45 protein-coding genes (2 of these 45 cut by a window edge) are annotated in these 57,671 nt (G+C 44.0%); 34 read left to right on the top strand and 11 right to left on the bottom strand.

Features of this window, described 5'->3' with window-relative positions; genetic code table 11:
• The 3 genes from CPIN_RS23850 to CPIN_RS23840 form a co-directional block, all read right to left on the bottom strand.
• On the bottom strand, window positions 1–348 hold the 5' end (the start) of the coding sequence (locus CPIN_RS23850; RefSeq protein ID WP_012792410.1) for a GntR family transcriptional regulator. Its footprint begins 669 nt before the window's first position; the window shows 348 of its 1,017 coding nt (coding positions 1–348); the start codon lies at window positions 346–348; its stop codon lies off the left edge, out of view.
• Window positions 329–1,702: an MFS transporter gene (locus CPIN_RS23845; RefSeq protein ID WP_044219579.1), complete on the bottom strand. Its 1,374-nt coding sequence runs from the start codon at window positions 1,700–1,702 to the stop codon at window positions 329–331. Before CPIN_RS23845 ends, CPIN_RS23850 begins: the two co-directional genes overlap by 20 nt.
• Before the next feature lie 169 nt (window positions 1,703–1,871).
• The gene (locus CPIN_RS23840) at window positions 1,872–2,330 is read right to left on the bottom strand and encodes a hypothetical protein (RefSeq protein WP_012792408.1); all 459 of its coding nucleotides are present in this window, start codon (window positions 2,328–2,330) and stop codon (window positions 1,872–1,874) included.
• 94 nt (window positions 2,331–2,424) lie between these two features.
• On the opposite strand from CPIN_RS23840, the gene CPIN_RS23835 reads away from it, so the two are divergent.
• On the top strand, window positions 2,425–2,925 hold the full coding sequence (locus CPIN_RS23835; protein WP_012792407.1) for a hypothetical protein: 501 nt from the start codon (window positions 2,425–2,427) through the stop codon (window positions 2,923–2,925).
• A gap of 93 nt (window positions 2,926–3,018) precedes the next feature.
• On the opposite strand, the gene CPIN_RS23830 is transcribed toward CPIN_RS23835, so the two are convergent.
• Window positions 3,019–3,651: a helix-turn-helix transcriptional regulator gene (locus CPIN_RS23830; RefSeq protein WP_012792406.1), complete on the bottom strand. Its 633-nt coding sequence runs from the start codon at window positions 3,649–3,651 to the stop codon at window positions 3,019–3,021.
• A gap of 130 nt (window positions 3,652–3,781) precedes the next feature.
• On the opposite strand from CPIN_RS23830, the gene CPIN_RS23825 reads away from it, so the two are divergent.
• The 9 genes from CPIN_RS23825 to CPIN_RS23785 all read left to right on the top strand — a co-directional run bounded on the left by CPIN_RS23825 (window position 3,782) and on the right by CPIN_RS23785 (window position 12,948).
• Window positions 3,782–4,168, top strand: a complete 387-nt coding sequence (locus CPIN_RS23825) for a superoxide dismutase (protein WP_012792405.1) — start codon at window positions 3,782–3,784, stop codon at window positions 4,166–4,168.
• A gap of 132 nt (window positions 4,169–4,300) precedes the next feature.
• Complete coding sequence (locus tag CPIN_RS23820) at window positions 4,301–5,497, top strand: efflux RND transporter periplasmic adaptor subunit (protein ID WP_012792404.1); 1,197 nt, start codon at window positions 4,301–4,303, stop codon at window positions 5,495–5,497.
• An 89-nt stretch (window positions 5,498–5,586) separates the two neighbouring features.
• Entirely contained in the window at window positions 5,587–8,766 is a 3,180-nt protein-coding gene (locus CPIN_RS23815) for an efflux RND transporter permease subunit (RefSeq protein WP_044219572.1), read from the top strand.
• Between the two features lies 1 nt (window position 8,767).
• Window positions 8,768–10,153 (top strand): efflux transporter outer membrane subunit, encoded by a 1,386-nt coding sequence (locus tag CPIN_RS23810; RefSeq protein ID WP_012792402.1) that lies wholly within the window; start codon window positions 8,768–8,770, stop codon window positions 10,151–10,153.
• A 126-nt stretch (window positions 10,154–10,279) separates the two neighbouring features.
• A complete protein-coding gene (locus CPIN_RS23805) occupies window positions 10,280–10,861 on the top strand; it encodes a Crp/Fnr family transcriptional regulator (protein ID WP_012792401.1) in 582 nt (193 codons plus the stop codon).
• Window positions 10,862–10,951: 90 nt separating this feature from the next.
• A complete protein-coding gene (locus CPIN_RS23800; protein WP_012792400.1) occupies window positions 10,952–11,242 on the top strand; it encodes a putative quinol monooxygenase in 291 nt (96 codons plus the stop codon).
• Window positions 11,243–11,275: 33 nt separating this feature from the next.
• Window positions 11,276–11,947 (top strand): type 1 glutamine amidotransferase domain-containing protein, encoded by a 672-nt coding sequence (locus tag CPIN_RS23795; protein ID WP_012792399.1) that lies wholly within the window; start codon window positions 11,276–11,278, stop codon window positions 11,945–11,947.
• A gap of 90 nt (window positions 11,948–12,037) precedes the next feature.
• Window positions 12,038–12,694, top strand: coding sequence for a hypothetical protein (locus CPIN_RS23790; RefSeq protein ID WP_012792398.1), 657 nt, complete (start codon window positions 12,038–12,040; stop codon window positions 12,692–12,694).
• A 20-nt stretch (window positions 12,695–12,714) separates the two neighbouring features.
• On the top strand, window positions 12,715–12,948 hold the full coding sequence (locus CPIN_RS23785; protein ID WP_012792397.1) for a hypothetical protein: 234 nt from the start codon (window positions 12,715–12,717) through the stop codon (window positions 12,946–12,948).
• Between the two features lie 200 nt (window positions 12,949–13,148).
• On the opposite strand, the gene CPIN_RS23780 is transcribed toward CPIN_RS23785, so the two are convergent.
• The 3 genes from CPIN_RS23780 to CPIN_RS23770 are packed head-to-tail and all read right to left on the bottom strand — an operon-like array spanning window position 13,149 to window position 17,441.
• Entirely contained in the window at window positions 13,149–13,892 is a 744-nt protein-coding gene (locus tag CPIN_RS23780; protein ID WP_012792396.1) for a LolA3 family protein, read from the bottom strand.
• Between the two features lie 46 nt (window positions 13,893–13,938).
• Window positions 13,939–15,036 (bottom strand): hypothetical protein, encoded by a 1,098-nt coding sequence (locus CPIN_RS23775; protein ID WP_012792395.1) that lies wholly within the window; start codon window positions 15,034–15,036, stop codon window positions 13,939–13,941.
• Window positions 15,037–15,038: 2 nt separating this feature from the next.
• Window positions 15,039–17,441 (bottom strand): hypothetical protein, encoded by a 2,403-nt coding sequence (locus CPIN_RS23770; RefSeq protein ID WP_148230628.1) that lies wholly within the window; start codon window positions 17,439–17,441, stop codon window positions 15,039–15,041.
• 892 nt (window positions 17,442–18,333) lie between these two features.
• Between CPIN_RS23770 and CPIN_RS23760 the strand changes: the two genes are divergently transcribed.
• From CPIN_RS23760 to CPIN_RS23745, 4 genes are read left to right on the top strand one after another with little or no spacing between them, the layout of a single operon-like run.
• Window positions 18,334–25,092, top strand: a complete 6,759-nt coding sequence (locus tag CPIN_RS23760; RefSeq protein WP_012792393.1) for a DUF5977 domain-containing protein — start codon at window positions 18,334–18,336, stop codon at window positions 25,090–25,092.
• Window positions 25,093–25,111: 19 nt separating this feature from the next.
• Complete coding sequence (locus CPIN_RS23755) at window positions 25,112–26,773, top strand: hypothetical protein (RefSeq protein WP_012792392.1); 1,662 nt, start codon at window positions 25,112–25,114, stop codon at window positions 26,771–26,773.
• On the top strand, window positions 26,770–35,364 hold the full coding sequence (locus tag CPIN_RS23750) for an RHS repeat domain-containing protein (RefSeq protein ID WP_012792391.1): 8,595 nt from the start codon (window positions 26,770–26,772) through the stop codon (window positions 35,362–35,364). The genes CPIN_RS23755 and CPIN_RS23750 overlap by 4 nt, the downstream gene beginning before the upstream one ends.
• Window positions 35,365–35,377: 13 nt before the next feature.
• Window positions 35,378–35,653 carry a hypothetical protein gene (locus CPIN_RS23745; protein WP_044219557.1) on the top strand — a complete coding sequence of 92 codons (276 nt, stop codon included), beginning with the start codon at window positions 35,378–35,380 and terminating at the stop codon, window positions 35,651–35,653.
• A gap of 80 nt (window positions 35,654–35,733) precedes the next feature.
• Here the strand turns inward: CPIN_RS23745 and CPIN_RS23740 are convergent, their stop codons facing one another.
• Entirely contained in the window at window positions 35,734–36,078 is a 345-nt protein-coding gene (locus CPIN_RS23740; protein WP_012792390.1) for a helix-turn-helix domain-containing protein, read from the bottom strand.
• Window positions 36,079–36,219: 141 nt separating this feature from the next.
• On the opposite strand from CPIN_RS23740, the gene CPIN_RS23735 reads away from it, so the two are divergent.
• The 6 genes from CPIN_RS23735 (at window position 36,220) to CPIN_RS23705 (ending at window position 43,566) form a co-directional block, all read left to right on the top strand.
• Window positions 36,220–36,438: a SymE family type I addiction module toxin gene (locus CPIN_RS23735; protein ID WP_012792389.1), complete on the top strand. Its 219-nt coding sequence runs from the start codon at window positions 36,220–36,222 to the stop codon at window positions 36,436–36,438.
• Window positions 36,416–39,115 (top strand): MTBMA_p00010-related P-loop-containing protein, encoded by a 2,700-nt coding sequence (locus tag CPIN_RS37440; RefSeq protein WP_012792388.1) that lies wholly within the window; start codon window positions 36,416–36,418, stop codon window positions 39,113–39,115. Before CPIN_RS23735 ends, CPIN_RS37440 begins: the two co-directional genes overlap by 23 nt.
• A gap of 178 nt (window positions 39,116–39,293) precedes the next feature.
• On the top strand, window positions 39,294–40,064 hold the full coding sequence (locus CPIN_RS36970; protein ID WP_187294686.1) for a tyrosine-type recombinase/integrase: 771 nt from the start codon (window positions 39,294–39,296) through the stop codon (window positions 40,062–40,064).
• Complete coding sequence (locus CPIN_RS23715; protein WP_012792386.1) at window positions 40,061–40,924, top strand: tyrosine-type recombinase/integrase; 864 nt, start codon at window positions 40,061–40,063, stop codon at window positions 40,922–40,924. The genes CPIN_RS36970 and CPIN_RS23715 overlap by 4 nt, the downstream gene beginning before the upstream one ends.
• A gap of 1,180 nt (window positions 40,925–42,104) precedes the next feature.
• Window positions 42,105–43,115 carry a scabin-related ADP-ribosyltransferase gene (locus tag CPIN_RS23710; RefSeq protein WP_012792385.1) on the top strand — a complete coding sequence of 337 codons (1,011 nt, stop codon included), beginning with the start codon at window positions 42,105–42,107 and terminating at the stop codon, window positions 43,113–43,115.
• A 1-nt stretch (window position 43,116) separates the two neighbouring features.
• Window positions 43,117–43,566 (top strand): DUF6000 family protein, encoded by a 450-nt coding sequence (locus CPIN_RS23705; protein ID WP_012792384.1) that lies wholly within the window; start codon window positions 43,117–43,119, stop codon window positions 43,564–43,566.
• A 61-nt stretch (window positions 43,567–43,627) separates the two neighbouring features.
• Here the strand turns inward: CPIN_RS23705 and CPIN_RS23700 are convergent, their stop codons facing one another.
• Window positions 43,628–43,969, bottom strand: coding sequence for a helix-turn-helix domain-containing protein (locus tag CPIN_RS23700; RefSeq protein ID WP_012792383.1), 342 nt, complete (start codon window positions 43,967–43,969; stop codon window positions 43,628–43,630).
• Window positions 43,970–44,253: 284 nt separating this feature from the next.
• Between CPIN_RS23700 and CPIN_RS23695 the strand changes: the two genes are divergently transcribed.
• The 3 genes from CPIN_RS23695 (at window position 44,254) to CPIN_RS36965 (ending at window position 45,963) form a co-directional block, all read left to right on the top strand.
• Window positions 44,254–44,787 carry a hypothetical protein gene (locus tag CPIN_RS23695; protein WP_044219552.1) on the top strand — a complete coding sequence of 178 codons (534 nt, stop codon included), beginning with the start codon at window positions 44,254–44,256 and terminating at the stop codon, window positions 44,785–44,787.
• Between the two features lie 296 nt (window positions 44,788–45,083).
• Window positions 45,084–45,341: an RHS repeat-associated core domain-containing protein gene (locus CPIN_RS39685; RefSeq protein ID WP_044219549.1), complete on the top strand. Its 258-nt coding sequence runs from the start codon at window positions 45,084–45,086 to the stop codon at window positions 45,339–45,341.
• A gap of 211 nt (window positions 45,342–45,552) precedes the next feature.
• Window positions 45,553–45,963, top strand: coding sequence for a hypothetical protein (locus tag CPIN_RS36965; protein ID WP_012792380.1), 411 nt, complete (start codon window positions 45,553–45,555; stop codon window positions 45,961–45,963).
• Window positions 45,964–46,136: 173 nt separating this feature from the next.
• On the opposite strand, the gene CPIN_RS23680 is transcribed toward CPIN_RS36965, so the two are convergent.
• A complete protein-coding gene (locus tag CPIN_RS23680; protein WP_012792379.1) occupies window positions 46,137–46,472 on the bottom strand; it encodes a helix-turn-helix domain-containing protein in 336 nt (111 codons plus the stop codon).
• A gap of 156 nt (window positions 46,473–46,628) precedes the next feature.
• Here CPIN_RS23680 and CPIN_RS23675 point away from each other — a divergent pair, with 156 nt between their 5' ends.
• Together CPIN_RS23675 and CPIN_RS23670 are read left to right on the top strand one after the other, a co-directional pair.
• Complete coding sequence (locus tag CPIN_RS23675; RefSeq protein WP_012792378.1) at window positions 46,629–46,841, top strand: SymE family type I addiction module toxin; 213 nt, start codon at window positions 46,629–46,631, stop codon at window positions 46,839–46,841.
• A 312-nt stretch (window positions 46,842–47,153) separates the two neighbouring features.
• Entirely contained in the window at window positions 47,154–47,585 is a 432-nt protein-coding gene (locus CPIN_RS23670; protein WP_012792377.1) for a hypothetical protein, read from the top strand.
• Here CPIN_RS23670 and CPIN_RS23665 read toward each other — a convergent pair whose 3' ends face one another.
• Complete coding sequence (locus tag CPIN_RS23665) at window positions 47,586–47,858, bottom strand: hypothetical protein (protein ID WP_012792376.1); 273 nt, start codon at window positions 47,856–47,858, stop codon at window positions 47,586–47,588. It lies immediately after the preceding gene.
• Window positions 47,859–47,970: 112 nt separating this feature from the next.
• On the opposite strand from CPIN_RS23665, the gene CPIN_RS23660 reads away from it, so the two are divergent.
• The 9 genes from CPIN_RS23660 to CPIN_RS23620 all read left to right on the top strand — a co-directional run.
• The gene (locus CPIN_RS23660; RefSeq protein WP_012792375.1) at window positions 47,971–48,258 is read left to right on the top strand and encodes a hypothetical protein; all 288 of its coding nucleotides are present in this window, start codon (window positions 47,971–47,973) and stop codon (window positions 48,256–48,258) included.
• 513 nt (window positions 48,259–48,771) lie between these two features.
• Window positions 48,772–49,134, top strand: coding sequence for a LytR/AlgR family response regulator transcription factor (locus CPIN_RS23655; RefSeq protein ID WP_044219546.1), 363 nt, complete (start codon window positions 48,772–48,774; stop codon window positions 49,132–49,134).
• Between the two features lie 210 nt (window positions 49,135–49,344).
• Window positions 49,345–49,911 (top strand): hypothetical protein, encoded by a 567-nt coding sequence (locus CPIN_RS23650; RefSeq protein ID WP_012792373.1) that lies wholly within the window; start codon window positions 49,345–49,347, stop codon window positions 49,909–49,911.
• Between the two features lie 61 nt (window positions 49,912–49,972).
• Window positions 49,973–50,536: a hypothetical protein gene (locus CPIN_RS23645; protein ID WP_012792372.1), complete on the top strand. Its 564-nt coding sequence runs from the start codon at window positions 49,973–49,975 to the stop codon at window positions 50,534–50,536.
• A gap of 213 nt (window positions 50,537–50,749) precedes the next feature.
• Window positions 50,750–51,025, top strand: coding sequence for a hypothetical protein (locus CPIN_RS23640; protein WP_012792371.1), 276 nt, complete (start codon window positions 50,750–50,752; stop codon window positions 51,023–51,025).
• Between the two features lie 944 nt (window positions 51,026–51,969).
• Complete coding sequence (locus CPIN_RS23635; protein WP_222838146.1) at window positions 51,970–53,769, top strand: polysaccharide biosynthesis protein; 1,800 nt, start codon at window positions 51,970–51,972, stop codon at window positions 53,767–53,769.
• 78 nt (window positions 53,770–53,847) lie between these two features.
• The gene (locus tag CPIN_RS23630) at window positions 53,848–54,693 is read left to right on the top strand and encodes a polysaccharide biosynthesis/export family protein (RefSeq protein ID WP_012792368.1); all 846 of its coding nucleotides are present in this window, start codon (window positions 53,848–53,850) and stop codon (window positions 54,691–54,693) included.
• 18 nt (window positions 54,694–54,711) lie between these two features.
• The gene (locus tag CPIN_RS23625; RefSeq protein ID WP_012792367.1) at window positions 54,712–57,108 is read left to right on the top strand and encodes a GumC family protein; all 2,397 of its coding nucleotides are present in this window, start codon (window positions 54,712–54,714) and stop codon (window positions 57,106–57,108) included.
• A gap of 181 nt (window positions 57,109–57,289) precedes the next feature.
• Window positions 57,290–57,671 carry the beginning of a nucleotide sugar dehydrogenase gene (locus CPIN_RS23620; RefSeq protein WP_012792366.1) on the top strand. The gene runs 947 nt beyond the window's last position, so 382 of the gene's 1,329 nt are visible here — the first part of the coding sequence; it begins with the start codon at window positions 57,290–57,292; the stop codon falls past the right edge of the window.

The raw sequence follows: 57,671 nt of genomic DNA, 5'->3' as shown, positions 1-57,671 counted from the left end.
TACAAATACATTGTCTCCCAATGTCTTTACAAAGGCGTTATAGACCTGTTTTTTATAGTTACTTATTTTGTTGAATAGTAATAAGACTCTTAGCGGAATGGCGATATCGGTCCGGTTGATGAAATAACCTTTTCCCTTTACGGAGATAATAACTTTCTTGTCTCTCAGTTCTTTATACGCTTTTTCTACGGTACCTCTGGAAAGCAGATATTGTTCACTCAGTTCATTGATAGAGGGTATTTGCTGATCGCGGGTCAACAGACCATCACGTACGGCTGCCATAATGGACTCCGCGATCTGGATGTAAACGGGAATTTTGCTATTTGTATCAATCTGCAAGTCTTTCATTCCGGGAAAATAGCAAAGAATTGGGAAATGATAGCAATGTAATACTGCCTAGTGCAATTGCGCACAGTACTAATATTGGTCTGCCATTCCATTCACCCGCCGTGTTACTCATGAACATGGAAACGACGGGTAGTCCGATACCACCTCCGACAAAATAAGCGGTGGTGGTCAGACTGCCACTTACGCCCAGCTGCTCAGTCGGTACTTTCTCCATGGCAATGACAGAATAGCCGGTGAAGCAGAGTGTCATGCCTATGCCGGCAATCAGGGAACCGCCGGCCAGCAGGAAGAAGAGGCTCTGATAATATACCGCCGCTACCAGGGAGAGTGTACCTGCCAGCATAGAAGAGGCGCCGAGTAGGGCAATCGTTTTTGCAGGTATTCTGCGGGATAGTACGGGTAAGCCGAAGCGGCCGATGAGTATAGATAAAACGTTGAAGGGCATCATGATAAAGCCTGATTCAGCGGCAGAGAAGTGAAAGTTTTGCTGTATGAGGAAGCTCATAAGGAACAGGTAGCCGGTGAAAAGAGCGCCCAGGAGAATGAAAAGCGTATTGCCTTTTCTCAGTGAAGGCAAGGCCAATACCTTTAGGTCTAAAAGCGGTATTGGCTGCGTTTTAAGCCGTTTATAGAGATATAAGCTGGTAACGACCAGTAATAACAGGAAACCGGCGATTTTCAGCCTGTTTTCTGCTGGTTTTGATAATAGTTCCGTGGCCCAGGTCAATGAAAGCATTGCTGCGACCAATGCGATGGCGGCAGGAATATCGGGCAGTTTGCTATGGGACTTTTCATCATTTTCCAGGTACAGGTAGGCAATTACGATTACTATCAGCAGGATGGGTACATTGATCAGGAAGACCCATGACCAGCCGAGGTAACTGGCAATAATACCTCCGACAGACAGGCCCGCGGCGGAACCTGTGGCCGCAAAAGAGCCAAAGATACCGATGGCCCTGCTGCGCTCCCGGGACGCTGTAAAATAATAATTGACGATAGAGAATGCGGAGGGCATGATCAATGCGGCGCCTAGTCCCTGTAATGTCCTGAAGAGTAAGAGGGCGTGGTAGGTCTGTGATAAGCCGGCTCCTAAGGAGGTCAGCAGGAAGATGATCGCGCCCCAGATAAAGACAGTTTTCCGGCCCATGAAGTCCGACAATTTACCACCAAGGATCAGAAAACATCCATAAATCAGCACATATACACTCTGAAGTTTATAGCTTGAATCATTTGTTAATCCCAGGTCCTTTTCGATCTTTGGCAGCGCCAGATTAATGATTGCGATATCCAGTGCTTCTACAAAAATGCCCATGGAGGCGATGACCAGTATCAATTTCTTATTCAACAACTTCATACGGCAAAAGTATAAATGACATTTCATTTGAATTGCCATTTAAGTAATTTTGGTACAAATGGATGTTTTTATTGCTACAAAATAGTCATTTGTGCTATTTTGGACTATAAATCTATATGGCAGCAGGACAATTACCTGCCAGGCAGGTGTCATAAGTGAGGGGAGCGCATCATCCGTCAATGACAACTTCATCAATTTTGCCGTCATGGAAGTATACCACGATCTCGTGTCCCTTACCATTTGTAGTATCAAAAGAGATGGACCAGATAGAGCGTTCCTGATTGAAGCGGGGAATTTCCAGGAAGACAGGCGTAAATTCCTGTCGGAAGTGTTTTATCGTGAAATCTTTCTCCCAGTGACGGAATTCTGTTTCGATTGCTGTCTGGATCTGTGGGATATACTTGTCATAGTCTTCCTGAAGGTCAAGGTAAAATTGCTTTTGTTCCTCGTCCGGACCTGGCAGATTACCCTCTACATGTATCTCAATGTTGCCGTTGGAAGGTTTGAAGAATGTATATCCTTCGAAGAAATTCATGGCCTTATCCCTGGTATCTACGAAGCGTAGCTGTCCGAAAAGCTCATCATTGATAACAACAGGTTTTTTGAAGAAGAAATCGAATAATCCCATGGTGTAAAATTACGGAAGTTGTAACATTTCGTACTGTTCTTTCGGGAAATAGCTGAATGATAATATATTTGGAACATATAAAGCAGGAAGGACTATGGGACACATGATAACCGCTATTATTCTGAAAGGTGCATATATGCCGGAGGAACTGACTTACTTTGATCTCCGGCCTGTGGCACTGCATACAGATCTGACATTGTTTCATATTGATTGCACTTATAGTGCCTACTGGCAATTCTATTTAGGAAGAGCAGGGGAGCTGCCCCTTTCCCGACGGCCTTCTCTTCCATTCCCCTGTGAAATAGTACTTGCGGAGATCATGGGCCGTGTATCCGTTTCCGAAGCGCCTCATTATGCCATTATTTCAACAGATTATTTTGGTGGTATCGGCTCCCAGTATGCCAATGCCTTTATTGGTAGTGAAAATGTTGATCCTGAAATGGAGAAAATTAATCAGGCCCTGCGGTTTCTCGGTGTAACAGCCGAACGGGGCAAAGATGAATTTGATACTGTTGGATTAGCAGACATCCGTAGAATGCCGGAATATCTGGAAAAATACTGGGATCTGGCAGAGGAACATGGTCTTGATTGCTGATAGGCAGGTGTTTTTCTCTGCTATCATTTTGTATAGTATAAATCAGGTAATTATGTGTCTGATTGACAAAGATGTTGTCTTGCCTGGTATTTATCAGGCACGGTCTTTTATCCTATAAGCACAACGTCTCGCTCCGGCGAGGATATGATCCACTCTTTCGACAGATACTTTATCCCCTAATACCGCCCTGAATGTGTCCAGTTCCGATTTGCAGAAACCCATACATGCTGTAGCGGCAGCACAGATCGGACAGTGATTTTCTATCAGCAGATATCCTTCCTCATCTTTTATACAGGTGGCCATATATCCCTCATTGTCCCTGATGCGGGCCAGTCCGCCGATCCTTCCTTCCAGGTCTGACACATTTGCCAGTTCTTTCAGGTATTTCTCCTTTCCATCCCGGCCATTGGCTTCAATGACATCCTGCAAGGCGTCTTCTCCCAACGTATCCCTCATTTTCAGGATGAGCTTTACAGTCAGGTCAGCATGAGCATCCGGGAAACGGGCGTGTCCTTGTGAGGTAAGGGACCATACCTGTTGTGGCCGGCCTTTCCCCTTGGACTCGGACCTTGTTTCTACCAACCCCTCATTTGCCAGCTTAATTAACTGAAAACGAGCGCCTTCCGTTGTAATATTCAGGTCTTTTGCAAGTTCGATTAATGGCAAAGGCCCTTTTGTCTTCAGGATCCAAACCGCTCTCTCATTATCCGGTAGTGTCATTTTCATAAAAAACAAAGTAAATATTTGGTAAATGCAAATATAGAAAAAATCAATGCGCCAATAATCATAATAAACCAAGTGTTTATTTGGTTTAATAGTTTCTTTGTCTACTTTTGCAGTATAAATCATCATAAAAATGGCTATTCATTCACTACCATTGCTTCCATATGCGTACAATGCGCTGGAACCCGTTTTCGATACCCGGACGATGACGATACATCATTCCAGGCACCATCAGGCGTACGTGGATAATCTGAACAAAGCCCTGGCAGATACGCCTTATACGCCACTGTCAGTGGAAGAGCTGTTTGCTATTATCAAGGAACTGCCGGTGGCTGTCCGTAATAATGCCGGTGGACATTATAATCATAGTCTTTTCTGGACCTTGCTGTCTCCGCCTACATTGCATTACGAAAACAAACGTCCGGATTATATCGCCGGTTTCTGGAAACTTGTCAACTGGGATGTCGCTGACGAGCGTTATCAGAAAGCCAGAATCACCCACCTATCCAGCAGGTATTGATCGCTTAGCATCAGTACTATTTCTTCCTTTCATAAACAGGTTTACCTATAAATGCCGCAAAAAATAAGGATGCGGCAGGGGATTGTCATGCCTGTCTGACGGGTATCGGATCAACTATTAAACATTTACGAAATGACTAATCATATGAAGGCCGGGAGACAGGCATCTCCCGGCACTGGGGGCGCTTTGTGCCTTACAGGCATGTATATTATTCCTGCTGCGCTTTCACTCCTGTTGCTCGGTGCCTGCGGGCAAACCGAAAGTGGATATGCGAATAACGGTCCGCAGGAATTTCCTATTTATACCATTCAGCAGGCGCCAACCACACTTAAAGTGCAATATCCGGCCTCTCTGGAAGGACAGCAGAATATCGAGATCAGACCTAAGATCGATGGTTATATCCGGGAGATATTAGTCGATGAAGGGGCTGTTGTTAAAAAAGGACAGCTGCTTTTTGTGATTGATGCACCCCAATATGAACAGGAGGTAAGAACCGCTACCGCCGCTATTCAAAGTGCAGAAGCGGAGGTTAGTGCTGCAAAGTTACAGGTGAGCAATCTGACGCCACTGGTAAAGAAAGAGATCATTACTGCCACCGCACTGGAAGCTGCGCAATACAATCTGGAAGCGAAAGAGGCCGTGCTTTCACAGGCAAGGGCAGGTCTGGCGAATGCCCATACCAATATCGGTTATACGCGTATTGTGAGTCCGGTAGATGGTATCGTTGGCGCTATTCCTAATAAGATAGGTAGTCTGGTAAGTCCTTCGGCTCCGCAGGCGCTGACAATGGTATCGAATATCCGCAATATTTACGCTTACTTTTCTTTTGATGAAAAAGAGTTCCTGGCGTTTACGGCTAAATATAAAGGGCAGTCCGTCCACGAGAAACTGCAACAAATGCCTCCGGTAAGTCTGGTGCTTCCTGATGGGACGCATTACCCGGAACAGGGTCGTGTAGAGACCGTGAATGGTATGATTGACAGATCAACGGGCGCTATCAGTTTCCGGGCAACGTTCCCAAACCCGGCCGGCATTATCCGTAGTGGTGGCAGTGCTACCCTGGAAATTCCGATGAATCTTTCCTCCGCATTGCTGCTGCCACAGCAGGCTACTTTTGAAATGCAGGGTATGAAAATGGTGTATGTCGTGTCGGCTGACGGTATGGTAAAAAGTCGTGAGGTACATGTGATGGACATCGGCACGAGTGACAGCTATGTAGTCGAAAGCGGATTACAGGCAGGTGATAAGGTAGTCGCCGAAGGTATGGGTAATCTGAAGGATAGTCTGCTGATCAAACCTGTGCCGGCAAAACCACTCGCACAGCAATAAACTAAGTCTACCGGCAAATTTTATGTATGCTCCCAGGTGACCTGTCGTCATCCGGGGACGGGCATTGCTTTGTCTTCAATCTATCAATTATGCTAAAGAAATTTATCGAAAAACCGGTACTGTCAACAGTGATCTCTGTGATCATTGTGATACTTGGTCTGCTGGGACTTTTGTCCTTGCCGATTTCCCAGTATCCGGAGATTGCGCCACCCACTGTAGAGGTAAAAGCTGCCTTTCAGGGTGCGAATGCGGATGTGGTGATGAATTCTGTGATTGTCCCGCTGGAAGAACAGATCAACGGGGTGGAGAATATGAGTTATATGACCTCTACTGCCGGTAATGATGGCAGCGCGACGATCACCATTTACTTTAAACTGGGTACGGATCCCGATCTGGCAGCCGTGAATGTACAGAACAGGGTATCGAAAGCGACCAGTTTATTGCCTGCGGATGTAATCCGAGCAGGGGTGACCACCAGTAAAAAACAGAGCAGTCAGGTCTTCATTTTTGAGGTGTGTAGTAAGAATAAATCTTATGATGAAACCTTTCTGCAGAACTATGTCAATATTAATCTGATGCCCCGTTTAAAGCGGGTGAACGGAGTCGGAGATGCGTTTATTTATGGCGCAAGAGATTATTCCATGCGTATCTGGCTAAAACCGGATGTAATGGCCGTGCATGGTTTGATGCCGGCGGATGTGCTGGCGAAACTCTCCGAACAGAATATAGAAGCAGCGCCCGGAAAGTTTGGGGAGAATGGCGCACAGGCTTTTCAGTATGTGATCAAATATAAGGGCCGTTTAAAGACCTCGAAGGAGTTTGGTGATATCATTATCCGTTCCTCCGGTAAAGGGCAATTCCTCCGCCTCAATGACATCGCGAAGGTAGAAATGGGTTCATTAAGTTATGCCAGTTCGACGATCACGGATGGTTATGCAGCTACGGCAATTGCGGTGTCACAGTCTTCCGGTTCAAATGCGCACGAGTTGATCAGTCAATGTGAAAAGATTATTGAGGAGAGTGCAAAGGAGTTTCCGGAGGGCGTCTATCATGTGCCTTTCCTGAATGCGAATGAGTTCCTGGATGCCTCTATCGAAAAGGTGGTGCATACACTGATAGAGGCGTTTATACTCGTATTCATTGTGGTGTTCATTTTCCTGCAGGATTTCCGGTCTACATTGATCCCGGCGATTTCTGTGCCGGTAGCGATCATCGGGACTTTCTTTTTCCTGAAGGTCTTTGGTTTCAGTATCAATCTGCTGACTTTATTCGCGTTGGTACTGGCGATCGGTATTGTCGTGGATGACGCTATTGTGGTGGTGGAGGCCGTACATGCGAAGCTGGACCAGGGAGCTACTTCTGCGAAGAAGGCGACATTACATGCCATGAGTGAGATCAGTAGTGCGATCGTTTCTATTACTTTGGTGATGGCGGCGGTGTTTGTACCTGTATCTTTTATCAGTGGTTCAGCCGGTGTGTTTTACAAACAGTTTGGTCTGACGCTGGCTATAGCCATCGTGATTTCTGCGGTGAATGCATTGACGTTAAGTCCGGCGCTTTGTGCCATTTTCCTCAAACCACATGATGCACATGCGCCCGTAAAAAAAGGTGTTCTGCAACGTTTTTACACGGGCTTTAACACAGCGTTTCATGCGATGACGGGTAAGTATCGTCAGTCTGTTCATTTCCTGATCAAACGTAAATGGCTGGCAGGGGGCGCTATCGTGGTATTCAGTATGGTGCTGTGGTTCCTGGTGAAGACGATACCTACCGGTTTTGTACCGAATGAAGACGGTGGTGCGATCTTCGGAGATATCATACTGCCACCCTCGTCTTCACTTGAGCGGACCACAGAGCTGTCAAACGAAGTGGCCCGCATAGCAGGTAGTATTCCGGAAGTAGAGTCGGTGTGCCGGGTGGCAGGGCAGGACCTGATCAGCGGTCCCGGTGGTTCCTATGCTGCGCTGTTTATCCGGTTAAGACCCTGGGCACAGCGTGCAAAAAAAGGACAGGATATCGGGAGTGTGGTCGGACAACTCTTTGGTCGGACCGCACATATCAAGGGTGCGCAGGTGATCTTCTTTGCGGCGCCGACATTGCAGGGTTTTGGTAGTTCCAATGGCTTTGAATTCTCTTTACAGGATCTTTCTGCCGGTGATCTGAATGCGTTTGGAGGGGCGATCTATAAATTCCTGGGGGCACTGAATCAGCGGCCGGAGATCCAGTATGCGGCAACCTCCTTTAATAACAGTTTCCCGCAGTATCAGCTGGACGTCAATGTCGCCCGTTGTGAGGAAGCCGGCGTTGCCGTCAACACTGTACTGAGTACGATGCAGGGATACTTTGGGGGTGTTTATGCGGCTGACTTCAACCGTTTCGGTAAGCAATACCGGGTTATGGTACAGGGCGACGCTTTGAACCGGGCGACACCTGAAAGTATTCATCAGATTATGGTAAGGAATGCGGCAGGCCGTATGGCGCCGATTTCTGAATTTATTACGCTGAGACGTGTATATGGATCGGAATTCCTCAACCGCTTTAATCTGTTCAATTCAGCTTCTATTACCGGTGCGCCAAACCCGGGTTACAGTTCGGGAGACGCGATCCGGGCTATACAGGAAGTAGCGGCTCAGACCCTGCCTAAACAATATACGTATGAGTTTTCCGGTATTACGAAGGAGGAGATTTCCAGCGGAAGCCAGGCATTGCTTATCTTTTTGCTGTGTCTTGTATTCGTCTATTTCCTGCTTTGCGCGCAATACGAAAGTTACGTACTACCTTTTGCGGTACTGCTTTCACTCCCTATAGGACTGGCGGGCGCTTTCATCTTCGCAAAGATCTTCGGTGTCGATAATAACATCTTTTTGCAGATCAGTCTTATTATGTTGATCGGGTTACTGGCTAAGAACGCCATCCTGATTGTTGAGTTTGCGTTGATGCACCGGAGGAGTGGAGAGGACCTCGTACGGGCAGCCATCACTGGAGCTGGTGCGCGTCTGCGTCCGATCCTGATGACGTCCTTTGCTTTCATCTTCGGGCTGGTACCATTGATGCTGGCCAGTGGCGCAGGCGCTGCCAGTAATAAGTCTATTGGTACTGCCGCCATTGGCGGGATGCTGATAGGGACGCTCTTTGGCATTTTTGTGATACCTATTCTATTTATTCTGTTTCAGCTGTTGCATGAGCGTATCAGTGGAGCGCCGAAGTCGCATGGTCGTCATATGGCGAAGGGACATGAAACAGCCGATCTGATTTTAACGCATGAATGACATGAAAAGAAGATATTTATTGCTGCTGCCTTGTGTAACGGTAGTGGCAGCCTGTAAGGTAACTAAAACATATCAGCCGCCGGCTACAGATACGGTGGCGCAATATAGAGGGCAGTCTTTGTCCGATACCATGAATATTGCCCGCTTACCCTGGCGCTCTTATTTCCAGGATGAAGATCTCCAGGCGCTGATTGCTGAAGGTCTGGGCAAGAACCTGCAGCTGAAGGCAGCCATTACACGTATTGAAGCGGCCAATGTTGCTTATCAGCAAAGTAAGGCGGCCTTCCTGCCCCAGGCCGGGTTTAATGCCGGTTATAAGCAATCCCGCCTGGCTTATCCGCAGGGATTCGGATTTGTCACCACAACACCGCAGTATGATATGAGTCTGAGTGCTTCCTGGGAAGCGGATATCTGGGGCCGCTTACGTAGCGCTAAAAAAGCAGCCTATATTTCGCTGCTTTCCGGAGAGGCGGCAAGGGATGTTATACTCACCCGCCTGATTGCCGATATCGCGGGGCATTATTATACGCTGCTGGTACTGGATCATCAGTTGACGATCCTGGAAAAGGCGGCGGACATAAGAAGTGCGGACGTAGAAGCGATGACCGAATTGCAGCGGTCAAATGTGGTGAATGGTGCTGCGGTGGTACAGAGTCAGGCGAACGAATACGCCGCACGGGTAGCTATTCCGGTATTGAAAAAGCAGATCCGGCAAACAGAGAACGCCCTGAGTATTTTACTGGGTAAGCCGGCTGGCGATATAAAAAGAGGACGGCTGGAAGATCAGCTGATGCCTGTGATGATCAACAGCGGCGTGCCAGCACAGCTGCTGGCAAATCGTCCGGATGTACGTCAGGCAGAACTGGCCTTCAGAGGGGCTTTCGAATCAACCAATATCGCCCGGACGGCCTTCTATCCCTCACTGACGCTGACGGCAGCCGGAGGTTTCAGCAGTTTTAGTTTCGGAGATTGGCTTACAAAGAATACAGGTTTGTTTGGTAATGTGGCAGCCGGGGTATTCCAGCCGATCTACAATCGCGGTCAGAATAAATCCAGGCTGAAGGTCGCCAAGGCGGAACAGCAGACTGCCTTTTACAATTTTCAGCAGTCTTTGCTGACGGCAGGGCAGGAGGTGTCTGATGCCTTGTTTACTTATTCATCCGTAGAAGAACGTAAGGCGTTTCGTAGCAAACAGATCGAGGCATTGGAAAAGTCGGTTGATTTTACGCAAACGCTTTTAAAATATAGCAGCAACACGAACTACATCGACGTGCTGACTTCAGAACAGAGCCTTTTATCGGCCCAACTGGAGCAGGCCAATGATCAGCTGGAGCAATGGATGGCGGTGATCAGCCTCTATCATGCACTGGGCGGTGGTTGGCAGTAAGCGATAAACGATTTAAAAGTGTAACAGTTGTAGGTTTAGGCAATCACGGGTATATTCTTATACCTGTGCTCTTTTTCCCTACTTTTGCAGGGGATCAGCCTATGCGCCTTTTTTAAAACACTTTTCATGAAGCACTTTAGTATAGAGGATGTCTTTAAAGGATTCAGTTTTACGCCAGCCGAAAGGGCTTTGGTGGAAGATAAGTTTAAAACACTGAATCTGAAGAAAGGCGATGCTGTATTAAGTGCAGGGCAACTGGTACCTTACCAGTATTATGTGGCAGAAGGATGTCTGCGTGCTTATTATATTGCCGATACCGGCAAGGAGTTTACCTTACAGTTTGCTGTTCAGGACTGGTGGATCAGCGACTATACCGCCTTCTTTGCCGAAGGCCATTCTATTTTACATATTGATTGTGTGTACGATGCCGTCGTGCATCAGATCTCCAAAGCCAGTATGGAGCAATTGTACAAAGAAGTACCGCAGATAGAAAGTTTTTACCGCATTAAGATGGAGCGTTTCTTCGCCAGTTTTCAACGAAGGATACTGTCTGATCTGGCATTGCCTGCGAAAGAGAAATACGCCAATTTTCTGAAGACCTACCCCAATATCGAGAAGCATATTAAGAATTATCACCTTGCCTCTTACTTAGGCATTACTACAGAGAGCCTCAGCCGCATCAGAAAGGAATTAGCCAGGGGTAAATAAGAACTTACCATACATCAATTTTTTTGACATTTGCCGGATGCATCTTTGCATTCGTAAGTCTTCATTTACTAACAACTAAAACACTTACCCATGGAAAGAGAAATCATTGTTAAATGGAAAATAAAGGCATCCGCTACCCAGGAGATCCTGGCATTATTGCCCGCACTGGCGGAGCAATCAAAGCATGAACCGGGCAATCTCGGCTATCATATTTATCAATCCGAAAGCGATCCTAATGAACTGATATTACATGAGCGTTACGTTGATGCGGACGCCGCAGAAGCGCACAGGAATTCAGCGCACTATCAGGAGATCGTTGTGGGTAAGGTGGTACCGCATCTTGAAGTACGTGAAGTTATCATTGTTAAAAAATTATTGTAAACCAGCATTCATTAACCTTAAAAATCTGATTGTATGTCAAAGAAAATATTATTTATCGTATCTAATGCCAGTTTTATTGGTCCTAATAACAGACAGACAGGCGTATTCCTGGATGAAGTGGCGCACCCTTATGTAGAATTTGACGATGCACATTACCAGATAGATTTTGCCAGCATCACCGGTGGAGTTCCTGCTGTTGATAATCTTACCGCCAGCGAAGAAAGCTCCAATGCGCGGTTCATCAAGGACGGCGGACTGGCAAAAATGCAACACAACCGTAAACTGTCGGATGTAGACACCAGTGGGTATGATGCAGTATTCGTACCAGGTGGTTTAGCGCCAATGGTAGATATGCCGGAAGATCCGCTGTTAAAGAAAGTAATTGCGGGTTTCTATGATAGCGGTAAAATTGTAGGCGCCGTGTGTCATGGTCCCGTATCACTCCTGAATGTGAGACTGAACGATGGTAGTTATCTGATTGCGGGAAAGAATATTACTTCTTTTACGAATGAAGAAGAAGATAATTATGCGAAGAATGATGTGCCTTTTGAACTGGAAACAGCACTAACTAACCAGGGCGCTAAGTTCCATGCAGCAGCGCCATGGTCTTCGAATAGTATTGCAGATGGCAGATTGGTAACAGGACAGAATCCTGCTTCAGCGAAGGGTGTGGCACAAAAGATGATTGCATTGCTGGGGGCATAGTGTTAATTAGATTTTTTACTAGTTTTGCACTTAATCCCTTTTTATGAAATTTCCCGGAATGGAAGCATTTCCATACCTTGATCTTATACTATGAAATACTTTGGAATAGAAGTCTTCGACGCTAAAATATATACCTCTTTTCTGCTGGAAGAAAATGAACCCTTATCTTCCCAATCACTGTACCTTGATTGTGATCAGGGCGCCTTACATTATCCGCTACGCGAATTTAATTTCTGGCTTGGAGTGGGATGGTATGGGAATAAAGAGCATGTATATGCTCCCGGAAACGAGTTTAGAGTGGAAATAACAGGTGGAAGGAAAACAGAGTGCAGGAAATATGTCAAGTATGACGTTCCGCCTGATTTGAAAGCATTGAAAGCGGCTATGCAGGAAGGAGTAGACCTTCTTCAGGAGATATTAAAAATGAGTGATGAGGAAATTGATGCACTCCCTTCTATAGCCATGCTGGTATTGTTTTTTCAGAGGAAGTTTCCGCGGCGCAATATTACACCAGATACGCTTTTGTTTGATGATTTGGGTATTGGAGAGAAGAAGGCCAGGAAACTCATGGAAGAGATGAGGTGGTATTTTAATTATGCCATTTCTGATGAAGAGCTTCAAACGGCTTTCCTGTTGCCTGGGACTGGTATGTCTCAAAAGGGTAAGCTGATGCTGAAAGGAGTTACAATCAGACGTTTTCATGAAGTAATGATAAAGGATAACTGGTTTGATCTTTCAAAGGAATAAAAGTCTTACGTGATTTGCAAATGAAAGTAATACATATAGAATGGTTGTCTGTTGAAGCGAGAGAAGCAATAGTGACCATCTCCGACGATATCCTGGAGTTTGTTTGCTTTGCCCATCCTTTTGATCTGGAGTCAGAATTGGATCCAAAGATTGCTGGTGTGCCTGTATATCTGCGTTCAACAGATGAACTGGATGAGTGGGAGTGTGGGCGATCAGGATGGATGATGGCCAGGGAGGTAGAAAAGTTATTTTGAATACGTAAAAATCGATGGTACGAAATGGATGACCTGCCTGCTGTTCAGATGCCTAAGCGCTGCTTTTCTGTAAAATTAATGTGCAAAAGGCGCTTCAAAAGTCAATTGACTGTATGAAATCATTGTTCTATTACCCAAAAGGCTACATCATACATATGATGCAGCCTTTTGGGTAATAAGTTATTCTGTAAGTTGAAATATTACAGATTCGGCGAGCCTACAAATACCTGATAGTCCTCAAATGCCTTCTTGGGTTCAAACTCTTTTCCTTTTTGAGAGAAGAAAGCCTGTTCGTCAAACATACCTGTCCGCGTAATTAAGGACTTGTAGTCACTATATCTGCAACATACAATAGCATACTCTCCATATTCTTTTGTCACATCCGAAGATCTCTCATTGGGAGCCAGCAGCATTTCTGTTTTGATGACATATTCCATCCCTATTGGGTACCCGGTTTTGCTATCCAGTTCCATCCTCATTTCCTTATAAATACCGCCAGACTTAAATGTGATCTTTATACTTTTAAACGTCGGAAATTCGCTGAATGAACAATGGTCAATTCCCATCATTTTCAACGAAAGCCACATTTGTTCCACAGGATTGATGCTGTCAGCAGAAGGCTTTGAAAGATACATGACCTTATCCTCCTTGAAGAGCGTAATGACATACCGCTCGTTGGCCGTCATTTCCATATTTGACATCTGGTAGTGATAATTTCCTCCTGCAATATCAAGATGCCCGCTAAGCGAATCCAGTATGACATCAGGATGTAATTCACTGGCATAGGTGTAATGGATATCAAACCCAATATCCTTTTGTTTGTATAAATTTTGTAATTCGCCGAGTATATTAGATAAAGCAATGCTGTCTTTTTTTTCTTGTGCAAATGCCTGCATGTATGTCATGAACAGGCATATACTCAGTACTCGTTTCAATATTTTCATTTCTTTTATTTTAGTAGATGCATACTATGATGCGATGCAGGACATATTATTTGCTATAGATAAATTTTACCTGGAAATACTCGCTACGGGAGTTCCTTACACGTAACATGTAACTTTTTCCGCTCTGAAGATCCCATTTCCTTTTGATATCGAGGGAAATCATATTGTCGCCAGGTATCACCTTTAACTGACCATATGTAAGGACGTTATTACCCGATTCCAGTGCCATCAGCTCATAGAATACCTCACTGTCATTCACCACATTGTTATAGCTGAAGTGTACGGTACCGGTAATGGCTGCTACAGACCCATCCAGGTCTTTCTTCAACTGGATATAGGTATTTTCTTGTTTTTTCTCCTTTACAACATCCGATTTCAATTTAAATGTCCATATATCCGTCTGTGCGGCAAAGGCATTTCCATTTTTCGCGATAATTGTCCATGCATATTGCTTCCCGGTGTCGAGTGACATAGAAGAGGATGGATAATTAGCGAACAGGTTCTTAGTCGAAGGTAAATGATATACCGGCAGGTTCTGTTGCACCGCTTCTACAGGAGATTGTCCGGAACGGACTTCCGTCAGGAATAGTTCATAGTTCAGGTCTCCGAAAATACTTACCGGAGATGGAGGTAGCCAGCTGAACTGAGGACTGTATGTTTCAATAATACTTTGATCTGCTGGTGTATTCAACAGCGGAGGACCTACCGGGGAGACTGAAAAAGGTACGCAATCTTCAGAAATGAGATCGCCGTTGTGACTGTTCTGTACAAATACGCTATAACACGCCTGGTAAGTTCCTGCAGGTAAAAGTCCGTTTGGTGTTCTGTCACCTACAGCTGTCAGGTATTCATACTGAATAGGCGATAGGTCTGCAGCTTTCAGTTGCCTGGTTCCTTTCGTCAGGGAGATGTTTCTGGTAACACCTGTCAGCACTGGCTGACTGGTCTTGCTATCTATCAATCGCATCATAATAGTAACACCAACAGGGGCGTCTGATACCGATATAAGTGCTACATTCCATAATTGCGCTTTCATGAGTACTCCTTCCGGAGGAACCTGTGCTGAGATATTTACCTGTGCGGCCACACGGCCACCAAGCGCCAATGTAAGCAGGGATGACAATAAGAATTTGTTGCTGATCATATTTAGAAAGTCTTTGTATATGTTAATCTTCCATTATTACTGGGTAACAGACGTTTCTGCATACCCGGAATAAAGGCTTTTTCGGCCATGAAGGCAATCTCTCCCAGCTTCGGAATTACGATCCTCGCGTTACCTGAATAACCGGTTTGTGAGATGCGATATGCGGTCTGATAGTTATATTTTACGCCGGCGCCTACATCCAGCCAGCTGGCCATTCGATATTGCAGGTTTCCGTCTCCGCTAAGCAGATTGTACTCCGGATTTGTAGCAAATGATCCCCCTCCGTTAATAGTCAGTTTATTGGCAAATATGGTATGGGTCAATTGTAAATTCTTACTGTTAAAATATAGAAAGCTACTATCTGCCTGTTTGTTATAGAACTGCGTATAGGTAAGGATCGTATTCATCAGGAAGCCTTTACAATGATAGGAATGACTGGCAGTAGCCAGGAGGTTATAAAACAGGTTTTCTGTATAACTGCCGTTATCCATTTTCGTCAGTTGAGAGCTCGGGAAATAACCTACCGTGATGACTGGTAATTTTCTTATGCGCATAGTAGCACGTATGCTTTTAAAGACTGTATTACTCCTGAAGTTGGTCTGCTGGTAGCTGGTCACAAAGTCATTTTTCCTGATACTACCGCTGACTGTGAGCTGTTGCCGGAAAAATGGTTGGTCAACGGCCACCGACCATCCTGTTTGTGTTGATCCTGTAGTATAAAGACTGAATGACTGAAAGTTAGCCCCCATCATTTTATACATACCAGTGATCCTGGTGCCCGTCCCTGGTAACAAGGATCCTGATTTCAGGGAATAAGCCTCGTTAGAGTGGTCATTTAACCTGAATATACCATCCAGTGCAGCGTGTTGTTCTGCCGGCGGGACGGCATATGATGGCAAAGATGACTTTGCAATTTCACCGGTAATGTAATTGTTGCTATTCAATTGCCATCGTCCCTCAAGAGAGAGCCCTTTAATCTGTTGACTGAGATTAGCCGCATTGGGATTACCATCAGGAACAGTATTGAAATTATATACCTGTTTTTTACCCGTATAATACGTAAGTATCACATTGTTTCCGTTTCTCATGCCTTTACCTACGCGTATCAGGTTGAGGTATTGTCTGGACTTGCTTTCATTGAATATGAAATCGCGGAAACGATAGTCGACTTTACCTGTGGCAAACGCAAAATAATAACCAGGGTTATATTCGATCTGACCGCCGAGAATACTGATGTTCTTCGCGGTGAGCTCGGAATAATCTACAAGCATACGCCCGATACCGACTGTACGTATCGCCAGCAGATGTTTGTAACCGGCTGGCAATACGGAATCAGGTAAATTCATTGCCTTGAGATTTTCCGCCAGCTCTTTATTGTCTTTACTATGTGTCAGTATATCAGTCAGTGTGTTCTTCCTGGTATTATATATCTTCTCCTGTTCTTTATAGTTGCCTAGTAGTGCTGATAATTCTTTTTGAAGGGAGTCAGTTTTTTGGCTGAGCGAATTGTATTGTTTGTTAAGATGCTGTAAGGCAGAATCTGCCTTTTCTTTTTCAGACTGCCTTTTGCTGGTATACTGCGCCGGAATCTGCAGATCATTCCAGTCTTTTCGGCCCATACCCGTAGCAGGTGTTGTCAGTGCAGGTAGCGGCTCCTTGTGTTGATCTGCAATCGCTGCAAGCGAATCTTTGATCCTGGCATAATACGCTTTTTCCCGTGCCTCTATTATCTGCTGTAGTAATGAGGGATCTGCTTTCGTTTTTCTATAGCTGTCGAGTTCCAGCTGTTTAGCATCTACCAGTGACTTTAACTGCTGCAATTTTTCCAGCTGTGCATACTTCCCGGCATCCCAGTTCTTCGCCTTTTGCAGTACAGCATTTTTAAAGTCTCTGTTGGTATATTGAAGATTAAAGTCTGTGAGATTCCTGAAAAGCGATGAGTTGGACATCCGCGTTGTGAAGTTTACCCGGATAGGATAGTTGTCTTTGTATGTTAATTCCAGGCTAGTCTGAACGGTATGCTGATAGACATCTTTCTGTACGAAAGGGGTATCTATATTCGACTGATAAAACAGATCATACACGACATTACCATGTACTGTTAACAGTGTTTCCTTTTTAACGGGAACTGGTGTTGCCCGTCGCTGCCCCACGCGTTCAAAGTATGCGACCAACGTGTCCTGCTTTTGAGGCACATAAGCTACAATAACCACAGGGTGATACCTGTTATCTGCATTGGAGAAATAATGGAAACTATCCGCAAACTGCGGATATTGCTGCTTTTCGAAGTTTTTGACTTTCCATTTGGAGTAATAGTCTGCAACGCCCATTTTGAGCCCGGACTGACCACAAACGGTTGTCGTTGCAAGCAGTGAAAAAAGGAAAATTGGTATAAAGTGTTTCACGGTATACAGGATCAAACAATATCCGGAACAATAATCTGTTCAGAAGAACCAGCAGATAAGAGAAATTCTTATGATAAATTATTGGTCGGGATGTCAAACAATATCGAACATATAAAAGGTAAACTGGCTTACAAAGTATACATCTTAATAATTGGTAACTAAAGTTGAAAACGGGATATAACTACACTTAACAATCATTCAACAATGACTAAATATTGCCCTTTTTTTGGTACACAAACATAGTCTTTTTTCGGAAACAATATATATTGCTGAAAATTTTTTCAGCTGTAATATGATGCTTGAGATTACCGGTTGGAAATAGTAAAAGAAAAATATATTGACGCTGAATATATAATGGTATTGCATTTCGTAATTTCTTAGAAGATATGTCAGATCAAAAAAGATGCGAAAGTTTTAAAAAAGTTTGCAAAATAATTTTTACGATGTATGTTTGTTTCGTAATGAGCCTGCTGAGTAACCTATACCATGCAGCAGGATCTTTAGAGTAAAACATTTGTTGGCCTTAGTTATCCGTAAATAGTGATTTGTGAAGAGATAACACAAATGTTCGTAGTGCATCCAATTCATTAAAAGTGTAGAAGTTGTAATCCTTATTTTATGTATTCATTCTCATGAAATTTGTCAGTGCTGTTAGCACTCGTTTTCCCCTGTGTTGCTTTGTTATAGCTAATTAAGTCCAGATTGGGGGTGATTGAACAGTTGTAAATATTGTTCATATACTGTCGTGTAACGATGGTACAGGGTATCTATATGCATTTTTAATTTAAATTTTTGCGGCAGCAGCATGCTGTCACGTGTAGTCTTGTGTGCATGTGAAAACAGCCATTGTAAATTGTTTTGTAAATAACGTAACATTCAAATATATCCCTAAATGATCCTGCAAATAAGTGCAAAGAAAAAGAGGACGATTGCCTTCCTGTTACTTGCTTTGCTATATTTTGAAACACTGATTCCTTCTTACGCTCTGGCAGTAGCCAGATCAGCGACAGTCTATAGTCGCCCGCCAGAGAAGAAGTATGTTAACCCCGCCTTACCGCATAGTGTGTCCAAAGCAGTGACGCCGTTAATGGAGACGCATTCGCTTACAAAAGCCAAAGTATTTATCGGAGGTCCCACACAACCGGAAATGCAGTCTTTTGCTGCGGTTAATAATGCGAATATGGTAGATCTTTTCACCGGTGATTTTTCCTATAGTATACCCCTACTGGACGTAGGTGGTTATCCTATTACCATCGGTTACAACAGTGGTGTCTCGATGGATCAGGAAGCCAGTTGGGTGGGTCTTGGCTGGAATATTAATCCGGGTACGATCATGCGTAATATGCGTGGATTACCCGACGACTTCAGTGGAACGGCTGATTCCATACAAAAAGTAACAAAGATAAAACCTAATGAAACATACGGAGGAGCGATAGGCGCTGACTTTGAGTTTGCAGGCTTTCCGACAAAAGGGACGTTGAGCGATTCAAGTATCAGCATTACTGCCTCAGCAGGTATATTCTATAACAACTACAAGGGGCTTGGTACAGAGGTGAAGATTAATTCCAGCCTGAACGCCGGTTCATTAAGTATGGGAGAATTTTCAGGTGGTTTGTCGCTTGCCAATAATTCCCAGGATGGAGCAAGTGTGCGTAACACGATCAGTTATTCACTGTTTGGAAATCACACGAAAAAGCTTGGTGCTTTTGGTGGTAATATAACGGTTGGTTCGACATACAGTTCTCGTTCAGGACTAAAAGCATTGCAATTGAGCGCTGGTCTGAGACAATATAAGATAGTTGACAATAATTTACGTCAGATTGCTAGTACTGGCATTGACAGAGCTGCTACATTGAGCTTTGCCTATCCATCTTATCTTCCTGATATCAGCCTTCCCTATACGAGTTCTTCCCTTAGTGTAACCCTGAAGGCCGGTTCAACAAATAAGGTGTTACATCCCAATCTTTTCATAGAGGGATATGGATCTAAACAATTCATAGCGGATGAAGACACTCGTATGTCCCTGCCGGCTTATGGTTATCTTAATTATCAGCAGGCCGGATCTAATACTGCCGCGTTACTTGATTTTAACCGGGAAAGAGATATTCCATACCGGGAAAAACCTGAAGTGCCGAATATTGGTATTCCTGCATATACCTATGACGTTTTCTCCATATCTGGAGAAGGAACAGGAGGGATGTTCAGGGCTTATCGTGGTGATATAGGATATGTGTTTGACCACACCATGAGGACGAAGGACAATTCTAAAAATGCAAGTATAGATTTTGGTGCAGGCGACCTTGTACATGCAGGTCTGGATGTGACTTATAATAAATCGACGACTACTACAGGGCCATGGAAAGAGTTAAATCCATTGGCTACGAATGTAGCTTTTTCTTCTTCTGATAAGTTACATGAAGCTGCCTATTTCCGTAATCCGGGAGAGATGGCTATTAATGACACTGCTTTTTATGAAAATATCGGTGGTGATGATGTGGTGGCTGTCAACCTGGAACAGGGTGGTGTCAGCAGTCCAGATATCCGTACTACCAACGTCCTGAACCGCTACCGTAACCAGCGTTTTGTCGGTAAGAAAGTGGCCGGTGTGAAGAAAATGAAAAAGGAAAATCGTGATAAGCGCACACAGGTTATCTCTTACCTGACCGCTGAAGAAGCAGACCATGCAGGTCTGAACAGGTATATAGAAAATTATGTAGAAAACATTTTCAAAGTTAACAATTGTACAGTCACTTTCCCTGATGGGGCAGAAGGCGTTGGTAGAGGATGGATTGGGGAGTATTATGCTGGTAGTCTGGATCGTTTCCTGTTCAAGCGGGAGGATACCATCATTGCCTTTACAGACAAAGAACAATTTAACTATTATATGCCACCGGAGTCTCCCGTGGGCAGGTTCGATCACTCGTTTTCTGTCCGCTGGACCGGCAGGGTAAAAGCGCCTGTAACAGGTAAATACACCTTTTCGACAGCTTCTGACGACGGGGTGAGATTTTATATAAATGATACCCTGTTGATAGACAACTGGGGTGGTCATCCTCCTACACTTGATTCTGCTGTGGTGAACCTGGTGGCCGACCAGTTTTATAATGTACGACTGGAGTATCGACAGGATAAAGAACGTGCGGTAATGGCACTGGCATGGCGATATGCTGGTTTACCTTCGAATTTCATTCCGAAACAGTATCTCTATCACATGCCGGAGAAAGACACTTTTGTGTCAACCGATGGCTCAATTGTACAGGAAAAGAGAACCAATGATTTCCGCAAGAAAAATCATCTTTCTGAAATTGATGTATTGAACGCTGATGGCAGAAGATATGTCTATGGTATCCCGGTTTATAATATTCAACAAAGGGAAGTCACATTTGCAGCGTCACAAGAGGGTGCTGATAAAACAGCTGGCCTGATTCATTATGCGCGGGGCACAGATAATACGACCGCTAATCAGAATGGGGTAGATCATTATTTCAGTAGCGAACAGCTACCGGCTTATGCGCATTCTTTCCTGCTGACAGGTATCCTTTCTCCTGACTACCAGGATCTTACCGGGGACGGCATTTCTCCCGATGATCCGGGGGATGCTATTAAGTTCAATTATACTAAGACAGCCGGCATTCGTAATGCCTATAAATGGAGGGTGCCTATGGGTGTAGACTCTGCCAATTATAGTGAGGGACTAAAGACGGATTACCGGGATGACAAAGCCAGTTATGTACATGGGGAGAAAGAACTCTGGTATCTGCATTCTGTGGAGTCGAAGAATATGATCGCGACTTTTAAACTGACCCAAAGGGATGATCTTCGTGCTGTGGATGAAAATGGTGTAAGACTTATGGATAATAAGACCCGCAGACTGGAAGAAATCAATCTCTATACAAAGGCGGAGTTTACAAGAAGCAGTCATCCAAGACCAATTAAAACAGTACATTTTGAGTACTCATATGAGCTGTGTCCCGGTGTAAGCGGAGATATTAATAAGGGGAAACTAACACTCAAAAAGATCTGGTTTACCTATAATGGTAATGATAAGGGACAACGTAATCCCTACATTTTCAGTTATAACAAAAACAATCCTTCTTATAAAACCAACGCCAGCGATCGTTGGGGGAATTATAAAGATCAGTTGCAGAACCCGGGATCTGTGACTGGCAATGTGCTTACAAACGCAGATTATCCATATGCCTTACAGGATAGTATACAGGCTGCAGATAATGCGGCTGCATGGGCTCTGGATAAGATTGTACTGCCTTCTGGCGGACGAATGGAGATCTCTTACGAAAGTGATGATTATGCCTTCGTACAGAATAAACGTGCTGCTCAGCTTTTCAAAATTGCAGGTTTCTCGCCTGCAGCCCCTTCGTCGTTGAATGATCTCAAGCCGGAATTGTATGGCATCATTGATTATCTGTACGTTGCGATAGATGTGCCATATAAGGTATATAGCAATGAGGAATTATATAACCGTTATCTGCAGAACATGGATAAGCTCTTTTTCCGTTTGTCAGTGCAGATGCCGGATGATAAGTTTGGAAGTGGTAATGAGTACGTCAACTGTTATGCGGCAGTAGACGAGGGAAACTATGGGTTCTTCAATCAGGGAAATAAATCGACGATCTGGTTGCGCCTGAAGGCCGTTGACCCGGGCGCAAAAATGAATACGGTAAAAAGCGTGTTTAGTCCGCTGGCACAATCCGCCTTGCAGTTCCTTCGCCTGAACCTTGGTTCAAAAGCCTACCCTGGTTCAGACCTTGGCGATGATAATATTGATATGGTAGACGCCATAAAAATATTGTTATCACAAGCTGACAACCTCAATAATTTGCTGCTCACATTCGAGACAGCAGCCCGCATGAAACATTGGGCAAGAAAGGTAGACCTCAGCAGGAGTTTTGTAAGATTGAACAATCCTTTTTATAAGAAATATGGCGGCGGGCACCGCGTAAAGAAAGTCCTTATCTATGACCATTGGAATAAGATGACAGGGCAGAAGGAGTCACTTTATGGTCAGGAGTATCAGTATACGACTGTAAAAGACATAGATGGTAAAAAACAACTGATCAGCAGTGGTGTGGCCGCGTATGAACCCGTGATAGGCGGAGAGGAAAACCCATGGAAAGTACCTGTTGAATATAATCTGCAGGTTTCTAACCTGGTACCGGTAGATAGAGGTTATACCGAATTGCCTTACGGCGAAGGATTCTTCCCGGCTCCTTCAGTAGGATATAGCAAGGTACGTGTGCGAACCATCCACGCTGACAAGCATCGCTCAGCTAATGGATATGACGAAACCTGCTTCTATACCGGCTACGATTTTCCAACATTAACAGATGTCACCAACCTGGGAGACAGTAAAAAACGGTTTAAACCACTTCTTTCTAATCTCCTGCGTATTAATGCGCGTCATTATCTCGGATTAAGTCAGGGCTTTAAAGTGGAATTGAATGACATGACGGGGAAGATAAAATCGCAGGCTTCCTATGGAGAGGCAGATCCGGATAAGCCGATTACTTATACAGAATACTTCTACAAGGTAGACAATCAACAGGCTTTGAATAAGCACCTGAACAACACGGTAAAAGTGATCTCATCCAAGGGAGACATCGATTCAGCGTCTATCGGAAAAGATATTGAGCTGATGCTGGATATGAGACAACAGCATTCTACTACAATAGGCTATAGTCTCAATCTGAATGGAATGATGTTCAAGTTCGCCTGGCCGCCGGTATTATTCATTCCTGTACTACTCAACCTGGTACAAAGAGAAGAAACGAAATACAGTTCAGTTGCTGCTACAAAGATTGTCTATCGTCATGGTATTCTGGACAGTGTATTAGCTATAGATAAAGGTAGCCGGGTTACAACTACTAACCTGCTGTATGATGCAGAAACGGGTAGTCCGCTGTTAACAAAAACACTCAATGAGTTTAACGACTCGTTGTATTCCTTTACTTATCCAGCCGCATGGGCCTATGATGGTATGAGTGGTGCATACAAAAACATAGGTCTTGAACTGGATCATATCACCATGAAAGATGGTCGTATTACAGCGGGGCTTACAGAGAGCCCATCGTTGTATTTCGCTGCCGGAGATGAAATACTGATCTATTCTCATCAGAAGACAGGTGGTACGATCTGTGGTCCGGAAATAGCCACATTCCCGGCATCTGCCTTTATTTACACGGTTGATGCAAACGCGCTGGCTGGCGGTACGCCAGATCTTTATTTTGTGGATAAGGACGGGAATCCGTTTACAGGGAACGATATTTCATTGAAGATCGTGCGTTCAGGCAGACGTAATATTAATGGTGCGGTAGGCTCAGTTGTATCACTGAAAAATCCTATACAGGGTAAGCAGCTTGTACTGGATAGCAGCAGGCAGATCATTTCGTCATCTGCAGTTGCTTATAAGCAGTTCTGGCGGGTGAGTGACCGGAGAAAACAGGATACATCATATGTATGTGTGACACAACCTTATAGCGAGTATGTAGGAGCTGGTGGAGATTGTGGTATACGCTACTATGGAAACGTAGCGAAGAGTAAGTCCATCAGGAAAAATGACTGTGGTACGGGGGCGACAGGATCTGTGGTACTATATAAGGTGGATGCCAACAGGTATACTTCTTATATCAGCCAGGCAAAGGCAGATTCTATGGCACAGGCAGACATTGACAGCTTCGGTCAGAGCTATGCCAATGCCCGTGGTACCTGTACGTTTACCTATAACAGCCGTATCGACAGTGTGATCATATTAAATCATACGTGTCAGGGGGATGCCATCCCATTGCCTTACACCTATGTCGTGCCTTTCAAAACATTTACTTCTACGATCAGTCAGGAGGATGCAGACGCGAAGGTGAAACAACGTTTGCTCGATAGTGCGCAGGTCGTGGCTAACAGAAATGGCCGTTGCTATTATAAGAACGACACGACAGGTATTCTTGCGTATTCAACATGTGAAAATGGTAGCGTAGGGCGTGGTGTTTGGGTACAGATACCTGCAGGAGTGGATACTTCTATGATTAGTAAAGATGCTGCCAATGCAAAGGCACGTGATGCTTACTGGGCATATGCAAAGGAAATAGCAAGACAGCAGGGCGGTTGTCTGTATAAGAGTGTAGCGATGGATACGACTGTTAAAAAGAATAACTGTGACTCCGGTATTGGCACGAATGTGCTCTATCAGATTGCCGCAGGTAAATATGAGTCGGCAGTCAGCCAGTATGCGGCGGACTCTATGGCACACAAAGATTTGCGAGACAGTGCACAGGCGTATGCAAATTTGAATGGTATCTGTCAGCCAGGTATCTACGCTGTGCTTGAGCTCACGCCAGCCGGTAATGACGGGGTAAAATCATATGCATTCCTGACAATGCATTTTTACTCGGATTCGGCATTGACGGTTCCTGTTTCGGTGACTAACCTTAGTGTAAACATTGGAGCGATGAGATACTGGTGTAACGGTGACACGGATGATATTTCCTACTCAAGGGTATTTAACGGAACCAGTGATCGATTCGAAAAGCCAATTGTAAACAGTAATGGTCAAAGTGGAAACCCTTGCTACAGTGTCTTCTTCTCTCTGAAAAATGGGAGCGGATATATTAATGCAGGAACTATAGGAAGCGTTGACTGACAACTTTAAAAGATCATTTATGAAATTATATATTAGGAGCTTAATACTGATTACGGTGTTGGCGGCTGTCGGTTTTAATAAAACCAATGCGCAGGGCAATGTCAGTTCCTGCACCTGCGAAGGTCTGAAACCTTTTTTCGATTACCTGATCGCTTCCCAGCGACTGTTCATTCAGCCGGAAGACGGTATCCTGGTATCCTCTATACTGGAGGACGCCAGGAACGCCGGGTACACGATATCCTACACACAGTGCCAGGTGTTGTCCCGTAATGTGAATGGCCAGTTCTTCGCGAAAATCAAGAGTGTTGCCAGTGCCACCAAATACCAGGCGGTCATCGGTAACTGTACGGTGTCATTGAATTCAGTGAATGCAAGTGCCTTTACGTTCAACAATCTGCAGAGTAATGCTTGTGGAACGACGGGCATAGTGTCTTACCGTACGAAAGCCAATAGCACCTTAGTGGCCAATCTCCAGGTAGATTCCTGCCTTAACTGTCGTGCAGAAGATGTTGATGCCGTTTATTCCTGTTATAGTCCGGTTACGGAGCATTCTGTTAACCCTTATCTATACGGATTGTCGGGCAACTGGCGACCTTACCGTTCCTATGCCTATTACGGAGACCGTAAGGAAAAGAATCCGAAAGAGGATCTGTCATTAAAAACAGCGGGTACTATTGAAGGATATAAGAGCTACTGGAAATTTGAAAACGGTCAACTGACAGGTATGGCAGAGAACTCGAAAGATACTGCTATTTGGGTCTGGAATAGTGAACTGACCCTCGTAAACCGGAAGGGACTGGAATTGGAGAATCACGACCCCTTAGGACGGTATAATGCCGGGTTGTACGGATATGATGATGCGCTGCCCGTGGCAGCGGCGCAGAATGCCCGCTACAGAGAAATTGCCTTTGAAGGATTTGAGGACTATGGTTTTAAGATAACACCTTGTGATGGACCGTGTCTGGTACCTAAAAGTTTTGATTTCTCTTCTTACAAAAGCAAGTTGGATACTACGCAGCAACATACCGGCTTGTTTAGTCTTCGGGTAGATACCGGTACGAATGCAGGTATTATAGCGCCTGTTGCTGGTACGGCAGAAGATGGCTTCGGACTGACCTTTAATAAAGCACACGTATCCTGTGCACAAACTGTTCCCGGATTATCATCGATAAAAACAACGTCGGCTGCATTGTTACCCGCTTTTTCTCCGATAGCCGGAAAAACTATTGTGATCAGTGCCTGGGTAAAGGAACTGGTTGAATGCAAAGGAGGTGCTTACACAGGTAATCAGTTCGCAATAGTGGTGAAACAGTTAAATGACAGTACAACAGTTATAGCCCAACCACAAGGGGCAATCATTGAAGGATGGCAGCGTTATGAGGAGGTGATCTCTGTACCCGGTGATGCGGTATCTGTTGCGATAGTCATGAAAGCCACCGGAGGACATGCCGCTTATTTTGATGATATCAGGATACATCCCTATAACGCCAATATGAAATCATATGTGTACAATCCTTATGACCTGCGTCTTATGGCGGAGCTTGATGAGAATAATTATGCCACCTTCTACGAATATGATGATGACGGTACGCTTATCCGCCTGAAGAAAGAGACAGAACGTGGTATTAAAACGATCACAGAAACAAGAAGTGCACTTCTAAAAGAAAATTCTGATCAATGAGTCCATTTTTATTATCCCTAGAAACTTTGATCATCCCAGTGGTAAAAAAGTTCACCCGTTACAGAACAGCGGTATTGATGTGCCTTTTGCTGGTAATAACGCTGGCAGTCCGCGCGCAGTCCGTTATTACGCTGAAGTCAATGCTGGATGGCGCTAAAGGTCAGCTGGCGAAGGATTCCTTTGCTGTTGTGCCTGATGAAGATTATTTTGGCGCAGACAGGATCCCTTCTCTGCAAAGCGTGGAGAACATCAGAAATGTCGTTACCCTGAAGATCAACGAATATACCACAATGCCATTGCCTGCAATTTTTAAGGCAACGGCTGTCGTGAGGATCATTTACACAAAACCTGATAATTCGGTAGATTCCATTGAGAGGACTTTATCTGTGAACTACGCTGATACAGGTAAATATATCAGCAGAGGCAGTTATGTATTTAATAACGGACACCATGTGATTGCAAAAATTGTCAGTCTTACAGCGACGGGCGCTGCAAACGTGCAATCATTGCTATTGCTGGATAATGAAATGCAGGTAAGTCCTGTATATAAGTTATCCTGCACGACGGATGCTGTACGTGGCTTCGAATCGATTAATGTAACAGCTGCCAATGAGCTCCGTGTGAAATGGAACCAGTTGATCGGAGCTGATGTATACGATCTGGAATGGACATATATTGACGCCAGTGCTGTGAGCAGGTATGGTAGTCCGATAGATGCGAGATTACTGTTCAGGAATAATTCGTCACGCGTGACGATTGCGGACCTTAGTTATGACATCCCCTTGTTATATGACAAGGAAGGTATGCTGTATTTCAGGGTAAGGGGCGTACAGGAGAAAGCGAACAATGTGCGCATAGAGACGCCCTGGAGTACTGAATTCGGGGGCTTAGGCAGTTTTGCCTTTAATGGTCACGAGGATTCACTGAACTGGCAGGTAACAACTTCCTTCGCAGAAGAAGGCAAACGGAAGTCCGTGATACAGTATTATGATGGTAGTCAGAGGGGCCGTCAAACAGTAACAAAAGACAATACTACTAAAACCACCGTTGTTGGAGAGGCATTTTACGACTATCAGGGACGTCCTGTTATTCAGGTAATGCCTGCACCTACATTAAGTTCGATTATTAAGTATACGCCAGGATTCAATAAGGGAATTAACAGTCCGGAGTATGACAAGGGGCAGTACGATACTTTGCCCAGCCCTGCCGCTTTTTTGACAGCAAGCGCGAATGCGATGTCTACACAAAGTGGTGCAAATCAGTATTATTCACCAGATAATCCGGATACATCCGACTTTAACCGCTTTATTCCGGATGCGGACGGTTACGCTTTTACGGAGACTTCCTATACACAGGATAATACGGGCAGGATCAGCCGTCAGAGTGGTGTTGGTCCTGTGTTCAGACTAGGCAGTCATCATGAGACGGAATATTTCTATGGTTCTCCGGGTGAAGGTGACCTGGATGCGCTGTTTGGTACGGATGCAGGAGATAAATCTCACTATTTCAAAAATATGGTGAGGGATGCGAATGGCCAGTATTCAGTGAGTTATGTAGATATGCATGGTCGTACGATTGCAACGGCTTTAGCGGGTAAACCAGATAATAGTGTGCTGTCGGATATCTCTTCTTATAGGGAGGAAAATATCACTGATACCTTATCACGTACCGGCAGTAATATCGTAAAAGAGCTTACGCTGGAAAATAAACAGAGTCAGCTGGTAACGATAGATGGTAACTACGTCTTCAGGTATCAATTGAAAGCACCGGTTATCAGATTCAACGGTTGTAATCAGCAACTTTGCTTTAATGGTGTGTATGATCTGGAGATTACTATTACGGACGATGCATACAACCAGCGTATTGGTGGTGCGCCGCTGAAATTCGTATTCCGCAATTATAACCTGGATAGTATCAGATCTGATTGCCGTATTGCTCCCCGTGATTTTGACCAAACTTTTAACGTGTGGTTGCCAAGAGGGAACTATGAGATCACCAAACAGCTGACTATTAACCAGCATGCTTTGGAACTCTACCGGGATAGTATTTTCATGAAGCAGGATACCTGTGTTACCCTGGAAAAGCTTATTCAGCAGCAGCGTACGCTTTTGGCAAAGGTCCAGTGTGTTCCGGATTGTAAGTCCTGTACTGACAGTTTAGGTACCTGGGAGACTTTCTGGGCTAAGTATCCTGACCGCATCGGACAGCTGGCGTCAGATTCTTCTTCTTACAAGGCGCAGGCGCTTGCGGACTATGCAAAGGCAATAGAAGGTTGTGATGCGCTCTGCAAGGATACTACAGAGGTAAAAGAGTTACGTGCGTCGTTGCTTGCAGACGTATCTGCACCTTCGGGACAGTATGCTGATCTGAGTGATTCAGCAAGCGTTTTTTCTATTTTCTACCGGAAGAATAATACCGCTCTCGCTGCTTATCAGCGTACAGATATTGTATACAAAGATGAAGCTGGGTTGCCTGATATGGTGTACAATGATGAAACGCAGACTTATGTATTACCCCAGCAGCTGTCTCCGGCAGTTTTTGCTGCAAAGTTTAAGGAGTCATGGGCAGAGGCGCTCTTACCATTCCATCCCGAATACTATAAGTTCCAGGCTTATCTGCAACGCAGACCCGCCTTTGACTGGGGCCGGAAGCTGGAAGCAATTGATGATTATGCAACAGCAAAGACACAGGGATATCTGAACCCAATTGCCAATAATGCATTTCCATTCACTATTGTAAATGCGAATAAAGATCCGCTTGCAGACAGAGATGTGTTGGTGGCCGGTAAGCTATACCAGGCATTGTCATCATACAACAATGAAGGTGATCCGGCTAAGCTGCTTTCCATGTGGAGTGCCGCGACAATCATGGTGAAATGTGACAAGGTAATACCTGCTTGTACAGATCTGTATCGTACTCCTGCGAAGGCGTTTGATGAAACGGTTTTATGTACAGGAGATCTGGATATGGCATGGCGTACTTTCAGGCAGTTGTACCTGAGCTACCGTCGTAATATACTGGATGACGAAGTCGCGAATATAGGCGCCCCGGCTGGCATACGCACTGTAAGCAGTCAGGATTTGCTGGATGGGGGGAAGTCGCCTCGTTTTAATACAGCGGCAGCGGCTCTGAAACAGAACAAGTTAGCTTATCTGGGTACTGATAGGACCGAAAAGGAGCTGACAGATTCAATCAATGCAGCACTTGCTGCCAGTTATGATGCGAATTGCAGGGCTTATGTATCTGCCTGGCTGAAACAGCTGGCGCCTTGTAAATATGACGCAAGCGCCTGGGCTGAACTGTCTCAGAAACTGATCATGGTTTGTAAAGAAGGTTCGGATATTGATCATCCTTTAGGTGCAAGTTCTGTAAAACCTTCAAGTGGTTACAGGTACAGAAGTTTCCAGGAGGTACTGGAAGAATATAACAGTGTGCATGGTATTGACAGTCCGTTGGTGTGTAACGGATACCTGATTACTGCGCCGGCGCCATATGATAAACAGCCGGCTTATAGTGATAAGCCTTCCTATACAGGACCGAATGATTGCGAGTGTAATCAGTTACGCATACTACAGACAGAATATAACCGAAATAAGAATGTCAGCGATACCAGTTTTGCGGTTTATCTGAACAGAACCAGGGGAACTTCCTTCATCCAGCATCAGTTACAGACTTTGCTGAATGCATGTAATGCAGCTGGTAGCTCCTGTACTTATCTTTCACAGCCTGTTTCTATACCGGTTATTATTCAATGTAATACCGCGCCGCCTTGTGCATCCTGTACAGAAGTAAGAGCTGCCTATACTGCCTATCAGGCGAAATTCCCTGGCATCGTACCTAAGCTGGAAGAGGATACGACAAATAACAGGCAGCAGGAGCTGAAGAATCAGCTGTTTGCGGCTTATATGAATAACAAACTTGGATTTGCAAAAGAGTATTGGGAATATCTTAATTTCCTGGATAGCTGTCAGGCCGGGTTCACAGCAGATGAAAATGTCTGTCAGGTAACAGACCGCATCTATAATACTTATATAGACTCCCGTGGCAGAAGTGTGATTATTTCTGACCTTTCCCGTACACCAGATAACGGATTCCTTTTAGGAGGTATGTTAAAAGGAAAGCAATCAGGTATTATCACTTTTGCATCCACATCAGGTAATGAAAGAGCATCATCTGTAGGTCCGACCATTGATCTGGATTCAACTGCTTTTATTACAAAAGTAGACGCACACGGGGCGGTTGAATGGTCGAAGCTTTATCCGGTAGGAACAAGGAATTATTTTGCCCGTGTGAAACCTACCCGTGATGGAGGTATTATTGCGATCGGTGCTGTATGGGGAATAGGACATGATAGTTCTGAAATTCTGATTACAAAGACGAATGCGATTGGTAATGTGAAATGGAGCCGTAAAATCGGGTTTAATACACCGAATGGAGAGACGGGAGTAGACATTCTGGAATTAAGTGATGGGAACTTTGCTTATTCCGGCAGGTCTAATATCAACAATATTGACAGCACTGGTGACTGGATCGTAGGGACCCTGGATACAGTGGGTATGGGTGGATGGATCAGACAGATGGGTAGTTCGAATATTGATGCGACCTATTCGATGCTGGAAGACCATGATACGCTGGTGGTAATGGGAAATCTCCTGATGGAACATACGGGAGTGTACCATGACTATGATCTGATCATTGCTAAACTCAATAAATACACTGGTGTAACTAACAGGGTGTTCAGATATGACTTCGGAAGTGCCCCCATCACGAATGACAGTTATCCGGGCGTTATTGAGAAAACACCAGAGGGATATGTGTTCAGTGCCACGAATGGTTTTGGAAGGAGAGCGGTGAACTCTATCGCCTGGATATCGAATAATGGTACTGTTCTGGCTTCGAAGCAGTTTGCTGTCAGGAAGGACACGCTTGTCGCAGAAAAAATGCCAATGGCGATTACCAGCGACCTGGGACTTGTCATTGCCCAGAATGTATTGACATCGCCACGTACCAGTCTGGTGCTGAACAGGATCACCCGTGACAGTACGATAGCCTGGTCAGACATGATCATGCTGGATAGCGCAGCTTCTTTGAATAGTATTGTTCAGAGTGCCAGTGGCGGATTTGTTGGTGTGGGTAGTTATGGAAGGGATGGTTTATTGATGATGACACCTCCTTCGGGAAGAGTGAATTGTAATAATACGGAGATCGCGAATAGTCTGATTTTCCTGCGGGTAACACCTAACAGGAACAGTCCTTTGCCGATCAATATTATACGTGGAGCGGATTCTGTGGTGTTGCCAATTACGATTACTGCGCTTAGCTCTGGTATATATCAGGCTCCTATCTTCTGTGGTGGTATTGACAGCTGTTACAAGATCCGTGGCGGACCGCTTTTATGTGGTAATATCAACCCTATCTTCAGACCGGTTACTGATAATATCGATAACTGTTCTGATAACGAATACTTTGCTGTCAGCAAGGGAACTGATTTGTATAATGCTTATGTTGATTCTGTTAAGAACAGCTTTGGTAATGCATATGCGGATAGCTGTATGCTGGCCGGTCAGCGAGAGATTTATACAGTAGCCTATAAGCTCAGTGAGTATCATTATACGCTTTACTACTACGATCAGGCGGGGAATCTGGTTAAAACAGTCCCTCCTGCCGGAGTTGTGGTAGACCGTTCTGCTTCCTGGCTTTATCGCGTAAGGATGGCAAGAGCGGCTAAACAAGTACTCACGCCCGCTCATACACTGGTAACCAGTTACCGCTATAATACCCTGAACCAGGTAATTGCGCAATATACTCCTGATGCGGGTGTCAGCAATTTCTGGTATGACAGACTAGGAAGATTGTCAGTTTCCCAGAATGCGAAGCAACGACCGTTATCCAGATATAGTTATACGCAGTATGATCCGTTGGGAAGAACAACAGAAGTCGGTGAAATCGGCAGCAGCGCTGCCATGAGAAATACGCTCAGCAGAAGCGCTGATAGTTTACAAGGTTGGTTTACCAATGCTAATAACAGCCGTACACAGATCACACATACCTATTACGATACCCGTGTTGGGATCTTTGCTCCTGATCTGTTTCCAGCTAAAAATCTGAGGAATCGTGTTGCCTGGACGGCATTGTATGATTCATCGCCGGAACAGTTAACAGGTGATTATGCGGTAGGTACTTTCTACAGCTATGATATTCATGGTAATGTAGATACCCTCATGCAGGATTACAAGAAAGGTGTGCTGCAGAGTCTGCAGAGCCGCTGGAAAAAGATTGTTTACAAATATGATCTGATCAGCGGTAAGGTAAACCATGTTGCTTATCAGCCGGGGTATTCAGATGCAGTGTATCACCGTTATGGCTATGACGCTGAGAACAGGTTAATAAGTGTCGAAACGAGTACGGATAGTGTGTACTGGGAGAATGATGCGTTTTACCAGTATTATAAGCATGGGCCACTGGCGCGTACGATCCTGGGGCAGCAGCAGGTGCAGGGTACGGATTATGCCTATACATTACAGGGTTGGCTAAAGGGAGTGAACAGCACTTCGGCGGGTAGTAATTTTGACATGGGAGCTGATGGACATTCCGCCGCGAAAGATGTCTATGGCTTTGCTTTATATTATTATGGTGATAATGACTATAAGCCTATTGGCCTTAGTCGTCCGTTTGCATCGGCAACCGGTAGCGGGTTTAGTCCGTTGTATAACGGGAATATAGCAGCTATCAGTCAGTCAATTCCGTCGCTGGGTACTTCTCTGCAATACAAGTATAGTTATGATGTGCTGAACAGGTTGCACGGGATGGTTGCTTATAAGGGACTTGATTCTGCTAATAATATCTGGAATGCAGTTCAGTTGCCCGATTTTAGGGAACAGGTAACTTATGATGCAAATGGTAATATCCTGACCTACAATCGTAAAGGGGATACCACATTTTCGAAGAAGCACCTGGAGATGGATAATCTGACTTATCATTATAAGACAGGTACCAATAGGCTTGACTATATTCATGACAGCGTAGATTCTACTTATTACGATGTTGATATCGATCGTCAGCTTCCATGTAACTACCGATATGACAGCATAGGTAATCTTGTAAGAGATAGCACGGCGAAAATTGCTGATATTCAATGGACTGTTTACGGGAAGATTAGCAGTATCACTAAAGAAGATGGTACTGTCATCAGATATGCTTATGACGCCAGCGGCAACAGGGTAAGCAAATTCGCAAACGGCGTGTATACGTGGTATGTGCGTGATGCGACAGGAAATGTGATGGCTGTTTATACCCAGGGAGATGCCGGGATTAATGGCGGAAAGCTGACGAAGGTCGAATCTGATCTTTATGGATCGAGCCGTTTAGGGCTTAATTTGTTGAATGTCAATATTCAGGATAGTGCGGTGGTAAATGCAGAGACGATTATTGGATTAGGTTCAGGATTTTATACTAATTTCACGAGAGGAGGAAAGATCTTTGAATTAACAAACCATCTTGGGAATGTACTGGCGACGGTAAGTGATAAGAGATGGTGGCAGTCGGGGAATGCAGTAGCGGATGTGGTGTCTGCACAGGAGTATTATCCGTTTGGGATGTTGATGCCTGGGAGGTCGTTTAGCAGTGGGGGTTATCGTTATGGGTTCAATGGGAAGGAGAATGATAATGAGGTCAAGGGCGAGGGGAATCAGCAGGATTATGGGATGCGGGTGTATGATCCGAGGGTAGGGAAGTTCTTGAGTGTGGATCCATTAGGTCCTAAGTATCCATGGAATAGTAGTTATGCTTATGCAGAGGATAATCCGGTTAAGTTTATAGATCTTGATGGGCTCGAGAAGTTTGATCCAGCGGCTAAACAACCTACAGGAATTACTTATTTAAGCAAAGCTACGCTACCATTAAGTGGAGTAATTGATGAAAAGCATTTTATAAAAATTGGAAATTATCGTTTACACGGAGTTACGAGTCAGGATGGTAAGCAATGGTGGCTAGCGAGGAAACAGGTAAGGGGCGGTTATGTAGATGACTATATTGTTGGAACTGATGCAGTAGGTTTATTTGCGAAAACGAGAGATAAATTAGATTGGGCTGCAGGATGGGTTGAAAGAGCTGAAGCTAATGGAGGGGGATTGTGGGGAGCATACAAATCAACCTGGACCCCTCAGAATGTTGCAGCAGGTATAATGATAGGCATGGGTGGTCTTATTGCAGCAGGAGAGGTATCAGCAACTACTGCTATAAATGATGCTGGAGTAGCTGGTGAGGAAGCAACTGCTGGTTCAGTTGCTGATAAATGGGCTAATTTTGATTTTGAAGAATATCAGACAGTTTATCATAAAGGAACTTTAACAGATGGAAAAGTTTCAACCAGTCGTCCCTTATCTACGGGAACAGATCCCGTTGCTGTGGATGCAATTAGGGAAGGAACTTTATACAAGTTTAAAATACCAAAGTCTGTCTATAAGGATTGGGAAAGACGTGGTCTGGCTGCACCATGGCAAGATTATGATCATGTAAAAGGTATAAGGAATGAGGAGATAAGGTTTGATCCTCGAGTTGCTGAGGATCTGAATAAATATATTGTTAAATGATAATGATAAGTATATGATTGAGTTTTGTTGTTCTCCGTTAAGTACTTGGTTTTATTGTGCAGGAAGTAAAGGTTTTTCTGCAATCCCTAAGTTATATGAAGATAGTACCTATACCATTTTTTTGCAAACAAGAAGCCAAGATGCTGATGAGCGAGAAGGGAGGTTAGCTGTAGGTCAACAAGCAATAAATTATTGTCCTTTTTGTGGTACTAAGTTATCGAAGGTTATTAAACGAAATAAAGAGGGAATTGAATTTTATGCAAAGAAAAATATAAACCTTTTAATATAGAGCTAAGAATAAAGCCTGGTCATTGAACCAGGCTTTATTCTTAGAAGAGGTTGTCTTAGAGTTGCTGAGATAGCATCTTCTTATTGTTTATGATAAGCATGTCTGGCCTTTGCGTCACGAAGGAACATATCCAGTAGTTTAAAGGCATCTGCTTTATCCTGGTCACTTAGTTTTTGAATATCCATAATCCTGTCGAGGATAGTCTGGTCCAGAAGTAGATCAGTGTTACCAACGAGATAGTCTAATGAGACTTCCAGCGCGGCAGCGATATTGGCGGCCATCTCAATAGAGGGTTTTACTTCATCCCGTTCATACCTGCCAATGACAGCCCCATGTACGCCTACCTTTTTAGCTATCTCGTCCTGAGATAGTTTTTTGTCTTTCCTCACCTCAGTAAGCCTTTTGCCGAAAGTAATCTGCTTCATATCTGTAGTAAAAACAACGGTTAGAATAGTGTTTGTGCGAATTTATGAAACATAAATAGCGTAATCAAACTATAAAAGTCTTGTTGAATTAAGATTGATATGTTATGTTTGCAACAAATCTGTTGTGAAAAAATATTTTTTATGAAAACTGTAAGCAAAACACTTCGTCGTGGTAAACTGCATGGTCAGTATCAGGAAGTAAGTAATTACTGGCAGAAATACCGTAAGGTGCCCTGGCTGAATGTACGGGGTCTATGGCTGGAAGAAGCGGGCTTTAATGTAGGGGATCCGATAGAGATCATTGTGAGTAAGGAAAAGCTGATCATTAAAAAGGCGCATGATGGAAATAGCAGCCATTAAGCAGCAGCTAACGTTATCGCAGGTGCTGATGCATTACGGGTTAAAACCTGATAAGCACCTGCGATTACACTGCCCGTTCCATGATGACAAGACCCCGAGCCTGCAGGTGTATTACAAGACGCAAACCTGTTATTGTTTTAGCAGTAACTGTAAGACGCATGGCAAGTCGCTGGATGTGATCGACTTTGTGATGCATAAGGATGGTATCAGTAAACGGGAAGCGATCCTGAAATGTAAGGAGCTGATAGGCGGAAGTACGAGTGCGGTCGCTGCTGTACCGGTTAGCCGTTCAGGCATCCTGAACTATATGTTTACCTATTTTAAGAATGCGATCCATAACAGCAAACCTGCGCAAGCGTATCTGCAAAGCCGCGGCTTAGACATTACCCGTTTAGAAGTTGGCTATAATACGGCGCAGTTCCATCATGGCGCCCGCAGGGATGAAGCGTTGATATCGGCATGTGTATCGGTAGGTTTACTGTCTGCCTGGGGTTCTAATACCCGCGAAGGAACCCAGGCTTATAAACCTTTTGGGAAATATTGTATCGCGTTTGCGTTACGGGATAGCGGCGGTGAAATCAGTGGGATGTACTTCCGCAGTACGGTCAATGATAGTGACCAGCGTCATTATTACCTGAAAGACCGAAAGGGCTTGTATCCAGGTTATCCGAAATCAGCTATCACCCGGTTGATCCTGACCGAATCGGTGATAGATGCAGCGACTTTGTTACAGCATCATGAGATAGGTAAGGGGTATGGTATCCTTGCCTGTTATGGTACGAATGGGTTGACCTCAGAGCATGAGGCGGCAATAGTGGGTTTAGGTCAGCTGCAGGAGATCATTTTTGCTTTTGATGGGGATGAAGCAGGTCGTAAGGCGGTAGAGAAATACAGCAGTTCCTTAAAGGAACGTCTGCCTTATGTCCAGCTGAGCAGCATTGTACTGCCAGATGGAGAGGACATTAATAGTATGGGCGTGAGCCATACGGCAGAGGTGTTTACGGAGTTATTGCAAAGTAGGACTAGTTTATTTTTTTCAACTGAAGTATCAGCTGAAAAAATAACCCCATCATCACCGGAAAGCACGGCGGTTGTATCAGATGGCACCGTATTAGACAGCCGTAATCCCTATAAGTTACTGTATGTGGGTACAGGGGGTAATTACTATATACAGGGAGGACTCAGTAAGCAGCTGGACAGTATGAAGGTCACGCTGGTGATCGAGCATAAAGAGAGTAGTCAAAAGAGCCGTAATAAAGTAGACCTGTATGAGGACAAACAGGTAGAACGCTTATGCAGGGAGGCAGGTGAGAAACTGGGCTTGCGCAAAGATGTGGTGGAACAGGACCTCTACCGGTTGACAGACCTGCTGGACGGGTACCGGGAGGCAGAACAGGGAAAAGGAGAATCAACAGCTGCTGAAAGCGTTGCGGTGTATACTTTGAGTGAATCAGCCCGTAATACAGCCGTTCGTTTTTTGCGTCAGGAAGACTTATTACAGGCATTGAATGTATTATTAGGAGAAACGGGTATAGTCGGAGAGGAACAGAACCGTTTGTTTTTATTGTTGGTAGCACTGAGTTATAAGATGCCTGCGCCTTTACATGCACTGATACAGGGGAGTAGTGGAAGTGGAAAGACGCGTTTATTAAAGCAGGTATCAGACTGTATACCGCCTGAGAAAGTGACGCGTCTGACGCGGGTAAGTGATAAGGTATTATACAATTATCCTGAACGTTACTTTATGAACCGGTTGTTATGCCTGGAAGATATAGACGGGTTGAGTGAGGAGGCAGAGTTCGCGTTCCGTGAGTTGCAGAGTAATGGAGAGTTAAACAGTGCGACCAGCATTAAGCTGGATAATGGTCAGATCACGAGTGGCCAGAAGACGGTAAGAGGTCCGATAGCGAGTCTTGCTTGTACGACGAGAGGGGAGCTGTATGAGGATAATATGAGCCGAGTGTTCCTGATAGCGGTAGACGAGAGCGGGGAGCAGACGCGGCGTATTATTGGTTATCAGAACAGTAAAGCAGCAGGGGAGATAGATACAGGTAGAGAACAGGAACGTAAAGAATTTATCCGTAACCTGGTACGCAGCTTAGAACCGTTAGAGGTGGTGAATCCCTATGCAGGTCGTTTACAGTTACCAGAAGATGCGCATAAGATCCGTCGTTTACATGACCTGTTTTTAAACTTTGTGAAGATGGTGACCTTGTTACATCAGTACCAAAGGAGGCGGGATAGTAAAGGTCGGTTGGTCGCTGAGTTGAGTGATGTGGAATCAGCGATCGGTATCATGTTCGACAGCATTGTATTAAAGGTAGATGAACTGGACGGTAGTCTGCGACAGTTTTATGAGCAGTTAAAGGAGTACTTACGTGGTAAATATGGGACTCATTATAGTCAGTCGGAGTTTACGTTACGAGAGATCCGTCAGGGCTTACATCTGAGCAAGACCCAGTTGTTCCGTTACGCCCAGGATCTGGTACGGCTTGAATATATCTGTACCTGTGGAGGTCACCACAATAAGGGCTTTACGTACAAGATCGTTTACTGGGATAACTATCAGGGTCTTCGTGAGCGTATCCGGACACACCTATCTAATCAGTTATCAGCGATTAAAGTTGGAACGCCAGCAGGTGATCTGGAACGCTACGGAACGCCAGTGGAACGCTAGAAGTGGCGTAAACACTGGAAAAAGTGCCTGGCGTTCCGTGTTCCGGAAAAATGCTCAAGGGGGGTAAAAACACCAAAAACGTCATAGTGGTAGCATGGAGGTTTATATTATACAGTTCCAAAATTATTTACAGCAAAGTGGCTATGGGCTTAGTACACAGCGGATGCTGCCCGCATGTGTGCGAGAATTTTTGGAATATGGTGGTTTTAAAAGCATCGTAGAAATAAGCCCTGGTATCATAGTGTTATTTTATGAGTGGTTACATATCCGTCCTTTAAAATACCGGTCAGGGGCATTGAGCGGAATCATGATCAGTCATTATGTGTATGCGTTAAAAGTGTTTTTTAGCTGGCAGGAGAGTAGTGACGGGTTGCAGTATAATCCGATGAGTGGGTTAAAGTTCCGTAGACATGCCAGCGGCAGGCGTGAAGCGCTCAGTGTTGAGGTAGTGGAAGCGTTGTTTACGGCAGCAATCAGTATGCGTGAGAAAGTGATGTTACACTTGTTTTACAGTTGTGGGTTGCGTCGTAGTGAGGCGGAGATGTTAAACGTCAGAGATGTGCAGGTGCGTCACCGGTTATTATATGTTCGCTCTGGAAAAGGTGCGAGCCGCAGGGTGATCCCGTTAACGGGCAAAGTGGCGGGGGAGTTAGGTGTTTACCTGGAAGAATATCGTAAATCCGGAGCAGTAGAGAAAGGTGCGTTTATGTTAAACCGGGAAGGCAGGCGCATGAGTGGTAGTAGTTACAACCGCTTACTGAAAGGGTTGGTTGGTCGTGCAGGATTATGGCAAGGGATCAGTCTTCATTATTTACGTCATAGTATCGCAACGCACCTGTTACAGGGCGGTATGTCGCTTGAATATGTACGTGACTTTTTAGGCCACCGTCACCTGGAAGCGACGCAGATCTATGCGAAAGTTGGCGCCCATCAACTGGCAGTAATATGACCTTAGACAAATATTTACAACAACATTATACCGCCAGTACGGCGGCCTCTTATCTGCGTGAGATCAACCATTTTTTATCGGCTTACCCTGAAGCAGCAGGGGCCGTTTACTCCGATCTAATGAGCTATATAGGTGTATTACGTCACCGTTACCGTAATAGCTACACCTTACACCGAATCGTAAGCAGTATCAAAGTGTATTATGATTATCTGTGTCAGATAGGTGCGCGTCTGGATCATCCAGCGCGTAATATCCGTCTACGGGATAAGCGTAGCAGGGACATCCAGTTACAGGACCTGTTCAGTGGTGCAGAACTGGAAGTTTTACTGGAGCGGGAGGAACGTTATAGTGTACTTGCTCTTCGCAATAAGGTGTTAATAAGCTTATTGGTGTACCAGGGGTTGACGGTGGGCGAGTTATCGGCATTATCAGTATCAGATATATTATTGGAGAAAGGCAGTGTGTATATAAAGGGTACGGCGGTCACCAACAGGCGTGAGTTACCCTTAAAACCGTTACAAATAGACTGGCTGACTAGTTACCTGTCGGAAGTGCATCCGCAGCTTTTAAGGGGCTCAGAGAGCGATTTATTACTGGTTGGTCATCGTGGTAAAGGAATGCCCGGAACAGAGATCAGTAAACATGTAAAACGGATTTATAGGGGTCTTTACCGGGGTCGGGAAGTCAGTGCGCAGCGTATCCGTCAGAGTGTGATAGCCAACCTGTTTAGCCAGGGTCATGATATAGGTGTTGTGCAGCAGTTCGCAGGTCATAAATACCCCTCGAGTACAGAAAGATACCGCCAGGATGATGTGTACCGTTTACAGTCAGCCATAGAGCTGTACCACCCGATAAAGTGAAGCGTTTAGCTGTTCAAGTCCACGTATACGTCGTATATACGGCATGTATGAAGGGTGTATACGTCCTGTATGGGTGGGGTATAGGAGGTAGTGGCTGATGGGTAAAATGTTACCTGGGTCTACGACACAAAAAAGACACACTTTGTTTGTAAGTTATTGATATCCATTTATATAAGAATCCATACGAAGGCACGCTGCTAATCTATTAATGAGCCACTGCCTTCTAAGCAGTAGGTCAATGGGAGATCATTGTGGAGTCTGCGGAATCGAACCCGCGTCCAAACAATCGGTTATCAGAGGCATGTACAAACATACGTAAAGGGAGTGTAAATCGTGTGTATGTTGCTTTTTAGAAAATCTAATCCTTGCCAGTCGTGAGTTTATAAGTTAGGTTCAAGTCCCATCGGGACCAGAACCGCCAATCAACCTATCAAAAGCCTTCCAACAGGGTTTATAAGCTCCTTATCAATAGAAACAGGAGCAGCGGTCTCACTCCGGTCTCCGTGTGCACAAAAACATGCGCCAGGCTGCGCAGGCTGCCTACGGTAAGGGTGTTCCGTGTGCAGCCTGTCACAGTTTTTGCACCCCATCGCCCTGCGTTCGGGCAGCTCCCGGTCTGGCGGCTAACGCACAGTTGGCGCTGCTACAGTCATCCCTTTGCTGCCTTCGTCCGTCCGCCACCTGCTTTAGCCGCCACGGCCTTATCTTTTTGTCTCTGCCATCCGCTGCGCTCCTGGCCCTGATAAGGTCTAGCGCGGCCAGCTGTGGCTCCGTGCTCCGCTACCGCTGCGCACTCCCACCACAGCGACCGTGGCGGCATGGCGGTGGTGGCGGGGGATCGCTATTAAGCGTGAGATTATAGCTACCAGAGGTCAGTTCCCTGATCGATGCGAAGAACAAGGCGCAGCGAACGTGAGCAGCAGTACCCTGGTCATCTGCAGTACTATCTTGCTTCCGTCTGCAGGATAAAGGATGCGGTGATCGGGATACAAATGCTGTACGTTAGTTCGTTGATGATCAGCAGGATAAAGATCAGCTTTAGTAACGCATCCCTCATCCCGCATACGTGCGTGTTATTTTTTTTGTTTCAAATGAAAATACAGATGAAAGAAAAAAGGATATCTTAGGGTCAGTTCTTTGAGTAAAAATCCGTTTGGGACGTTGATGCCTGGGGAGAGGGTTGAGTAGTGGGGGATATCGTTATGGGTTTAATGGGAAGGAGAATGATGATGAGGTGAAGGGCGAGGGGAATCAGCAAGATTATGGAATGCGGGTGTATGATCCGAGGATAGGTAAGTTTTTGAGTGTGGATCCGTTGAGTGTAGAGTATCCATGGAATAGTACTTATGCTTTTGCAGAGAATGACGTTATTAGAAGTATTGATCTGGATGGCGCTGAAAAGAGAGTAAAAACATACTCTTATACGATGTCGGGCGGTAAGACAGTACTAACAGTCACTGACAACGTTTGGAAGCAACAAACAGATATAAGCATTCATCTTCTAGGAGCACCTCAGACAGATAAACAGATAGCCGCTCATAGTGCTATAACATATCAAAAAGTGCCCAAACCAGATAATGGTTCGTTTGCGTTCTTTGAGTTTTCTCCTGAACTAAAGAAAGCCAATTATGGAAAATATACCTATACGGACAATAATGGAAAGCAGCAGGTTCAGTATTTTTCAAGTGAGGAGTTGCAATTTAGAATTGATGAGATAGAAGCGGCGAAGCAGCGGTTAAATAAGGATATAAATATTGCCGCAGCAAGTGCAAACTTAGTAGGAGCTGGTATGCTTGCGAAAGCAGAACTAAGTTCCGTGCCTAAAGAGCCGTATTTATATCGAGGTTCTATGAGTGAACCTTCAAATAAGTTTGTGAATGGTTTTAAAGCAAAAGGAACGAATTATGATTTATGGGAGCATCTACAATCCAATCCCAAGAATAGTGCTTATATATCAACTACTAAATTGAAGGATCTTGCGGCAGATTATGGATACTTTGTATATGAAATTAGATTTCAAAAAAATGGGATTGATATCAATGCAAAATATGGGACGTCAAATAAATGGCATTATGAAAACGAAGTTTCAGTCCCTGATCAAATAAAAAACACAGATATCAGGGGGGCCTATAAGGTTAATTCGGATGGAACGCTCGGAGATTTTATTCCTAACCCTAATTTTAAAAGATAGAATGTATACGGAACAAACGTTATTGAGGCATTTAATAAATTTCAATTTAAATGAATCGGAGGAGTTTAGAAAACTTGCAAGGCTATATTGTGAAGGTATAGATCAGAGTATTATCGGTGAATATTTTAGCGGAGGATGGAGAGAAAAACTACTGGTCTCTTTTTGTATTGCTTTAAATAAGAAAAGTGAATATTTAAAACAGTTAGAAGTGTTATTATTTAGTGAAATAAATGGGAAGCAAATAAAGGGTTATATACTGGCAATTGTTTTAACTGCTTCCAGCGATGAAGCTATTAAAATTTTGAATAGTTATTTAGATGCATACAAAGAGGTATCAATGGAATTAAATTGGATTTATGATGCGCTCGAATGGCTAGGCGGTAATTTATCGAATGAAAAAGGCTTAGGAAGCAGTAGCAAAATGAAAACAGCAATCAATATTTTACAATAGTTAGTATCCCTGGTTTAGTAACTATCATAAATTGCAGGGGCTGGCATATGCTGGCCCTTTGTTATTTATGATAAGCGTGTCTAGCTTTAGCATCCCGAAGGAACATATCCAGTAGTTTAAAGGCATCCGCTTTATCCTGGTCACTTAGTTTTTGAATATCCATAATCCTGTCAAGGATAGTTTGATCCAGAAGTAGGTCAGTATTACCAACGAGGTAGTCCAAAGAGACTTCCAGTGCGGTAGCGATATTGGCGGCCATCTCAATAGAGGGTTTTACTTCATCGCGTTCATACCTGCCAATGACGGCCCCATGTACGCCTACCTTTTTAGCTATCTCGTCCTGGGATAGTTTTTTGTCTTTCCTCACCTCAGTAAGCCTTTTGCCGAAAGTAATCTGCTTCATATCTGTAGTAAAAACAACGGTTAGAATAGTGTTTGTGCAAATTTATGAAACATAAATAGCGTAATCAAACTATAAAAGTCTTGTTGGATTAAGATTGATATGTTATGTTTGCAACAAATCTGTTGTGAAAAAATATTTTTATGAAAACTGTAAGTAAAACACTTCGTCGGGGAAAACTACATGGTCGTTACCAGGAATTAAGTAATCATTGGAACAGGGGCCGTGATGTGCCCTTCTGGAAACTCAGAGGGAGTTGTTCTTACACGAAAATTTAAGAAAGTCTGTTGACACCTGCCCCTTCTGAGTGGAATGGTTTAGGTGAGACAGAATATTTAGTTCCTGGTATTGTTTTAGGTGCAGACGTTAATACAATACCCGGTATAAGCCACCAGATGTTAAAGCTTCCGGTACAACGCCACAAGGTAATAATAAAGAACATGAAGCAAGAAACACTAAATAACGAGAATGATTTATTCGCCAAATTGCTTGGTTTGATTGCGTTTCAATTTGAGAATAATACTAAACCTTTTAAAGTTTTAAAAGCAGCTATAAGCTATAAAGTACACGAATTCGATCGTGATCATGCTTATAACGTGTATAAAATTAGACGTGATTTAGGGCAACGTACATTGAATCATTTAAAAGAGTTCGACGAGGTACTTGAGAATTTGTGTAGTTATGAAGGTGAACGGATATTGATTCATATCTTCAAGATTGATGGGGGACTTCTACTTTTTTTTACCTCTATAGATTGTGACAAAATATTTGGATTTATCTCATCTGGTGAGAATGGTGAGGGATTCGAGGAGAATAAGTAACCATGTTATAAAAAAGGAATGCCTGGTCCCTAGAGAGGCTGGGCATTCCTTTTTTGATAAATTTTATATTCATAATAGTTATTTATAGTTTATTCCTTTCGTGCACTTAGAAGTTAAAACATGTTTAATATACTGAATAAGGACTATAGGTACTGAATGTGTCGGTAACGGCTCGTGATATAATAGACTGGTTTTATGCAGTTCTTGTATTGAGAAGTAAATGTCCATGGATTAGTTTTTCGATTCATTTGGAAGTTGATGTCTGAGGAGAGCGTTTAGTAGTGGGGCTTATCGTTATGGGTTCAATGGGAAGGACGACAACGAAATCAAAGGAGTGGAATCAGCAGGATTATGGTATGAGGGTGTATGATCCGAGAGTTGGTAAGTTCTTATCAATAGACCCACTGACGCAGAAATACCCGGAATTAACACCGTATCAGTTCGCAAGTAATAGACCTATTGATGGTATTGATATAGACGGTTTGGAGTGGGGCCTACTATTGTTATTGTCTGAGAAAATACCCTCAGCTAAAAATTCCTCAGGAGTTTATTAGACATATACAGTCCTGCCAAGGGAATAAAATAAAATTGACCTCAGTCGAAGGGAAATATATTCAATACCTGGTATCTAATATGTTCAATATTACATGGAGCAAAGATTATAAACTACCTATGGACGTTAAAGAAATTGTAACGGTAAAAGGTGGAATAGTCAGATGCTATTAGTGGCATTAGCATTTCAGGCGGAGATAGTAAAAACAAAAGATGATGAAACAATATCCATTAATGTGTCATAACGGTTCGGTTTATTTAGATGCTGTTATATCGATCGCTAGCGGCCATGGAAAAATCCAGTTGAAATTCGATACGCAGGATATTCATATTGAATTGGAGGAAGACTATCCATTTTTTGCGCTGATATCGTTAAGGCGTATACTGGAACCCCAAGGTATCAGGATTTTGTGTAAAGGATCAAGGTTAGATGTTTATCCTTCAAGTTTTATGGCAACCAGTTTTAAGGCATATAAACTTGAAATGGGAAAGCCAGGAGCCAGAGAAGACCTATGTTTTATTTTTGATCCAACCGACGATCTGAGTATGATAGCAACTGTCGACGAGCAGTGGGAGTATTGGCTCAGATGGCGAGGTGATTTTTTTAGAACCCAGGAATATTAGCCTAATATTTTGTCGGTAATAACCAGATTTTGCTTATTACCATAGATCAATTTTCCCGCAATCGGGTTGTTTATGTTTGCATAGGGAAAATCAAAGAGCAAACATACATGGAGGTGTTGTAATCCTGATTGATGAATATGATAAGCCGGTTAAATATCAGATTACTGAACTAGTTATTGCGCATATGCCTTTCTGGCTTTCGCATCTCTGATATACGTATCAATCAGATCATAGAGTATCCGTTTCTTATCCTCTTCCAGCAACTCAAGTTCTTCCAGCCGCTTCAGCGTCTTTTTATCAAACCGGGCATTTATCCCTTCACCTACCAGGTAGTCCAGACTAACCCCCAGCGCATCTGCAATCCTTTTAGCAGCATCAATGGACGGTACGGCTTCCCCGCGTTCATACTTCCCGATCATCACCCTGGATACGCTGCTTTTATCTGCTAGGTCGGTTTGCGACCATGCTAATTTATCTCTGAGATCGGCAATGATTTTACCTGTGTTCATATCTTAAAGGATATAGAATGGTGTGATTAGTTTTCAGTTTCGCGAATTTAAGTAACTAAAAGGGAAAATAAGTCTGATAAGATTTGTCTAAATGCCACATAATGAGCGATATTTATAACTGATAGTTACATTAAAACTAACAATAAACTTTCATCTATGGCAAAGGCAATCCGTCATGGCAAGCTGCATGGCCAATATCAGGAAGTAAGTAATCACTGGAAAAAAGGGCGTAATGTGCCGTGGCTAAATGTGCGTGGTTTATGGTTAGAGGATGCAGGTTTTAATGTGGGAGATCCCATTGAGATTACTGTTGCTAAAGGGAAGCTGGTCGTGAAAAAAGTCGCCGTAAATGAAGATACCCGGAATTAAGAAAGAGCTGAATATGATGGCAGTCATCTGCCATCATATTCAGCTTCATATTATCTAACAAGTGAACCATCCAATAATATTTTGTACAATTAAAATGATCAGAGATATTTGTATCTTATAGTTTTTGGAAATCATATAATAAATATTTCTCCGAAAGGGAAGAAACAGTAGAAATATACAAGCTGGATGATCATCAGCCATACACCGATCAAAGTTACTCCGGCACTAAGAAATTAGTCTTATGTTTGAAATCATATTTGACTCAAAAAAGGAAGAGCAGCACGCTGATATAGTTATCAATATCTCCGATAAATGACCGACTACATTAAACTCTATTCACAGGAACCAGCAACATATATCTGCCGACATGCAGGAAAGATGTTACTCACGAAACATGATTACACAGGAGACTTAGCAGATTGGTCTTCTTTAATAAGACTACTATATATATTCGAACTACCCGTAACGGAAATCCTGGGCGGAATCGTCGATGAAAGATATAAGATTGAAGAAGTTTTCCCTGTAAGCGAAATACTGGTATTCCTCCTGTGTGAAAAAGGCACGCCCTATTGGGTCGAACTTGTATTCAGGTTCTTACTTGATGACAGCATCAATGTTTCACTAAGTGAAGAAGCAATCAATGTTTTGCAGGACCGGACTATTACATCACGTTTGCCTCAGCATTTGGCGCACCGCACAAGAAGAATTGTAAATAAATCTGTCGCCTCCCGTAATAGGTCTTAATCAGCGGCTGGCGCTCCATATTTTAATATCCTCTCCCCGGTAAAACACCCGGAGTTCAAGTGGGTAAAGGATATCAATATTAATACAATCAGGACTTGAATATCGTATGTCCATGATATTGTTCCCTGCTGCACTCCGATGATAATCCACGATTCTGAATTGCAATGCTTCCCCTGGCGCTAAGTCGAACTCCCATACCGGAGGATCAATGATAATATAGAGCGTTTCCTGTCCCTCGTTTTTAAAATTCATTACCAGATCATCGTAGTACATCTTCCTGGTTTATTGATATGAATAGACAAGATATCATTTATGGCTTAAAATTCCCGTCAAAATTACGTAAAACCCGCAACCTCAAATCTCCTAATTTTGCCCAAAAAACACTATGGCAGAAACAAACAATCCCTTATTCACCGGGATAAAGGTGAGCAAACAATTATCAGACAAGAAATTTGTCATCAGAAGAAGAAAGGGTAAATACTTTTTAAGTAAGTATCCCGATATGAGCAATGTGAAACCGTCGCCTTTGCAGGTGCAGGGAAAATCACGCTTTGCTCAGGCCGTGAAGTATGCGCAGGAGATAGTGAAAGATCCCGTACGTAAAGCCGCTTATAAAGCGCATCCGGGTTGCTCTGTTTATCACAGCGCTATTAAGGATTATATGCAAAAATAGTCCGTTTCATCTGGCAGGTGCGCCCCCTGCTAATGATACACTACCCCAACCACTCCGACCGGAAATAACCTCATTTATTATAGTCAATATCCCACTGAAGACCCTACGCAGCGCAACAAATCTTCCTGTTTTTTATTCCTTTGATAGTCAGATAATACTTACTATACCTTAGTGCTGCCTTGCCGTCGTAGCACTAACGGAGAATAAGTATAGTCAGACTATTTTAGTGAGAAAATCCGCTGGTTAAATGCCTATTTTTCATTAACTTGTATACTGTTAATCTACGCAGACCAAAACTGTTACGCATTCATTGCCAAATCAGAATTTATATGAAAAACTTCCCTATCAACACCATTGTTGTTAATCGCCATTACTATCCCGTAACTAGTCAATCCTTCCTATCCCTTCTCTCCCGACTACAGGTCCTACCAGCCCGACTTAGTGCCTTACAGCTCCTCCCACCGCACTATTCCAGTTATTCATTCATTTTAGTTAACCGATTTGCTATATCCGATGGAACAACCTTTTTTAATTATCACAAAAGACGGCAGCCGGATGGCGGTTTCCCCCAGGGAGATCGTTTATGTCACTGTCGATGCTAATTATATTAAACTGACGCTTGTTAACAACCGCATTATACCCGCCCGATACAGTCTGACCGAATTTAAAGCACACCTTCCTCCCGAAGATTTCGTCCGCACACACAGAAATTACATCGTCTCCATCCGGCACATTGACAGTGTCGGAAGGAGTATTGCTACTGAAAGAGATGGAGAGAAAACGAAGGAAGGAGAAATTATAATGAAGAATGGTCATACAATACCCTTGAGCGAACGTTGTAAAAAACAGGTATTTGCCTGTTTTAAACAATTATAGCCATACGCTCATCACACAAATTCAGGCGCTCGTGAAAACTTTTCCCGCGTCCGGATACATTGCCTGAAAGTGAGTCGAAATCCTTGCTAATATTGTCTCAGCAATCGCAATCAACAGTACTGCGCCTGCAACAGGAGAGGGGCGCCTCCGGTTGCGACTGTTGACCACGATTGTGATGTAAATCTGTTTTTCATTTAAAAAAGGAACATTATGGCAATCGTCAAGGATAACATTTTCACGACCGGTGTATCCGGTACTATCGGAAAGAAAATGACACTGAGTATTCGTAAAGGAAAAACAATCGTAGGCGTCAAACGCGGACCAAACAGCTTACCGCCGACAGAAGAACAACTGGCCGTACAAAACAGGTTCACTGATGCTGCAACGTTCGCAAAGAACGCCATACAGGACCCTGTATTGAAAGCAGCTTATCAGAAAGCGGCGAAAGGCGGACAGTCTGCGTTTAACGCTGCATTCAGAGATGCTGCATTACCACCGGTGATAAGGCTGATCGATACCAGCGCATACAAAGGACAAACAGGCGATAGTATCACTATCAACGCACACGATGTGTTACCACCGGTAGGCGTGAAAGTGACTATTTTATCACAGGCCGGCGTCGAACTGGAAAGCGGTGACGCATTACCGGATGACCATAAACGTTACTGGAAGTATTCCGTAACAGCAGCCAATGCTGCATTGACAGGTACCGTCATTCGTGTAGAAGCAACCGATGTTCCGGGCAATAAAGGCTCCCAGGAGATTACCATCTCCTAAATCCACAAACAGCATCCCGGTCACAGGCCGGGATGCTATTAAAAACCTAAAAACAATTATCATGGCAATCAATAGAAATAACATACTCCTGATGGGGTTGAGCGGCTCTATCGGCGATCAGCTGACCATCCGCCAGGTAAACGGCAAAACGGTTGTAGGCCGGAAAAGAGGGAGGAGCACCACACCGCCTACCCGTAAACAAACAGCCGTGTTAGAGCGATTCAGAATTGCAACAAAATTGGCGACGGCTGCATGGAAGGATCCGGAGAAGAAAGCTGTCTACCAGGAGATCGCAAAGAAACGTAAAAAGAACGCCTATACCTTATTGTGTAAAGACGCGCATTCATTCCCCGAAATCCGGGACATTTTTACTGACCATTATAAAGGAGAAGCGGGGAACGTTATTTACATACAGGCAAGAGATGTTGTGCAACTCGATTCAGTGGAAGTAATGATCATCGCAGCAGATAGTACCGTGCTGGAAACAGGAAGGGCAGTCGCCGGTAGTACAGAATGGGCATATACCTGTAAAGCGGCTAACAGTAGTCTTCCAGGTACCAGGATCGTCATTGCTGCGAATGATATTCCTGGTAATCAGACAACCTGTGATTTCTTACTTATATAAGTAAATTTTTCCGCTGAATAGTTAGTGAAAATGTCCGGATTTTTTATCCTGACAATTTGCTATTCCCGCCAGTAGGCTGACTATTAAATATCTGCACATTACAGATTAAATGAACACGAAAAATAACTAATACAATAAAAAGAATATTCGTACCTTTATAGCAGAGTCTGTAGGTGTCCTACAGCTATCCCTAAAAGCTAATTGATTTTACCTATGAGTTATATCCTGATGCAGGGTACTACCAACTCGAAGATTGAAAAGATAGAGTTGCAGGATTGCCCTAAATGTAAACACGGCTTACTGGAAGACAGATTGCCGCGTGGTTTCTTCGCTAAATATGTCCTGGGATTTTTACCGCTGCGTAAGTACATGTGCTACTCTTGCCTGAAGACGAGCTATGTATTACACAGACCTAAGAGAGAACAGGTAGCTGTTGAAACACCAAGACCAATCGTAAGACCCAAACCTGTGGCTATACCGGCACACTAACTGTGGAATAACGTAAAAACATATATTTTTTTGTAGTAAAGATTACCCGATGCAATTAACGGCATCGGGTAATTTTTTTTCAGATAATCTGTACGGTTCATAATTTCAGAAAATCGAATTTGTATATTTTAATATTTGTTACTCCTTTTCCTTTAAATATAATGGCTGAGCTTCCCCATTTCAGAATTTTAAAACAAACGTATCTTCCTATTTGTTATCAAATGCAGTGGAACAGGAAAAAGGGTGTCGTCCGACTTTGGTATAGTGTTTGTTTCAAGTGTCTTCACTGAACATCAGGATCGCAAGCATAACTTTAAAGTCTTTTAAAAACATCTTTAGAGTCATACCAAACAGGTCAACTGACATGCCATGAAAGACGCTTTGCATCATGTTAATACTTTTATGTTTCTAAGAAGAGTCCACGTTAAAGGCTGTCGTTCATTCCACCATAACGATGTGTTTGGATATATGTGTTTTGTGATATGATAATGTAATACTGCGTACTTGTACGCAATGTTAGATTATGCTTATTTGTTGCTTCCACGGAATTTGAAAAATTAGTTATACCACCAAAAGCTAGGAGATACACAGTATAGAAGAATTATGAAAAACAAGGCAGTTCTAATATGATGGAATATTGATATTAGAGATAAAAACATTGGTTAAACTCATCTGTAAATTGGGTAAAATTTAAACTTATGTATTTATTTTGCACGCAGGTTAAGACATAATCCACTGAAAAACATACTGTTTGAGATTCCGAAGTTGTTGAAAAACATTGATACAAGTTTTAACCTTATCTAATTAAACTGATGACTAAGAGATCATGGATTACCCCGTCCTGGCTGATTTTGTTATTAGACCTCGGGTGTTCGATTGTTGCAATGAGCTTATCTTTTTTACTAAGGCTTAACTTCAACCTCGAAGACTTTGGTCGATACCCCATGCAGGATATTGTTATTGTGGTTGTGAGTGTGAACTTATTACTGTCACTACTGTTTCGTACATACACCGGTATCGTACGTTATACAAGTATGGCTGATATAGGCCGCATCTCATGTGTAAGCCTTATCAGCGCTGTGATATATTATTATATCAACGTCGCTGCGCTCGCCTACACAACGGAAAACATGTTCCCGCTCTCTGTCATTGCTATCAACTTCTTCATCAATACTTGTTTCCTCCTTTCTTACAGACTATTTGTTAAATGGGCTTTCCGCTACTATAGCAGATACGGCGTCATTAATAAAACAAAGGCAGTAATATACAATGCAGGACACTCCGGTCTCGTCGTACGTAAAGCCATTCACGAAGACCAGACAGGTAGTATACGCGTCGCTGGATTCCTGGATGATAAATTAACCCGCGCGGGCAAACGCCTGGATGGATTGCCCATCTATGCTACCTCCAGAAGATCTCTTGAAAAACTCGTCAAACAAGAGAAAGTTAAACTGCTTATCGTTGCTGATGAAACGCCCGACACGCAGATACTGAACGAACTCGTTGACAATTGCTTTGCCTTAAATATAAAAGTACAAAAGGTCCTGCCAGTCAATAAATGGATCAATGCAGGCTGGAGCCCGGCCAAACTTCAGGATATTAAAATCGAAGACCTGCTCGACAGATCAGTCATCAATATTAATAATGAACAGGTGTCACGGGAGAATAAAGGTAAATCCATACTCGTAACCGGCGCCGCTGGTTCTATCGGTAGCGAACTTGTAAGACAACTCGCCAAACTGGAGCCTTCCGTTATTCTGCTCTGCGATAAGGCAGAATCACCACTCCACGAACTTGAACTGGAAATGGCAGAACTGTCCCCCGCAACTACCATCGTACCTTACATTGCCAATATATGCGACAGAACACGTATGCAGCAATTGTTTGAAGTATACGAACCCTCCGTCGTCTATCACGCCGCCGCCTATAAACATGTGCCAATGATGGAGAAGAATCCCTCCGTAGCTGTGTTGAACAACGTACTAGGCACCAAGATGCTCGCCGAGTTATCGGTGGAGTTTGGCGTGGAAAAATTTGTGATGATCTCTACCGATAAAGCCGTGAATCCCACCAACGTGATGGGCGCCTCCAAAAGAATCGCAGAGATCTTCACCCAATCTTATAATACACACGTCAATCGTCAATATAAAAAATCCGCATCCGGTTATAATCCTGCACCCACCCGGTTTATCACCACCCGGTTCGGAAATGTGCTGGGTTCAAACGGCTCCGTGATCCCCCGCTTCAAACACCAGTTGGAGAAAGGAGGTCCGCTGACAGTTACCCATCCGGATATCACCCGTTACTTCATGACCATACCCGAAGCTTGTCAGCTGGTGCTGGAAGCAGGAGCCATGGGACAGGGAGGGGAGATCTTTGTCTTCGACATGGGACAACCGGTGAAGATCGCCGAACTGGCGTGTAAAATGATCCGCATGAGCGGCAGAGAACCTGGCATAGACATACAGATTGTCTATACGGGTCTGCGGCCCGGTGAGAAACTGTATGAAGAACTGCTGAATACAGCAGAAAATACACTGAGTACCTACCATGAAAAGATACTGATAGCAAGGGTCCGTGAATATGATTTTGTTGAGGTAAACGACCATATTGAAAAACTGATCGCTTCTGCCCAGAAGCACTACATCACCCCAACCGTTGTGTTGATGAAACAATTGGTGCCGGAATTCATTAGTAAAAATTCTGCGTACGAACAGTTGGACAAGGATATAATCAAGTTGTAATCCATCTATAACAAAAGCGCCTGCGACATAGATTAGCTATGAGCGTGGAGGTACGTTATTTAAACAGATATTTTTCTAATGAGACTCAGTAATTGCGAAATCAATTTCAGTAATCCCTTTTTTCTGTTACTCTCGTTTGTATCAGCTATCCCCCTGTTTACGTTCATGTCTTGCTCAACGCCAAAAAATGTTACCTATTTCAGAGATATTCCTGATACGGTGCTGAGAAGATCCATTGACCAGGCGCCTTATTATACGCCTGAAATACAGGTAGATGATATCCTGCAGGTGACTATACAAACCCTCGATCCGGCGTCAACCGCAATGCTGAATCAGACAAATACTGCCTCCTGGCCTGTTACCGGAACCAGCGGAACGCAACCAGCTAGTAATACAGCAGCTTCCAATGTGAGCGGTTTCCTGGTTGATAAAGACGGCTACGTCGTACTGCCCCTTATCGGTAAAGTACTCGTGAAAGGAAAAACCACTGATAAAGTAAGAGACGATATCCGCGCAAAAGCCGCAGAATACTATAAAGATCCTGTTGTGAATGTTCGGTTTGCAAATTTTAAGATCACCGTACTGGGAGAGGTAACACGCCCCTCCACGTACATCGTACCCAATGAGAAAGTCACCCTGCTCGATGCCATCGGTATGGCAGGCGACCTGACCATTTACGGTAAAAGAGAAAATGTCATGCTGATCAGAGATGCGGGTCCCAAAAAGGAATTTATCCGCTTCAACCTGAACGACAGCAAAACATTTACTTCCCCCTATTTCTATCTGCGGCAGGGAGATGTTGTATACGTTGAGCCAGATAAGAACAAAGTGTCAGGGACAGATACGAATTCGGTAAAAAGAATCGCCGTTATCACATCCGTACTGACGCTGCTGGTAGTTGTGATTTCAAGGATCAATTTCTAAATTTTATCACTGTTTCATATGATAAACGATATTCATAAAAACGGAGCCTCCAGAAATAACCACGCATCGTCAGCTGATTTCGAGAACGAAGAAGAAGGTCTCGACCTCAGAAAGATAGTCGATAAGATGATCAGATACTGGTACCTCTTCGTGATCTGTATCATAGCAGGCATCGCATGCGCTGTACTTTATATGCGCTACGCCACGCCAAGCTATAAGATCAGCGCCAAAGTACTGGTACAGGATGATAAGAAAAATGGAAATGTACCCGGCGCCGAAATCCTGGAACAGCTGGAAATGTTTTCCAGTAAAAGCAATGTGGACAATGAAGTTGAAATACTCAAGTCCCGTTCGCTCATGGAAAAAGTAGTACGCGACCTCGACCTGAACGTCAGCTACTTCGTAGAAGGCCGCGTCAAGAAAACAGAACAGTTCATCCGCCTGCCGTTTAAATTCAAATGGCTGTACCTGAAAGATACCCTGGAGCAATCGAGCTACGTAGTCAAAATGCTCGACAACAATAAACTCAGCCTCAGCACCAAAGGTATTCACAGGGAAGCGGCCTGGAACGACACCTTTCACCTGCCGGAAGGTATCGTGAAACTGGAACGTAACGAATTCTATCCCATTCTTAATAAAGAATACCAGATCAGGGTCACCTCCTTTGATTATGCAGTAGGCCGTTACCAGAAACTCCTGGACATCAGTATTCCAAATAAACAGGCTAGTACCATCAACCTGGTACTGACCAATACCATCCCGGAGAAAGGAGAACTGATACTTAATAAACTGCTCCAGACTTACCTCAGCGCCAGCGTAGAGGATAAGAACAGGATTGTAGACAGCACGATCTCCTTTATTGATAACAGACTCGGGATCGTTACCCGCGAACTGACCAGCGTAGAAAAGGATATCGAACAGTTTAAACAATCCAATCAGCTGGCCAACCTGGAAGAACAATCCAAATTGCTGGTTTCCAATACAGGCGATTATATGAAACAGCTCACCGAACAGCAGGTGAGAATGAATGTAGTAGAGTCGCTGGAACAATATATGCGGGATGAACAGAACGCCAGAAGGGTCGTACCATCCTCCCTCATCGTACAGGATCCTACCTTCCTGGGTATTGTAGAGAAATACAACGCACTGCTCCTGGAAAGGGAAAGACTGCTGATGTCCAGTACAGAGTCTAACCCAGTTGTGAAGAATATGGATCTGCAACTGAGTGGTCTGCGGGCAGACCTCCGGAATAACCTCGCCTCCCTCAAACAGGGTATACAGGTGAGTATCGATGAATTGGAACGCAATAATGGCCATATCAGCCAGAAGATCCGGGAGGTGCCTGGTAAAGAACGCATCTTCCTCGATTATTCCCGTCAGCAGGCAGTGAAACAGGAGCTCTACCTGTTTCTGCTTAAAAAGCGGGAAGAATCTGCGATCTCCAAGTCTTCCAATATAGCAGTCGCAAGAGTAATAGACGCCGGTAAAAGCGATCCTGTGCCCTTTAAACCGAAAGGTTCCGTTATTTATATTATCGGCTTCATCGCCGGTCTGGTGTTCCCGACGCTGTGGATCTACCTGCAGGGCCTTCTGGGACGCCGTATCAGCAACAAACAGGATATCCTCAATAATACCCCGGTGCCTATTCTTGCGGAAATCGGGCATAACAAAGACAAAGATATCATCGTGGTGGGCCGCGAATCCAGAACGCCGATCGCCGAGCAGTTCAGGGCTATCCGTACCAACCTGCAGTTTATACTCTCCAATGAGGGGGATAAGGTGGTCATGCTGACCTCCAGCATGAGCGGTGAGGGTAAATCATTCGTCGCCACCAACCTGGCAGCCGTACTGTCCTTATCGGGCAAGAAAGTGCTGCTCATGGAAATGGACCTCCGCAAACCCAAGATCTCACAGATGCTGAATTTCAATAACTCCATTGGTTTCAGCACCTATGTGATCGGTAAAAGCACCCTGGAAGAGATCATCAAACCTTCCGGCGTCAGCGATAAACTCTGGCTGATCCCTTCCGGTCCGATACCGCCCAACCCGGCAGAATTGCTGCTGATGGATAAGACACAGAAGCTTTTCACTCACCTGCGCACCCTCTTTGATTATATCATCGTGGATACGGCGCCGATTGGTCTGGTAACGGACGCACAGCTGCTGGGACGTTTTGCAGATGCTACCCTCTATCTCGTAAGACAGAGTTTCACCTACAAACAGCAGCTCACCATTACCAAAGATCTCTATCAGCATAGGAAAATGCCGAAGATCAACCTGATCGTGAACGACGTGAAAACCGGCGCCGGATATGGTTATGGTTACGGATATGGCTATGGATACGGTTATGGATATGGTAATGAGCAGCCAAGCAAAGGGATTTTCAGGAGGGTCAGAAAGCCGGTAACGAAATAAATTAGGAATTGTCAATTAGAAATTAGGAATTAATTAGTCTGAACTGTATTTGTTTCTGAATGGCATATTTACTCAGCTTATTATAATCAGAGGTCAGTTGAGTAGTTGTCAAACTATAAGAATTCAATTCCTAATTCTTAATTCCTAATTCCTAATTATTAATAATGACCGAACGTTAAAAATGTCATCATCAGGGATAAATACTAACGAACAGAAGACGGTAGCCAACGCCAGTATAGCCATCATTGGCCTGGGGTATGTCGGTTTGCCCCTGGCGATCGAATTTGCGAAAAAGTACCGTACACTCGGTTTTGATATCAATGAAGTGAGAGTAAGAGAGCTGACCGTAGGTAAAGACAGGACAAGAGAAGCCAACATAGAGGAACTGAAAAGGGTGACCGCAGCCGCTGCCGGAACATCGGGTACAGGACTGACACTGTCTTCTGTAAAGAATGACTTGCAGACCTGCAATATATTCATCGTCACCGTACCGACGCCGATAGATGATTTTAAAGCGCCGGATCTTGGACCGCTGTTAAAAGCTTCTGAAATGCTGGGCAGTG

Source organism: Chitinophaga pinensis DSM 2588, from assembly GCF_000024005.1.
GTDB classification, from domain to species: domain Bacteria; phylum Bacteroidota; class Bacteroidia; order Chitinophagales; family Chitinophagaceae; genus Chitinophaga; species Chitinophaga pinensis.
This window is presented reverse-complemented; position numbering and strand designations above follow the sequence as displayed.

Coding starts and splice junctions, on each gene's coding strand:
- CPIN_RS23845 (WP_044219579.1), bottom strand. CDS start 1,702: ATGAAGTTGTTGAATAAGAAATTGATACTGGTCATCGCCTCCATGGGC.
- CPIN_RS23840 (WP_012792408.1), bottom strand. CDS start 2,330: ATGGGATTATTCGATTTCTTCTTCAAAAAACCTGTTGTTATCAATGAT.
- CPIN_RS23835 (WP_012792407.1), top strand. CDS start 2,425: ATGGGACACATGATAACCGCTATTATTCTGAAAGGTGCATATATGCCG.
- CPIN_RS23830 (WP_012792406.1), bottom strand. CDS start 3,651: ATGAAAATGACACTACCGGATAATGAGAGAGCGGTTTGGATCCTGAAG.
- CPIN_RS23825 (WP_012792405.1), top strand. CDS start 3,782: ATGGCTATTCATTCACTACCATTGCTTCCATATGCGTACAATGCGCTG.
- CPIN_RS23820 (WP_012792404.1), top strand. CDS start 4,301: ATGACTAATCATATGAAGGCCGGGAGACAGGCATCTCCCGGCACTGGG.
- CPIN_RS23815 (WP_044219572.1), top strand. CDS start 5,587: ATGCTAAAGAAATTTATCGAAAAACCGGTACTGTCAACAGTGATCTCT.
- CPIN_RS23810 (WP_012792402.1), top strand. CDS start 8,768: ATGAAAAGAAGATATTTATTGCTGCTGCCTTGTGTAACGGTAGTGGCA.
- CPIN_RS23805 (WP_012792401.1), top strand. CDS start 10,280: ATGAAGCACTTTAGTATAGAGGATGTCTTTAAAGGATTCAGTTTTACG.
- CPIN_RS23800 (WP_012792400.1), top strand. CDS start 10,952: ATGGAAAGAGAAATCATTGTTAAATGGAAAATAAAGGCATCCGCTACC.
- CPIN_RS23795 (WP_012792399.1), top strand. CDS start 11,276: ATGTCAAAGAAAATATTATTTATCGTATCTAATGCCAGTTTTATTGGT.
- CPIN_RS23790 (WP_012792398.1), top strand. CDS start 12,038: ATGAAATACTTTGGAATAGAAGTCTTCGACGCTAAAATATATACCTCT.
- CPIN_RS23785 (WP_012792397.1), top strand. CDS start 12,715: ATGAAAGTAATACATATAGAATGGTTGTCTGTTGAAGCGAGAGAAGCA.
- CPIN_RS23780 (WP_012792396.1), bottom strand. CDS start 13,892: ATGAAAATATTGAAACGAGTACTGAGTATATGCCTGTTCATGACATAC.
- CPIN_RS23775 (WP_012792395.1), bottom strand. CDS start 15,036: ATGATCAGCAACAAATTCTTATTGTCATCCCTGCTTACATTGGCGCTT.
- CPIN_RS23760 (WP_012792393.1), top strand. CDS start 18,334: ATGATCCTGCAAATAAGTGCAAAGAAAAAGAGGACGATTGCCTTCCTG.
- CPIN_RS23755 (WP_012792392.1), top strand. CDS start 25,112: ATGAAATTATATATTAGGAGCTTAATACTGATTACGGTGTTGGCGGCT.
- CPIN_RS23750 (WP_012792391.1), top strand. CDS start 26,770: ATGAGTCCATTTTTATTATCCCTAGAAACTTTGATCATCCCAGTGGTA.
- CPIN_RS23745 (WP_044219557.1), top strand. CDS start 35,378: ATGATTGAGTTTTGTTGTTCTCCGTTAAGTACTTGGTTTTATTGTGCA.
- CPIN_RS23740 (WP_012792390.1), bottom strand. CDS start 36,078: ATGAAGCAGATTACTTTCGGCAAAAGGCTTACTGAGGTGAGGAAAGAC.
- CPIN_RS23735 (WP_012792389.1), top strand. CDS start 36,220: ATGAAAACTGTAAGCAAAACACTTCGTCGTGGTAAACTGCATGGTCAG.
- CPIN_RS37440 (WP_012792388.1), top strand. CDS start 36,416: ATGATGGAAATAGCAGCCATTAAGCAGCAGCTAACGTTATCGCAGGTG.
- CPIN_RS23715 (WP_012792386.1), top strand. CDS start 40,061: ATGACCTTAGACAAATATTTACAACAACATTATACCGCCAGTACGGCG.
- CPIN_RS23705 (WP_012792384.1), top strand. CDS start 43,117: ATGTATACGGAACAAACGTTATTGAGGCATTTAATAAATTTCAATTTA.
- CPIN_RS23700 (WP_012792383.1), bottom strand. CDS start 43,969: ATGAAGCAGATTACTTTCGGCAAAAGGCTTACTGAGGTGAGGAAAGAC.
- CPIN_RS39685 (WP_044219549.1), top strand. CDS start 45,084: ATGGGTTCAATGGGAAGGACGACAACGAAATCAAAGGAGTGGAATCAG.
- CPIN_RS36965 (WP_012792380.1), top strand. CDS start 45,553: ATGATGAAACAATATCCATTAATGTGTCATAACGGTTCGGTTTATTTA.
- CPIN_RS23680 (WP_012792379.1), bottom strand. CDS start 46,472: ATGAACACAGGTAAAATCATTGCCGATCTCAGAGATAAATTAGCATGG.
- CPIN_RS23675 (WP_012792378.1), top strand. CDS start 46,629: ATGGCAAAGGCAATCCGTCATGGCAAGCTGCATGGCCAATATCAGGAA.
- CPIN_RS23670 (WP_012792377.1), top strand. CDS start 47,154: ATGACCGACTACATTAAACTCTATTCACAGGAACCAGCAACATATATC.
- CPIN_RS23665 (WP_012792376.1), bottom strand. CDS start 47,858: ATGTACTACGATGATCTGGTAATGAATTTTAAAAACGAGGGACAGGAA.
- CPIN_RS23660 (WP_012792375.1), top strand. CDS start 47,971: ATGGCAGAAACAAACAATCCCTTATTCACCGGGATAAAGGTGAGCAAA.
- CPIN_RS23655 (WP_044219546.1), top strand. CDS start 48,772: ATGGAACAACCTTTTTTAATTATCACAAAAGACGGCAGCCGGATGGCG.
- CPIN_RS23650 (WP_012792373.1), top strand. CDS start 49,345: ATGGCAATCGTCAAGGATAACATTTTCACGACCGGTGTATCCGGTACT.
- CPIN_RS23645 (WP_012792372.1), top strand. CDS start 49,973: ATGGCAATCAATAGAAATAACATACTCCTGATGGGGTTGAGCGGCTCT.
- CPIN_RS23640 (WP_012792371.1), top strand. CDS start 50,750: ATGAGTTATATCCTGATGCAGGGTACTACCAACTCGAAGATTGAAAAG.
- CPIN_RS23635 (WP_222838146.1), top strand. CDS start 51,970: ATGCAGGATATTGTTATTGTGGTTGTGAGTGTGAACTTATTACTGTCA.
- CPIN_RS23630 (WP_012792368.1), top strand. CDS start 53,848: ATGAGACTCAGTAATTGCGAAATCAATTTCAGTAATCCCTTTTTTCTG.
- CPIN_RS23625 (WP_012792367.1), top strand. CDS start 54,712: ATGATAAACGATATTCATAAAAACGGAGCCTCCAGAAATAACCACGCA.